The organism is Moraxella sp. CTOTU46711, assembly GCF_031975715.1.
GTDB lineage: Bacteria > Pseudomonadota > Gammaproteobacteria > Pseudomonadales > Moraxellaceae > Faucicola.
The window spans coordinates 230,687-278,874 of sequence record NZ_DALYMP010000003.1 but is presented as its reverse complement, the minus strand read 5'-3'; the positions used below and the strand labels follow the sequence as shown (position 1 = coordinate 278,874).

Sequence of the window (48,188 nt, the reverse complement as noted above, 5' to 3'; positions counted from 1 at the left end):
GCTTTTTTTGTTATGATAGCGCTTTTTTAAAGGGCTGCGTAACTTCAGTTATTAATTTTTTGCTTGAAATAACTAAATTTTTGCCAAACGAAACTAATGTTTATGAGTCCTACCAATTTTTTGAAATCATACTAACTAGGTCAGATTTTGTAAACCCTGTATATACTAAAAAACAACAGTAATTTATTGACCATTATCAATCAATTAGCTGTTGTTTTTACAAAGATTTAGCAAGTTTATTTAATTCAGTTTAATTTAATATTTAGCAGCAATGGTACCCATGCGCTGAGTAATCGGTTGGTTGCTGCCGCCAAGGAGCACATCATAATTGGTCGCATTTTCCATCACGGCTTTGACATAATTGCGCGTTTCTGAATAAGGAATGGTCTCAACATACTGATCGGCGGCTAGGCTACCGTTCTCAGGTTGCCAAGTTTTGGCCTTACCTGGCCCTGCATTGTAGCCCGCGGTGGCTAATACAGGCTGACCGCCCAATTTATTTAAAATGTCGCCCATATAATATGTACCGTAGCGAATATTGGTATCGCCCCCTGCGACGCGAGATGGCTCATACGGTTCGCCCAATTTACGTGCGATATAGCGCGCGGTGTCTGGCATGATTTGCATCAACCCCCCTGCCCCAACACCCGAACGCGCGCCGATATTAAAACGGCTTTCTTGACGCATGATGCTATACGCCCACGCAGGATCGATTCCCGCTTGGCGGCTGTATTGCACGACACTAGACTGATGGGGCATTGGGAATGCCAGTGCCGAATTTGGAATTGTTTTGGTGGATTCCAACGCATAGATAGCACGGTCATACCATCCCATGTCCGATGCGGTTTGCGCCGCTGCCAAAATCATCGTCTCATCACCACGGTCACGTGCTTTTTTTACCGCCCAATTCCATTCACGGTTGGTATAGCTGGGATTGGCGGCAAGTTTATAGAGGGTAAATGCGCGATTAAAGAAACTATCGTTTGCGAGACGTGAGTAATCACTATTGCTCACCGGTGGATTGGTCGGCAATCGGTCAAAACGCTGCCCCAGTTGGTCTTTGGCAAGTAGTCCATAATAATCATTGGTTTGCGCCAATTGACTAAAGAGCTGATTGGCTTGTTGACGCTGCTGGTTAGTGCCGCCCAATTTGTAGGCTTTGGCAAGCCAATATTGCCATATCGGTTGCTGCTGATTTTTATAGTCCATTGCGCCAATCGCTTGTGCCAAATCTGACCATCGGCTATAGCGTATCGCTGCTTGGGCATAGTTTTCGGCTTCTTCATTGTTAAATGGTACGCCCAGACTTTTTTGCATCCAATCAACCGCGTCACTACTAAACCCTTGATCGGTATTGACGCCCATCCTTGCCACACCCAAGGTACGGTAGGCATATTGACGGGTTTTGGCATCAAAAAACTGCGGATTTCTCCCCAAATCATAGTTGAGCTGCATCGCCGCTTCACTGACAGATTTTTTGGCAAGTTGCCCTAATCCGTATAGATATAAATATCGATTGCTGGCGGTTGCTGGCATACTTCCGATTTGTGAGAAAAACGCGTTAGGACTGCTACTGATGCTCATGAGCTGATTGTATCTCAGCTGCACGCCCAATCGGCTGGCAAGTTGCACGATGTCACCGTTGTTGCCCGTGCGTAGCATACGATACAGCCGCTGCTCACGGTCATCATTGCTAACCATACGATTGCCATTGAGCTCAGTCGCCAACTGTTGGCAAAGCTGCGGCAGTTTTTTATCCGTGTTGAGCCAAACATTACCTTTTTCGGTATAAGCGCGCATGCTATCGCCACCGTGATTAAAGCCTAACGCAATCGCGCAAGCTTCACTGGCATCAGGATTGGTTACATAGCTCGCCACTTGTCTAACCGCATCATAATCACCCATCCGCGCTTTGGTTTCCGCATAATCCGCAGCCAATTTTTCTGCCATCGCAGTTTGTGGATAACGGTTAGCAAAACTCACAATCGCTGATGCAGGCTGAGCGTCTAAGTCTTTATTGAGCTGCCAATATTCTGGATACATGGCTAGACTGCCACCCGCCATCATTTGCTGATAGTTGCCCATTTGCGATAAGTTGCCACGGCTAGCTTCACGTTCGGCTTGGTTAAAATAACTATCAGCTGTGCTAGGCGTCCCTACAGAATAGCTACTTGCACAAGCAGATTCTGCAAAAACAGCAATCACACCGCATGAAATCATCGAAAGCTTGAGATTTTTCATAATAATTGGTAAGACCTTTAATAGGATAAATAGGCAAAAAATGACAAAAGTAATGTAAAAATTGGTTAACCTTGCTGAAGCGATTATAACGATTGTCGACTAAAAAAAATTTACCCAAATCTCAACTAATTGTATAAAAATGTTGCAGCCTATTTTATATAACCAATAGTTTTTTATTTTTAAATTTAATTAACTATAAATTATAAATTATTTGGCTTATAATATGTCTATTATTAGCGACCAATAAATGCGATAAGCCATGACCCATACCCAGCACGCCCTAAATATTCAACAATACCAAGACAAATCCCACAACTACCTTAATAGCGCTGTTCATGCGCAAGGCGCTGAGTTCGACAAAATAAAACAGTTGGTAAAGGCGCACAAGCTTGCGCATGTATTAGATTTGGGCTGTGGCGGTGGGCACGTCAGTTATCAAGTGGCACCTGTTGCCACATCAGTGATTGCTTATGACATTACCCCTACGATGACCGAAGTTGTCGCCAGCCAAGCCAAAACACGCGGCCTAACCAATATCACCACGCAAATCGGTACGGCAGAAAAATTACCCTTTGCCAATCAGCAATTTGATGCCATTATCACGCGCTATTCTGCGCACCATTGGCAGAATGTACCACAAGCGCTGTTTGAGATGCATCGCGCCCTAGCTGACGGTGGCAAAGTGGTGATTGTCGATGTGTTGGGCAATAGCAACCCTGTGCTCAATAATTTTTTACAGACCATTGAAACCATCCGCGATCCCAGTCATGTCAAAGATTATAGTCTTGCCGAGTGGTTGTATTTTGCACAAATCACCGGCTTTAGCGTGGCGACTATCGAAACGCAAAAACTGGCGTTAAATTTTGACAGTTGGGTCGCCCGTATGCATACCCCTGATACCAGCATACAAGTGATTCGAGCCTTACAAAAAAATTGTGCCGCGCCTGTTAGACAATATTTTGAGATAGATGAGGCTGGCAATTTTAGCACCGATGTTATTTATTTAGTGCTTTCAAAATAATCACTACCGCATCTTGCCAAAAAAATCTGTTATAATTAAGGGTTTATTTTAGGCGAAACATTTAGGTGTAGTCATGACAGTTGCTACTTTTGACCCAAAAGCACAGATTTCCAAAACTCAAAATTTGGTAACGCCAACGCTAGCGGTGAGTGTTGAACCCAACATGCCACTAGCGGATACTCGTGTCAAACGCGTGTTTATCGAGACCCAAGGCTGTCAGATGAATGTGTATGACTCTGAAAAAATGGCAGATGTGCTAGGCGACTCCCATGGCATGGTGCTGACGGACAATCCTGAAGAAGCCGATGTACTGCTCATGAATACCTGCTCGATTCGTGAAAAAGCGCAAGAAAAAGTATTTTCTGAACTCGGACGCTGGAAAAAACTTAAAGAGAAAAACCCGAATTTGGTCATCGGTGTAGGTGGCTGCGTGGCGTCACAAGAAGGCGATAAAATTCAAAGCCGTGCCCCGCATGTCGATATGGTGTTTGGACCGCAAACCCTGCATCGCCTGCCAGAACTGTACGACCAATCCACCAAACAGCTGGATGTCAAACCCAAAAACCGTATCGGCGTCGTCGATGTGTCTTTCCCTAGCATTGAAAAATTTGACTTTTTACCCGAGCCCAAAGTGGAAGGGTTTAAGGCGTTCGTATCCATCATGGAAGGCTGCTCAAAATACTGCTCATTTTGCGTGGTGCCCTACACCCGCGGCGAAGAAATCTCGCGTCCCCTAGATGACGTACTTGCCGAGATTGACAGCCTTGCTAGCCAAGGGGTACGTGAAGTAACGCTATTGGGGCAGAACGTCAATGGCTACCGCGGCGAAAAACACGATGGTACGATTTGCCGTTTTAGTGAGTTATTGCATTATGTAGCGCACGTTGACGGCATTGAGCGTATTCGCTATACCACCAGCCACCCACTGGAATTTAGCGATGATATCATTGAAGCGTATGCCAAAATACCAAAACTGGTATCCCACCTGCACCTACCTGTGCAAAGTGGCTCCAATGCTATCCTAGCTGCCATGAAGCGTAACCACACCATTGATATCTACATTGAGCAAATCCGCAAACTACGCGCGGTGCGCCCTGATATGTATTTATCAAGCGATTTTATTATCGGTTTTCCTAATGAAACCGACCAAGATTTCCAAGATACGCTCAATCTTGCCAAAGATTTGGATTTTGACCATTCGTATAGCTTTATTTACTCCAAGCGCCCTGGTACGCCTGCGTCAGACTTGCCCGACAATATCGATATAGCAACCAAAAAAGCCCGTTTGGCGGCGTTTCAAAAGGTGATTGTCGATTCAACCTGGGCGAAAACCCAAGGCATGGTGGGTCAAACCGTGCGTGTGCTGGTGGAGCAACATGGCGACCGCAATCCCGAATTTTTGATGGGAACGGCAGATAATACGCGAACGGTGCTATTCAAAGGCGATGACGCGTTAATTGGTAAACTGGTGATGGTGAAAGTCACGCGTGCCATGAGTCCGCATCTGGTGGAAGGTGAGTTGGGTTAATTGGATAATATGTTTTATTATCCATTCTTAATTACTAACTTAATTTGCGTAACAATTTTCAGAAATTAATATGAGAAAGCAATCTAAACCTTCTAATATCTTAAATACTTTAAAAGGGAGTTTGGAAGAATTTAAAAGTTCTTTTGATTGGGATAATTTCATTAAGGGATTGGATTATTTTAATAATCAGCTACCGTCTGATTTAGAAAAATTAATAACCGACTTAAGTAATAGAGGCTGGTTTATATATATTCTTGAAGGTGACTTTATAGATTTACCATCTAAGGTTAATGGATTGATAGGAAAATCTTCAGATGAACAAGATAAATTTTTAGAAAATTATATTAGACTTAAAGCGGATGATTTCAAAAGACAGTTAATAGAAACATACCCTAATAGAGTTAATCAAATAAAAGATGCTTTTGACACTCATGATACTGGGAAATATTACTCTTCGATTCCAACTTTTATTTTACTAGCTGAAGGCATTGGAAGAGATTTATTACCTAATAAAATAGGAATTTTTGAAAAATATTCTCAGAAGGCAAAAAATAATAAATCAGGACTCCCTAAAACTGATGACTTATTTGATAATTTCTCATTTACTGACCAATTAGAAGAAGTTATTTTTGCCCCATTTAGGATAAAAACGGAAATAACAGAAAACACAGATAAATATATAACTGCCGAAGATAAAAAAATTTTCAACCGTCATTTGATTCTTCATGGATTGTCAGATGATTATGGCACTGAGGTAAATAGCCTTAAAGCTATTGCTTTAACTTATTTTGTCCATGAAGCCTTAAGTCATTATTTAGAGCGAGAAAAAGAAAATAAGCCATGAAAATTTTTATAGGCTTAAACTTCAGTTTCTTTGGTCACCCGTAATACTTCTTCCAACGTGGTTTTCCCTGACAATACTTTTTTTAGTCCATCGGCACGAATTGACGGTGTTTTGCTGCGCGCATACGCTTCTAACTCAAACTCCGCCGTTTGGCTATGAATCAGTTGTCGCAGTTTGTCATCCACAGGCACCACTTCATAAATCGCGGTACGTCCCCGAAATCCTGATTGATTGCACTTCTCGCAGCCCACAGGTTTTGGCAGTTTAATCTCTCCGACTTCGCCTATTTCGGTAAAAATCTGCGTTTGATAGGCATCGGCAAGCGTCCATGTATGGCAATGCGGACACAAGGTACGCACGAGTCGCTGTGCCACCACGCCAATGAGGCTCGATGACAACAAAAACGGCTCAACCCCCATATCTTGCAGCCGCGTCACCGCACCAATCGCCGTATTGGTATGCAGGGTTGAGAGTACCAAGTGACCTGTGAGTGACGCTTGCACCGCAATTTCTGCGGTCTCTAAATCGCGAATCTCCCCCACCATCACCACGTCAGGGTCTTGGCGTAGCATGGCTCGCAAACTACGCGCAAAGGTCATATCCACTTTATTATTGACTTGGGTTTGCCCGATACCATCTAGCTGAAATTCAATCGGGTCTTCAGCGGTCAAAATATTACGGGTGTTATCGTTCAAATCCGTCAACGCCGCGTACAGCGTCGTGGTTTTGCCCGAACCTGTCGGACCTGTGACAAGAATAATGCCATGCGGGCGATGGATTAAGCGTTTAAGCTCGCTATAATCATTGTCTGACAACCCCAAATAGGTCATATTTAACCGACCCGCTTGCTTATCCAAGAGCCGCATCACCACACGCTCACCAAAATTTGATGGCAAGGTCGACACCCGCACATCCACCTCTCGCCCAGCCAGACGTAATGAGATGCGTCCATCTTGCGGCACCCGTTTTTCAGCGATATCCATTTTTGCCATCACCTTGATACGCGACACCAGTAATGGTGACAGTTCCCGTTTTGGACTGACGATTTCTTTGAGTATCCCATCTACCCGAAAGCGCACCGATAGCCGTTTTTCAAAGGTTTCGATGTGAATATCTGAGGCGTTTAGGCGGATAGCTTCGGACAGTAGCGCATTGATTAGTCGAATAATCGGCGCGTCATCTTCTTGGTCCATCAAGTCTTCTGTCTCAGGGACACTGTCAGCAAGACTCATCAAGTCGGGATGATCTTCAAGCCCAGCGGCAATATGCTGAGATTCCCCAGTGTTGCCTGCATAGACCGCGGCTAACTGCTTTTCAAAATCGTCACTTTGCGCCATGGCAAAATTCAGTGGCAGTGGCACCCCTGCTTCACTGACAAAACGGTTGGCTTCGTTGATGGCTTCCATAGGGGTATCAGCCGTCATCAACAACGTCGGTGGGGCAGTCAAATCTTGCGCGTATTGCAACAGCAGTTTATGACGTTTAGCAAAACTATAGGGCAAGGCAATCGGATTTAGCATAGGGATTATCGAATGAAATAAGCCAAGAAAAGATGCGTTCCATTGTAGCTTATCAACAAGACAAATCCTACCAAGGCGCACAAAAAGACCCTGAGACAAGCTATATTTTGTTATACTAAAGCATTTTTTACTGATTGATAACCATGACAATCAAACTCTAAAAAGGGATGACAATGACCCAAACCACTTCAACTCAAAATTCTTCAAGCCAAAATACGCTGATAACCGCAAACGACCCGCTACACATCGGTTCGCGCACGTTTACCTCTCGTTTGCTCGTCGGTACTGGCAAATATATAGATTTGGCACAAACAGGCGAAGCCATCGCTGCCAGTGGCGCCCAAATCGTCACTGTCGCCATTCGCCGCGTGAACATCGGGCAGAAAAAAGATGAACCCAATCTACTCGATGTGATTTCTCCCGAGAAATACACCATTCTGCCCAACACCGCTGGCTGTTTTGATGCTGATACTGCCGTTCGTACCTGTCAGTTAGCGCGTGAATTGTTGGATGGGCACAACCTTGTCAAACTTGAAGTATTGGGCGATGAAAAAAACTTGTATCCCAACGTCATCGAAACTGTCAAAGCCGCTAAGACACTGATTGATGATGGCTTTGATGTGATGGTGTACACCTCAGATGACCCGATTGTTGCCAAAGAACTAGAGAGCATGGGCTGTGTGGCGATTATGCCATTGGGCAGTTTGATTGGCTCAGGTCTAGGATTGCTCAATCGTCATACCTTAAGTCTCATCATTGAGCAGACCCAAGTGCCGGTCTTAGTGGATGCAGGCGTGGGTACCGCTAGTGATGCTGCCATTGCCTTGGAATTAGGCTGTGATGGTGTGCTGATGAACACCGCGATTGCCCATGCGCAAAACCCTGTATTGATGGCGTCTGCCATGAAACATGCGGTGATGGCTGGACGTGAAGCCTTCTTGGCGGGTCGTATGCCAGCGCGTTATATGGCACAAGCTAGCTCGCCACAGACTGGCTATTTTTTCCGCTAATTTATTATTTCATACTTAAGGACATCGCATGCGTCTGCTCACCGCCATTGACCAGTTATTTATTTTACTTGAAAATCGCAATCAGCCGATGCACATTGGTGGGCTGTTCTTGTTTGAGATTCCCGATGGCGCAAGCGATACCTTTGTCAGTGATTTGGTGCAGCAGATGGTCACGCAAAAGACGCCGCCAAGTTTTCCGTTTAACCAAGTGTTATATCATTTAGCATGGTGGAAAACCGATGAAAACTTTGAAGTCGACCATCATTTTCGCCATATCGCCCTGCCAAAACCGGCACGCATCCGTGAGCTATTGACTTATGTGTCCCAAGAGCACAGCAAATTACTCAATCGTGCCAAACCGATGTGGGAATGTCACATCATCGAGGGGATTGAAGGCAATCGTTTTGCGTTGTATTTTAAAATTCATCATTCTATGGTCGATGGGATAGCGGCGATTCGTTTGGTCAAAAAATCGCTATCAGAATCGCCAACCGAGCGTATTAGCTTGCCAATTTGGTCGCTAATGACCCGCCATCGTCACCAACTCGATGCTTTGATACCAGAAGATAAATCCCTTCTGCGTGTCGTCAAAGAGCAAGCGCTGGCTATACCACCTGCTATCAAAGCCTTAGGTAAAAATGTGGTAGAGCGATTTCACAAAGACTATATTACCACCACCCAAGCGCCAGATAGCCCCCTCAACCAACCGGTATCAAGCTCACGGCGTATCTCTGCGCAATCTTATGAGCTTATTCGTTTTCAAACCATCGCGAAACATTACGCCGTGACCGTCAATGATGTGATTTTGGCGATTTGTTCGGGCGCGTTACGCCGTTATTTGCTCGATATCAATGGCTTACCCAAAAAACCATTGATTGCTTTTGTACCCTTATCACTGCGCGATGACAACGATAGCGCAAGCCAACACGTTGGCAATCAAATTACCTTTATTTTAGCCAATCTTGCCACCCACCTTGCCGACCCTGTTGCACGGTTAAAGACGATTAATGGCAGCACCAAAAATAGTAAAAAACGCTTTTCACGGATGAAACAAGCCTCATCGATTATTTATAGTGGGGTTGCTTATAGCCGTTCAGGATTGCAGGTACTTACGGGTCTGTTTCCCGATTATCGCGGTTTTAACTTGATTATCTCAAATGTACCAGGTTCTCATCAGCCTTTGTATTGGCAAGGGGCAAAACTGCAGGCGCTGTATCCTGCCTCGATTGTGCTCAATGACCAAGCGATGAATATCACCTTGTGTACTTACGTGGATAAAATCGAGTTTTGTATCGTCACCTGTAGCCAAATATTGCCCCATAGCCAACGATTACTCGCCTATATGGAAGAGGAGCTCAAGCAGTTTGAATCGCTCATGAGCAATTAGGCTAATGCAAACTTTTATAATAAAGAACGGCAATGACTGCCGTTTTTTAATGAAATAAACTTTATCTTATCTTTAGTGATTTAAGATTTTTGACAAGAAATCTTTCGCGCGTTCGCTACGCGCACCGGCAAAGAATTCTTCACGGCTACAGTTTTCAACGATATGACCTTGATCCATAAAGATAATACGGTTGGCGACTTGGCGCGCAAAGCCCATTTCGTGGGTCACACACATCATGGTCATGCCTTCATTAGCAAGCTCAATCATCACCTCAAGCACCTCTTGAATCATCTCAGGGTCAAGTGCGGAAGTTGGCTCATCAAATAGCATTGCAATCGGGTCCATACTGAGCGCGCGCGCAATTGCTACCCGTTGCTGCTGACCGCCTGACAATTCGGCAGGGTATTTTTTGGCATGCGCTGACAAGCCCACGCGGTCCAGATAACCCAAGCCCTTTTTCTGCGCTTCAGACTGACTACGACCCAATACTTTGATTTGTGCCAAGGTCAAGTTTTCTAAGATGGATAAATGCGGAAACAGTTCAAAATGCTGAAATACCATCCCTACCCGGCTTCGTAGTTTTGGCAAGTCGGTTTCTTTGGCGCCGACCGACATGCCATCAATCAAGATTTCACCTTGTTGAAAGGCTTCAAGCCCATTGACGGTTTTGATTAAAGTTGATTTGCCGCTACCTGATGGACCACAGATAACGGTCACATCGCCTTTGTGCACATGCGCGGTACAGTCGGTCAATACTTGAAAGTCGCCATACCATTTACTGATTTTGTTGACATTAATCATGATATCGGGACTGGCGTGTCCACTGTTTGATACCAAGCCACCAAATTCGTTAAGCCAGGTGGTTTCATCAATTTTAGTAACTACTGACATGTTATTTTCCTTTATTCAATATTGATTAAGCCATGCGAAAGCGTTTGCGTAGGTGGTTGACAGCGGTCGATGCGGTTAGACTGACCACAAAATAAAACGCCCCTGCCAGCAAGATATAGGGGGTTAGTAGCCCCATCAAGTCACCGCGCACGTATGAGGCTCGGAAGAAATCCACCAAGCCAATCGCAAATACCAAGGTCGTATCTTGGAACAAAATAATCGACTGTTGTAGCAGTAGCGGAAACATCTTGCGAAACGCTTGTGGCAAAATAATAAAGCGCATGGTCTGACCATAAGTCATGCCCAAGGCTTTAGCGGCATTGACCTGTCCTTTGCCAATTGACTGGATACCCGCACGTACAATCTCGGAAAAATATGCGGCTTCAAACACCATAAATGCCACCACGCACGAAGTAAACGCGGTATCCAACGTCAAATACGTGCCCGTCACCAAGTTATACACCATTGGTACAGCAAAATAAAACCAAAGCAATACCAACAGCAGCGGCACTGAACGGAAAAAGTTGACATATAGCTTGGCAGGCACGGCTAAAATTTTTATCCCTGATAACCGCATCAAGGCTAGAATCGTACCCAGCGCCAAACCGCCAATGATAGCTAAAAACAACACTTTGAAGGTGATCCATAAGCCACCCATCAACCCTGGCATTGCGGCTTGTAATTCCATCATATTCATGCGCCACCCCCATCGATTTGACCTTTGATGCGTAATTTTTTCTCAAGCCAAGTCATAAAATAAATCAACACCAAATTAAACAATAAATAAATAATCGTGGTAAAGGTATACACTTCGATATTGTTCTGGGTATATTCACTGATAGTTTTGGTTTGGCTAATCAGCTCAGTGACCCCGACCAATGAAGCGACCGAGGCATTCTTAAAACAGTTGGTAAGCTCAGAGCTCATCGGTGGTAAAATCACCCGAAACGCCTGTGGCAAGACAATATGACGATACGTCTGGGGCAAGGTAAACCCAAGCGCATAGGCAGCATTGGTCTGCCCTTTTGGCAATGATTCAATGCCCGTACGCACTTGCTCAACGATACGTGCCGCAGTAAATAACCCAAGACCTATACTTGCCGAAATCACCGCCGAGGTATTTGGGTCTAACTCTTGAAACCACCATTTTTGTAAGGCAGGTGTCAGCCAAGTAGGTGCCACATAAAACCAGAAGAATAACTGTATTAATAGCGGAATGTTACGAAAAAAACTCACATAAGCAGTACCAATCGCTCTGGCAGTTTTATTTGGTAAAGTACGCATAATACCTAAAATCGTACCGATAATTAAGGCAATCAGCCAGCCACTCCCACCAATGACCAACAGCCATTTAAAGCCTGTCAATAGCCACTGCCAGTAGACTTCGTTGCCTACGCCTGTTGGTTGCAGCAACACGCCCCAATTCCAACTATAATTCATTGCCACCCCCAAAATCCTGTCTAGCAAATTGATTTACCCAAAAACTAAAACTGACGTAACCACAATTGATAGGTGATGACGTCAGTTTTATGTTGGATAGTAACCTTCCTAACCTAGTTTGTTGTTATCCAATCAACTAAGGTTTTGTTGCACTTGCAATTGCATTGCTTGCAGATGCCACAGCGGTTGCCACATTACTAGCGCCCGTTGCTACTGCATTGACTGTAGCAGATGCGGCTGCATTAGCGACGTCTTTTGGTTGCGCGCCGTCATGTGGGTTGGCTAACAAGCTTTTTAAGTTATCAGACATTTGGAAGTTCATGTTGATGTTTTTTGGTGGAATCGGTGACATGAACCATTTTTTGTAGATGTCGTTGATTTCACCTGATGAATAAGTTGCAACCAACGCATCATCGACTACTTTTTTGAATTCACTATCGTCTTTACGCATCATACAGCCGTAAATTTCATACGATTGTGGGGTACCAACGATTACCCATTTGTTTGGATCTTTGGCTTTGGCTTTTTCACCCGCGAGCAGTACGTCATCCATCATAAAGGCTGCCGCACGACCGCTTTCTAACATCAAGAAAGATTCGCCGTGGTCTTTGGCAGAAACGATGTTAATGCCCATTTTTTTGTCATCGTTGAGTTTTTTGATAAAACGCTCAGAGGTAGTACCTGCGGTAGTCACTAAGGTTTTGCCTTTTAAATCCGCAAAATCTTTGATGCCTGAATCTTTAGCGGTTAATAAGCGAGTACCAATCTCAAAGAAACCGTTTGAGAAAGCTACTTGTTTTTGGCGCTCTTCATTGTTGGTGGTTGAACCACACTCTAAGTCAACCGTACCATTTTGTACCAATGGGATACGGGTTTGTGAGGTTACTAGGTTGTAACGCACTTTGAGGTCTGGCATATTCAATTGTTTTTTGACTGCGTCAACAATTTTTAATTGTAGGTCATGAGCATAACCCACAGGTTGGTTTGGCGTACCTGCGATATAAGAAAATGGAATTGAGGAATCACGGTAACCTAGTACGATTTCCCCTGATTTTTTAATTTTATCGAGCGTTTTTTCACCAGTAGCCGCTGCCGCTGGTTGGCTACCTTCAGTCCCTGCCGCTTTGTTGTCGCTGGCTTTGTTACAACCTGCAAGACCTAATGCCATAATAGCAACGGTTGCTAAGGCAATTGGCTTTTTAGAGATTAAAATCATCCTATGATCCTTGTCGTATGATACGTTCTTAGTTAATCTTTTCACTATGTGGCTATCAATGCCAAATCGAGTAAAAAGACTCCCCCCATCTCTTTGTGTTTATCCTTCCCTGTCCTTCATCATCCCTCATTGCGCCTATTAAAATCTGGCAAAACCTTGCACAATGACTGATAAAAAATAGTTTAGGATACTCAAAAGATTTAAAATGTGTGTTTATAGTAATTTACTTTTCTGTGTTGTGACAATAGATTTACAAAAAATATTTTTTTCTTCAGCGACAATTTTTTTACCATTTTTTTGCTATTTTGTATTTTATCCCCATTTATAGCTCAATAAATTGATTAACACTCACTTAAGATAGGTTATTTATGACAACAGCGACTCAAGCACTTCACGATTTTGATATGCGCCAACGTTTTTATTTTGAGCAAAGCCCCGTACGCGGTGACGTGGTACGAATCAACGACAGCCTGCAGACGATATTGCAGCAAAAAGACTACCCTCTTGCCCTGCAAAAACTACTTGGGGAAATGTTGGTTGCGGCAAGCTTGCTGATTGGCACCTTAAAAATCGAAGGTCGTCTATCCATTCAATTGCAAAATTCAGGCGCAGCCACTGACCCTGAACAGGACAGCTTAACTTGGGCAATGGCAGAGTGCGACCACCAAGGTCATATTCGCGGTCTTGCAGAGTGGACAGGCTCGTGGCAATCCGCACAAACGGCAAATGATGCCTTTGCCAAACTTGGTAAAGTCGGTGAAGGGGTGTTATTTATTAATATCCAACCTGATGCCACGTATGGCACACAAGCAGAAGGGTATCAAGGCATCGTTGAGCGTGTGGCGGATAACTTAGCGGATTGTTTAGCACACTATCACCAGCAATCCGTACAGATTCCTACCTTAATCAACTTGGCTTGTGATGGTGAGCAAGCGGGTGGTATTGTGCTGCAGTTGCTACCACGTACCACAGAAGAAGAGTATGAGACGGTGGACAATGATTTGTTCCCCCGCTTAAAAATCTTAACCAAAACGTTAAAAGCTGAAGAATTAACCACCTTGCCAGCCGATGAGATTTTATATCGCTTGTATCATGAAGAAGACGTGGTGACGGCTGAGCCTATGCCGTTGACCTTTGCTTGTACCTGCTCACAGCAGAAAAGTGAATCGGCAATTTTTCAGTTGGGCAAACCAGCTGCATTAGAAATCGCTAATGAGCATGGGGGTGAGTTGGCGTTGGATTGTGGTTTCTGCGGACATGTTTACCGTTTTGATCACAAAGATATTGAAATGATTTTTGCTTAAAAATTAATAATAGCTCAATCATAACCACGCTAATAACTCTACTAAAAAAGCCCGAATTTGGGCTTTTTTTAGTATTTCAATAATGTTAGCTGCATTATATACGCGTTAAATTTGAAATTTTTGCTTTCAATTGTGAGTAGCGCTTAAATGATGTTTTTGCAAGCTTATCAGTTAACATCAAAATTTGGCTGAGTTTTGTGGCTAATTTTTCTAGCTAAGTTTACAGCTAGATTGCCCGTCACTCTTCAACCCATTTACCTTTTCGATAAACCAAGGCAAATTTAGTGGCTTTGCCGTCTTTTTCTGAGCCGATATATTGCTCTGCATTTTTACGACTCCAACGCAAAATCGTTGGATTGCCCTCATTGTCGGTATCTGGCGCGGTAAATAAATACTGGAATTTATCTTCCAACTGATCTTGTATCGCGCGTAACTCTGACAGTTTTGGTGGGCGCGTCTCTCGCACTTTAGGAAATTTTGACGCCGCCAAAAATAGCCCTGCTGCTCCTTCACGCAAAATATAATGGTCATCAAATTTTTGTGACTTGAGTTCTGGCATAGGGATTGCGGTCATGCGTGGCGGTGCTGCATCGCCATTTTTGAGCACTTTACGGGTATTATCGCACTGCTGACAGGCAAAATAGGCACCGAAACGCCCAGTTTTGAGCACCATTTGCCCATCGCATTTATCACAAGGTATGGTAGGCACATCATCATTGCCTGCGGTTTCAAAAACGCCTTTTTCTAATAGATAGCCATCACAATCAGGATTGTTACCACAGACATGAAGTTTTAACCCGCCATCGACAATATACCCATCCATCGCGGTATGGCATTTCGGGCAGCGTTTTTTCTCAAGTAGCGCTTGGATTTCGTCGCTGTTGTCCGCGTCGTCCTCACCGAGATTTTGGCTCTCTTTACTGGTTTGGCTATGAAAGGCTTCCACAGGCATCAAGTTTTTGGTGCCTTTACAACGCTCTTTGGGCGGTAAATTATAGCCGGTACAACCCAAAAACACTCCTGTTGAACCGGTACGGATCTGCATTGGGCGCTGACATAAGTCACAATGAATATCTGGGACATCGGTTGGGTCATTGGGCTTCATGCCGTCTTCGTCTTTGGCACGCTCTAACTTGCCTTTAAAATCGCCATAAAAATCATCCAGCACTTTTTTCCAGTTTTGCTGACCTTCAGCGACTTCATCTAGGTTTTCTTCAAGCCCTGCGGTAAAAGTATAATCCATCAAATGCGGAAAGCTGTTGACCAATCTGTCAGTGACGATATCACCCATTTTTTCGGCGAATAAACGTTTGTTTTCTACCTTGACATAACCACGTTCTTGAATGGTTGAGATGATAGCAGCATACGTGGAAGGACGACCAATCCCACGTTTTTCCAATTCTTTGACTAGGCTTGCTTCAGTATAGCGGGCCGGTGGCTTGGTAAAATGTTGGGTAGGCTCGATACTATCGACCACCAATTTTTCCCCGATTTTTACATCAGGTAATAGATTGTCTTCATTTTTGGCAGGGGGCTGTACTTTGGTATACCCATCAAAGGTCATCACGCGACCTTTGGCTCTAAGCTCAATCTCACCGGCATTGACAATCAACGTCATGGATTGGTACTGCGCAGGTGGCATCTGACACGCCACAAACTGGCGCCAAATCAGCTCATATAAGCGCTGTGCATCGCGCTCCATGTCTTTTAGCGAGGCAGATTGCACCAAAACGTCTGAGGGGCGAATCGCTTCGTGCGCTTCTTGGGCGTTTTGCTTGTTGCCATACACATTGGGCGATTTTGGGACATATTTTGCGCCGTATTGCTTGTCAATAAAACCGCGCACACTGGTGAGTGCATCCGCTGACAAAAAAGTACTGTCGGTTCTCATATAAGTAATATGACCTGCTTCATACAGGCGCTGAGCCAGCATCATGGTTTTTTTGACGGGAAAACCAAGGCGGGTACTTGCGGCTTGCTGCAGTGTCGAGGTGATAAAGGGTGCAGCGGGTTTTGACTGGGTGGGTTTTTCTTCTCGATCCGCCACGATAAAATCTGACTGTTCAAGCAATGCGACAACGGCATGGGTTTGTGCTTCGTTTTCTAGCGACAGGGGTTTGCCCGCTTTTTTTACCGCTTCTACGCGAATGGTCTCTTGTTTGGCTTGCTGGCTGTGGGTATTGCTATGGATTTCCCAATATTCCACTGGGGTAAAAGCACGAATTTCACGTTCACGCTCCACCACTAGACGCGTGGCGACAGATTGTACTCGCCCTGCCGACAGTCCGCGCGCTACTTTTTGCCATAGCAATGGCGATACCATGAAACCTACGACACGGTCTAAAAATCGTCTGGCTTGCTGCGCGTTGACACGGTCATAGTTTAGCTTGGTGGGGCTTTTAAAGGCATTTTGAATCGCGTTTTTGGTGATTTCGTTAAATACCACACGGCTGTATTTGTCATCATTGCCGCCGATGACCTCTTTGAGATGCCAGGCAATCGCTTCCCCTTCTCTATCCAAGTCGGTTGCAAGATAAATTTCTTTGGCGTCTTTGGCAAGGGATTTTAATTCTTTAATGACTTTAACTTTGCTGGGTAGAATTTCATAATGTGCCACCCAGTCGTGCTCGGGGTCAATGCCCATGCGCCGTACCAAGGCTTGCTGCGCTTTTTGCTCTTTAGTAAGCTTGGTATCCGACTTCTCATCGGTTTTTGCTGCGCCAGAACCCGACACAGGTAAATCACGCACGTGCCCCACACTAGAGCGGACGATAAAATCATTTCCCAGATACTTATTGATGGTTTTGGCTTTGGCAGGGGATTCTACAATCACCAAGGCTTTGCCTTGCCCCGACGTTTTAGGCGCTGTTTTTGATGCTTTTGATGTGGCTGTTGATTTAGGCGCGGCGGCTTTGGTTGCGGCTTTCGTGTCTGTTTTTGTATCAGCCGTATCCGTGGTTTTGGTTGATTTTCTCGCTGTCGGTGTTTTACTCATGTTGGGTTCACAAAATCATTAAAAAGGGTAAGTTAAAATACGAAAAGTTAGTTATTCTGCACCAATTTGGCATAATCATGCAATTTACTTTTTAACATGATTAGGTCTTTTTCGGTGGTTTCAAGTTCTGATTTCATGCCCAGTTGGCTATTTTCTTGCCAATAAATACACACAAAATTGGCTTTACAGCTTAAACCTTTAACGGTTGTTGCGATGGAGGCCGGTAAATCCACCTCCCGATTATCGAGCGCAAAATTAGCGGGATAATGCCCGGTAAAGGGTCGCCATTTGCCCTCAATCACTTGATAATCACAGGGGCGCATCTTCGCGTCCTCAATCACCACGCCGTATTGCGCCATCATGCCTTTACCGCGTTCGCCTGTATCGCCGATAATCCAATCGGGGCATGCGACCAGTTTTGGCTGCACGCCCACACGTCTGGCTGCCATGCGCAGATTATCACGCATGGTCTCGCGAGCAGATGGTTTTAACCCCATGATACTACCGACAATAAACACCCCGATGGCGATGGCTATCCATATTCCCATTGATTATATTACTCGTACCAGCTGCTATTTTTGGATTTTTTAGAGGACGTTTTTGCTTCAGTTTTGGTGTCAGCTTTGTTTTCGGCTTTGGCATCAACTTTTTCAGTCGGCTGCGGCTCAGAAGCTAGCATATCCATAATTGGCTGCCACTGGGCTTGAATGTCTCGATACGGTTTTTGGCTTTTATCAAAAATCGTCAAGCCGCGCTCTGCCAAGGCTTGATAAATACTACGCTCAGATAGCCAAGCCAGTGGCGGCTGCCCAATATCAGCAAAATACGCCATCAGTTTTTCGGTCGGCTCATTGTCCTGCATCAATTGACTACGCACGCGATTAGCAACTAGATAAATATCGACTTTGCCTTTGCGGATACGTTTGATGTCTTCTAGGCTTTTTAAAAAGCGTTTGGTACTGTCAATATCAAAAAAAGCAGGTAAAACAGGAATTAAAATCGCCTTGCATTCGGCAATCAGCTGCTCGGCTTTAGTGCCTGATAACGCACCTGGGGCATCAATAATCAGCCAGTCATTTTTACCCAGGGTTTTTGGGATATCACCTATATCATTGCTATCGCGCCAGTCAATACCGATAATGGCAGGTACGTCCGCTGGGCGCATTTTTAGCCACTGCAGGCTTGATTTTTGGGGGTCTGCATCTGCCAATGCTACTGTTTTGCCTTGGTTTGCCAATGCCGCCGCTAGACTTACCGCAATCGAGGTTTTACCACATCCCCCTTTTTGATTGGCGATTAAAATTTTTTGCATGACCCTCACCCTGTTGATAAAAAATTAATGCAATATCACCACATTAACCCAAAATTTTGACCCTGTTAATTTGACGCTATTCATTTGGTTGTATTAAGTAGCCTAACAAAATTTTAACCATTGATAAATGCTTTTATATAAATAATCTGCTAAATTAAAAAATATCAATTCATTAACGGTTTAATCGGTTTAGCCAGTTTTTGACTGGCTAATGGCGACTGTAAACCTCAAAGGTGCCACCATGACGATGCTTTCATTCATAGAAACCTATCACCCAGCAACCACCTCAAAAAAAATGCTTGGACTGTTTGCTGTTACTGCCTCGATGACAGGTTGTGCTACCTTGGGTGGCGGATTAACACCCACTCAATGCCAACAAAGCAATTGGCAAACCATTGGTTATCAAGATGGTTTACTGGGTCGCAGTCAAGATTATATTCAAAAGCATATCAAGCAATGCGCTAAAGCCAATACTGTACCTGATCAGCAACAGTGGCGACAAGGTCGTGAAGAAGGGTTAAAACGTTATTGCACGCCGCTACGCGCTTATCAGTTGGGACGTGAGGGCTACGATTACAATGATGTATGCCCACAATCGATGACGCTTGATTTGTTAAAAGCCCATGACGAAGGTTATCTCAACTACCAACGTGAGCAAAGGCTAAATCAACTGTGGTACAACACCGATCCATTTTGGGATTCACCATTTTATGGAAGGCTCGGCGGTTTTGGCGGCTACGGCGGCTGGTCACGTCCGTATTATCCCCGCATCGCACCTAACAACCGCCACCCAAAATACAGCGATACCCATCAGCCTACATCAAGCCAACCTGTTGCGCCTCGCCCCGTTACATCTAGCAATGATGCAACCATAGGTTCAAAAAAATAATAGCGACTAAAATAAAAACAACGCGACGAACTTATCGTGAAATTTTGTTTTGAAATATAGTTGCGCAATCTCGTTTAGCGATACAACTCGCTGCGTGATGACAATCATTTATAGGTTAAAACTAAAAAAGAAGCTTGGATTTATTTAACCGAGCTTCCTTATTAAACCAGTAGCTTATCGAATCAACAGCTTATCACCTCAATAGCTTAACCCATTACATCAGCCAAAATAGCCGTGTGCTTGACCCGCTTGGTTATCAAACCAAAGGATTGATTGTTGGTATTTTTTTGCTCTCAGCGTTTGGGCTGACGTTGGATTTTTGAGACGCTTTGTTTTTCTGAGATTTGGTGGGGTCAAAGCTTTGTACAGCAGGTGCGGTTGGTACCCCTTTTTGCTGAAGCTGCTCATCAATCTGCCCCGCTTGGATGTTTTCCCCTTCAAATACACGGATATGCTCATCACGCTTTAACTGCAAATTTTCAAAGTCAAACAACTCACGGTCAGCGAGCTGTGACGGTGCGACATTTTGCATCGCGCCAAATATCGAATCCAAGCGATTCGGGTATTGCTGATCCCATGTGCGCAGCATGTCATTAATCATCGCCCGTTGTAGGTTTTCTTGGCTGCCGCACAGGTTACAAGGAATAATCGGAAACTGCTTGTAATTGGCATATTTGATAATGTCTTTTTCTTCCACATACGCAAGCGGACGAATCAAAATATTTTGCCCATCATCCGATAGCAGTTTTGGTGGCATCGCTTTGAGACTACCGCCGTGAAATAAATTTAAGAAAAACGTCGCCATGATATCATCACGGTGATGACCCAGTGCTACTTTGGTTGCACCGATTTGTTTGGCAAATCCATATAACGAACCACGTCGCAGACGTGAACACGCCGAACAGTAAGTTTTACCTTCTGGTACGATTTGCTTGACCACGCTATAGGTGTCTTTTTCTAAAATATAATACGGAATGCCGTGCTCGGTCAGATAGTTGGGCAAAATATCTTCAGGATAGTCAGGTTGCTTTTGGTCAAGATTGACGGCAATCACATCAAACTGAATCGGTGCTATTTTCTTTAAGAACAATAAAATATCCAGTAAGGTAAAACTGTCTTTGCCGCCTGAAATACACACCATGACCACATCACCGTCTTCAATCATGTTGTAGTCACGAATCGCCCAAGAGACCAGCTTACGTAATTTTTTTTGTAGCTTGCGAAAACGCGCGGATTTGATGTCATCGCCTTTGCTGTCAGCCTTGGCATCGCCCAAGGTGTGCTGCGCTTCATTGTTTGACGCTTCGTTTAAAGCTTCATTGTCTAAAGCATCATTGTTTGACGCCTCATCATCCCAATCATTATCATCAAGCTCATCTATGTCACTATCTGAGTTTATGTCACTCTCTAATAGTTGGGCTAATCGTTGGGGATTTAATTCAACAGCAGGCATGGTTGCTGCTGGGCTTACAGAATTGTTTGATTGCATAAAATACCTAACTGATGATAAACCAATAAATAAAAATATGAGGACGCTTCAGCTATCAACGACGCGTCATTTATTGGAAAAATTGCAAATAAAAAAAGCATCTAACGTAAGGCAGACCAACTCCTCACAATAAATGCTTGATTGAGCGTATCTATAGCCGCCTATCAGATAGAAAACGCCTATCACATAGTCGGCTATTATACGGTAAAATTACGCGCTTGTAGTCATTCGAATGACAGCTTGCTGTTTTAGAAGATATTTTTTATCCGCGTCATCCAACTGGTATTTTCTTTTTTCATTTGCGCCTCGATTTGTTTTTGCTGCTGCTCAAGTTTGATATCCATCAGATTTTTTTCTTTAAATAAACCATATTGGGCATCGCCTTTATAAAACTCAGTTTCACGGTAACTGTCATATGCATGTTGGAATAGCACATTGAGCACAGCGGCAAGCGGCAAAGCAATCAGCATACCTGCAATGCCTGCCAGTGCCGCCCCGGCAAGTACCGCAAACATCACCCACAGGGGAGATAAACCAATTTTATCACCCAACAATAACGGCTGCAGAATATAACCTTCCACCGCCTGCCCTACCATAAAGGCACCGACAATTAGCACTAAATGTACCCAGTCCACGCCAAATTGAAACAGCCCTGCAATAATCGCCGCAATAAAGCCAAGGGTAAAGCCAAGATACGGCACAAAACTTGCGATACCCGCCATCATACCGATGATAAGACCGACTTTAAGTCCAATGAGTTGCAGTTGCACCGCGTACACCATACCGAGCAGCACCATTACCAGTAGCTGACCTTTGATAAATGACATCAACGCTTCATCACTTTCTTTGGCGATACGATAAACAGATGGAATATAACGGTTGGGAATCATATGACGCATTTTTACCAAGCGCTCATCCCAATTATATAAAAAATAAAACATCAAAATCGGCACCAGCACCACGATACCCGCCACATTGATTACATTCATGCCTGATAACATTAAATTGGTAAAAAATGAGCGCGCATCGGTGATATTGTAGTTTTCTTTGAGAAAATCGACCAAGCCTTTGGACATATCGCGTACTTGCATGGCAGGCAAGCGTATGGGGGTGTGAGAACGCACCCAGCCTCGCAGCGTATTGTTATAATAGTCAATCGCTGTCGGTACATACTTCCATGCCGATTGTAACTGCTCCCACACCAGTGGAATGAGCCACCAGAGTATCAATCCAATCATCAGCGCAGTGGACAAATATACCAGCAAAATCGCCACCCAGCGGCGAATATGTGCCTTGTCCTGTAATTTTTGTACCAGCGGATTAATCGCATACGACAAAATAAATGCTACCAAAAATGGCAAAATTACCGATTGCAATTGATAAATGATATAGCCTATTGCAACCAAAAATAGCGATATAAATACCCGTTTGAAAAACACATCTTTCGTAAATCGATAAGGGAATGGGTTGTACATAGGTTCCTCAAAAAAGCCAAATACGCCAAAAATATAAGGGTAATGTCAAATAAAAGACGGTCACTGCCATCGTTGTATTTTCGACTAATTTTAGGTAATTTGACAAAAATAGATAGCGCAAACTGCACAACTCATACAAATATTCAAAGCTATGTTATAAAGCCCTATCACATTTGTGGGGCTCGAAGGCGTCATGAACGATAAACAGCCTAATATTAGCCAGGTAGGAAAGCGATGGATTATTTTTCTTTTTGATGGGAATTTGGGTATAATGCGCGTATTACTTTTCCCAATGATTCTGGCGATAGGAAGACCATGACTACACAACCCACTTCGTTAAGTTATAAAGATGCTGGCGTCGATATCGATGCTGGCGAAGCGTTAGTTCAGCGCATTAAATCAGTTGCCAAAGCAACTAGCCGCTCTGAAGTAGTCGGTGGTTTGGGTGGATTTGGCGCCTTGTGCCGTATTCCACAAGGCTATAAATCCCCTTTATTGGTCTCAGGGACTGATGGTGTCGGTACCAAACTCAAACTGGCTTTACAACTGCAGCAACACGACACCATTGGTCAAGACTTGGTCGCGATGTGTGTCAATGACCTGCTAGTCTGTGGCGCTGAGCCATTATTTTTCTTAGATTATTACGCTACAGGAAAACTGGACGTCGATACCGCAGCAACAGTTATCAGTGGTATCGGTGACGGCTGTAAATTGGCAAATTGTGCGCTCATCGGTGGCGAGACGGCTGAAATGCCGGGTATGTATCAAGATGACGACTATGATTTGGCAGGGTTTTGTGTGGGCGTCGTCGAAGAGTCGGAAGTTATCACGGGTAAAAACGTTGCCAACAGTGATGTATTAATCGGTATCGCCTCTAGCGGCGTGCATTCAAATGGTTATTCATTGGTGCGTAAAGTCATTGAAGTCAGTGGTGCCGATGTTGCCACTGAACAATTAGACGGCAAAGCATTAAAAGACGTGTTGATGGCACCGACAAAAATCTATGTCAAAGCCATTGGACAACTGCAAAAAACCTTGGGCAATGCAAACTTGCATGCGATGGCACATATCACCGGTGGCGGCTTGACGGAGAACCTACCACGCGTATTGCCCGACCATTTGGCGGCGCAAATTGATGTGAATTCTTGGACATTCCCGCCTGTATTTGCTTGGTTACAAGAAAAAGGCAATATTGCGCAAATGGAAATGTACCGCACTTTTAACTGCGGCGTGGGTTTTGTCGTCGTGGTACCGGCAGATAAAGCAGACCAAGCCATTGACTTACTCAATGGGCAAGGCGAAACCGCATGGAAATTGGGTGAAATCGTTGAAAGAACAGGTGATGCGGTAACTTATCGCTAATTTTATCCGCGACTCAATCGGTTACTTTACTATATTAGGCTATTTTGCTATTGGGCTAATTTATCCTTGAGTTAATTTACCATTGAGCTAGTTAAAAAGGTGCGTTTTTACGCACCTTACTTTTTCCAACCTATTGCTTTGCTATCATTATGAAATTGAACATGACAAACCCTACCCCGTTAAAAATTGCCGTCCTCGTCTCTGGTAGTGGCAGTAACCTGCAAGTATTAATTGATAAACAGTTACAGCAACTATTGAACATTCAAATCGTGGGCGTGATTAGCAATAAAGCCGATGCCTATGCACTTGAGCGCATTCATTTTGCCAATGAGCAGCAGCAAGCCAATATTGCAACCGCAGTGATTGAGCGTGACGATAATGGCAAAAAATATACCCGTGTCGGTTTTGAACAAAAAGCCCTTGCTGTGTTAAATGAATGGCAACCTGATTTGGTGGTGTTGGCAGGATTTATGCGGATTTTAACGCCGCTGTTTATTGATGGTGTCACCAGCAAGGATGGATTAAACGTGCCGATGATAAATCTGCACCCGTCACTACTACCCAATTACAAAGGCTTAGATACCCATACCCGCGTGCTACAATCTGGCGAGCGCTATCATGGTTGCAGTGTGCATTTGGTAACGAGCGAACTTGATGCAGGGGAAGTCATCGCCCAGGCGGTGACCTGCGTCAACGCGGCTGAGAATGCTAGCCAATTACAGCAGCGCGTTCATGCGATGGAGCACCAATTGCTGCCTATGGTGGTGGGGTTATTTGCTGAGCGGATTGTTTCACTTAAAAACAACCAACTCACCAACCGCCTTGGACTCAATTTGCCTATCAAATTATGGTTATAGTCAAATTATGGCTCTAATCAAAAAAGCGCCTACAATCAAATTTAGGCGTTTTTTTATGTTTATCACAGTTTATCTTCAAAGTCCCAATACACTCAATATCACGATTAGCAAAAATACATAGCGCCCTACCCACACGTTATCTAAAAATGCGTTAAAGCAAAGCTTGCGGTCATAGGTGAGACACTGTTTATTTTGTCGGTAAAACATAGCAACGATAGGTAGCAGCGCCAATACTGAAAGCGCGCCAAAATAATGCCAAAACACGCCCGCCAAACTGAGCAAAAATATCCCTTGAAGTAGGCTGATTATCAACACATCGTGTTTACCAAATAAAATCGCAGTGGATTTGACCCCAATTTTTAAATCATCCTCACGATCTGCCATCGCATATTGGGTATCATACGCCACCGTCCAGCACATATAGCCGAAAAACAGCAGCCAGCACCAAATATCAACCTCGGTCTGCCCCGTTAATACTTGCGATACCGCAACATACGCCATCGGAATCGCCCAACCAAAAGCCGCTGCCAAAAACACTTGCGGCAAATGGGTAAAGCGTTTCATAAACGGATAGATAAATGCCAGCGCCACCGCACCAAATGACCAAATAAAAACCTGCACAGGCAAAAATACTAATAGCGCTGCACTCACCCAAGATAAAATTAAAAACGTCCAAACCGCTTCCTTACCCGTCAAACGACCATCCGCCAGCGGTCTACCTTTGGTTCGCGACACATGGACATCGACTTTTCTGTCAGCAAAGTCATTGATGGCACAGCCTGCCGCTCGCATTAACACCGCACCCACCGCAAAGATTGCCACCACATGCCAAGGTGGGAGTTGCTCAAACCCTTTTGCCGCCAAAAACACCGCCCATAAAGTCGACCAAAACACCAGCTCAATGCCCACAGGCTTATCAAAGCGGGTCAAGTGAATATAGGCTTGAAGCTTATCTTTAAAAGACAGAGTGTGTGTAGTCATAGCATGTTTAATTAAAATAATCAAAAAGGAATAGAAGGTTGAAGCTAGTGTAGCGCTAAATGTTAGCCAAATCGTCGATAAATTTGTTACCCTTACAGCTGTAAGCCAATCATCAGCAGTTGATAATCCAGCCCAATCGGTGATTGGTCTTGCAAATAGCGTCTAAATACCGCCGTATCGATGCTGTCTTTGCCAGAGACGGCGCCGCCCATTTGCTTGAGATTTTTTAACAGACTTCTTAAGTTGTCATAAGAAACAGCAAACGATTGCTCGGCTTGATACATTAGCGTGCCTTGACGCTGTTGCTGCAAGGTCTCTATCGCCGCTAGCCAAGCGTGACTGGGTAAAAAATCAAAAACAGGTAACTTGGGAAAGCGCTGACGGACTTCATGAAAAGAGCCAGCCACCGGAATCGCCAAATGCAGCTGACCTTTGGTTTTGACAATGCGTCCAAGCTCTGCGATAACACTTGGCGATGTCCAATGAAGGGCAAAGCTACTCATCACCAAATCGGCTGATTGATTCGCCAATGCCATATCTGCCATATTGGCGCAGAGCGCTTGGCTGTGCAGCATGATTGGGGACGTCGGTAGCGACGAGACTGGGGTAGATGAAGGCGGCATCGACAAAAGATGCGCGACTCGCTGTTGCCAAATTGCAAGCATACTGGCAGCAGTATCTACGCCATATAACTGAGCGGAAGCTAGCGCTGCGTTTTGTAAAAACTTTGACATCACCGCTTGAGTCAATTTTCCTGTGCCACAGCCCACATCAACCACGCACATATCGGTTACGCCGGTATGGTAACGCACAATGAGCTGCGCCAAATGCTCTGCCACCTGCGATTGAATCGGCGTGGCGGCATCGTATGAGGTGGCAAATTGTTCAAAAACAGGGGTGACAGTACAGGACATCATCGACTAAAACAACAAATCAGTCAACTTTAACACTATTAATTAGCGCTGCATAGTCATAATCGTCTTGTGTGAGCAAATCAACCCCGCAAGGCAAATTGCCTATCCAATCCAAAAAGTGATTAATCATGGCTTTGCCAACAAAAGATTTGCCATGCTGCGGCACAATCATCTCGACATCTAACTGTCGAACCGCATCTGCCCAAAAACGGGTGACTTTATTACTGACCATGTAGCGCTGATGAAACCCTCGCATGGTCGGAATATGGGAATCAAAATCTTCCACTGGCACATTCGCATCACCCAACAACGAAGCCCCCATATCGCCTGAAAATAAAATTTTGCTAATGGGGTCATAAAACTGAAAATTACCTTCTGAATGCAGAAAGTGCGCAGGCAAAGCAAATAACTGGGTTTTTCCCAAAGGCAACACCGCGCCTTCATCTGGCAGCGCAATCAAGCGCTTAAGATACCCTTCTTGCAGACGGTCAGTGGTAAACGCGGAGTTAAGATGCGGTAAAAAACGCTCCCACAATCTTGAGATGACGATATTGGCTTGGGTATGCAATAGCCAACGCGGCAATGACGCAATGATATCGGGGTCTTGGTGTGAGCCAATCACATAGCGGATATGCCTTATATCAGTATGTTTGAGCAGTGCTAGGGTGAGCGGCGTATAGGTCAAATCCCCACCTGGGTCAATAACCGCGCCGACAGTTTCCTCATCTGAGTGCAAAATTAAAAATTGATTGGACTGAATACCGTCACCTTTTACCAAATCACTAAACATAATGCACTGATGCTTGCCATTATCAAAAATTATTTTACCGCTCATAACCTATCTACCCATTTAACCGACAAATAAAACTTAAATTACTGATAAAAAACGCTATCACACACGCTATAAAATTGTGCAGCAAAGTAACTTTGAATGACTCTGAGTGACTTTGCAAACCATTGTTCACCGTTAGCTATCACCTTTAATACATTGGCTTTAAATCCCTAAAAATAGTAAGGATTATAGCATTTTATTGATGGGATTGAGGGTATTTTTGCTTAAATCCCTGTTAACTAAATTATGCTCAACTTTGTTTTTAGTGGTATCATACCAAGCAATTTTTTAGGCAAAATTTGTGTGCTTTAAGCGCATGATTGCTACAAACGGTAAAGGCAATTTGTTATGATTTTGGCACTTGAAAGTGTGTTTGACCAATGCTCAGTGGCATTCGTGGATTTAGCGGGTAATGTCATCGCTGAACAGACCCTGACGGGAAATCGTCTGCAAACCCAGCAAATTTTGCCGATGATACACGCGCTGATGACAGCATCATCGATTGATTGGTCACAACTGACTGCGATTGCTTTTAATCGAGGGCCCGGGGCTTTTAGTGGCATACGCATTAATACGGCGGTAGCGCAAGCCATCGCCTTTGCCCATGATGTGCCATGTTTGCCTGTATCAAGCCTGCAAGCTATCGCCCAAACGGCATTTGAACTACACCAACGCCCCCACGTATTGGCGCTGACAGATGCGCGCATGAACCAAGTGTACGCCGGTGAATACGCCATGAGCGATGGTATCATGCAGCTTGTGGCAGGTACTACTGAGCAGTTGCTTGATTATGACAGTGTGATAGACAAAGACTTAGCCTTAGTAGGTAATGGCGCAACCTTGGTCAATGCGCAGCTAGGTCAAGCCATCTTTGCCGATATTCGCCCCTCAGCGGTTATCATTGCCAAACTTGGGCTAACCTTGTACCAGCAGCACCAATCCGTCCCTGCTGAGCTGGCGTTGCCGGTTTATTTAAGAAATAATGCGTGGAAAACCCTAGCCGAACAACAAAAGACTTAATTTATCGGCTGATTACTCATATTGTGTTAAGTTTGACTCGCTACCCTTTACCTTATTATAAGCGCAAAAATTGTTAGCTTTGACTGTTAATAATTAACATTGTTGGATACGTTATGGATCTTATTTTGATTTTTAAAGCCATCATCATGGGCATGGTTGAGGGCATTACCGAATTTTTACCGATTTCAAGTACCGGGCATTTAATTCTTGCCGACTCCTTGTTAAATTTTTGGACCAAAGACAAAGCCGACTTGTTTATCGTCGTCATTCAGCTGGGTGCGATTTCGGCGGTAATTTATTTGTACTGGGGACGGCTATGGCGTGCCTTGATGGGACTTATTACGGGTAAAGACCCTGAGCGTAAAAACCCGCGTCAATTGGGCATCTCGCTGATTATTTCCACCATTCCGATTATGGTGATAGGTTTGATGTTTGATAAAGCGTTAAAAGCGGCATTATTTAACCCAACCGTGGTGGCAATCTCATTGATTGTCGGTGGTTTGATTATCTTTTGGGCAGAGCGCCAACAACACAAACATACGGTCAAATATGCCGAAGCGGAAGATATTGATATTAAAACGGCGATTATCATTGGTTTGATTCAATGTCTTGCCTTGATTCCTGGTACTTCTCGCTCAGGGTCTACCATTATTGGTTCCCTATTTTTGGGGGTATCACGTAAGGCGTCTGCGGAGTATTCTTTCTTTTTAGGGATTCCTGTATTAGTAGGTGCTGGGCTATTAGACCTGACCAAAAACCATCATATTTTGACCACCGCTGAAGACTGGACTATCATGGCAGTGGGTGTGGTGGTCTCATTTATTTTTGCCATGATTTTCATCAAATGGTTGGTTAACTGGGTCAGTACCCGTGATTTTACGATTTTTGCGTGGTGGCGCATCGTGGTAGGCGTACTGGTACTCATCGCTGGTATGCTGGGCTATATTTAACTCGCCATGCTATCTCATCAATCAATCCAACTGTATTATGTTGACACTTTGCCAAGCGAGCAGCGTTTGGCAAACGTTGAGACCATACTCACCCCTTTATCCGTCAATTTACAATTGCAAAAGATTACTAGCAAAGTAACTCAAAAATGGCTGAAATCAGTCGATGATAACAGTGTGCTGATTGATGAGGTAGGCGACGTTTTTGTCATCGCAGCTGGCATGAAAGTCAGCCCAAATTGGCAAAGCCTACAACAGCGGGTGGTCAAAGCGGGCAAAAAAACTGAGCTGCTACTCAAAGCCATGCAGCTACAAGCCAGCATGACTGTCATTGATGCAACCGCAGGATTTGGGCATGATAGCTTAATCTTGGCAAGTACCGGTGCCAGTGTGACGTTGCTTGAACAGCAGCCACTGATGTTTTTGCTACTGCAACTTGAACAGCAAAAAATGGCGCAGCATCGCAACTGGCAAAAATTGATGAGTCGATTAACGATTTATCATGGCGATGCGATAGAGTTGCTGGCTAAATTGCCAAAAGTCGACCGTGTCTATCTAGATCCAATGTTTCCCGCCGATAGCTACAAATCAGCGGTTAATAAACATATGCAGATGTTGCATACTGTGACGACCCCACCGTCCATTGCGCAATCACAACAATTATTGTCGGCGGCGTTGGCACAAATAACCCCCAATGGTATGGTGGTAGTCAAACGACCCAAATCAGCGCCTTTTCTTGCAGACCAATCGCCCAACCTAAGCCTATCAAATGATATCGTGCGTTTTGATAATTATTTGAACAGCGTTTAGTTTTAACAACGTTTAGAGGAAATGTTAAAAAAGCTGATGGATATCAGCTTTTTTTGTGGGTGTAGTTGTTATTGACCAACCTTTTGGTTACCAACGGCAGGTCCTGCATCATCGCTGGCTTTTGGTGCGTTGGGCGAAGCAGGTGCATTATCAATCACGGTATCATTTTCCGTAATCTTATCCATGTCTGAATTATCCGCGCCGCCGTCATCTGTAGCGTCTGCCTCATTACTACTCGCTGGCATCGCATCAACAGGGGTCGCTGCGGTGCCACTGGCGCTAGTAGCGTCAGGACCGGCATCTACGGTGGCATTGGCTTCGGTCACAGCGGCACTATTTTTTTCATCGGCAGGCGCAGCTGACATTGGTACGGCTTGTGATTCTGCCGCTGACGCTGCCGCGGCATTGTCTGTGCTGTCAGTCTTTTTATCACAAGCTGTCAACGTAAGCGCCGATACTAAACTCAGCATGGTGATTTTTGCTAGTGTGTTTTGCATGGGTATTCCTCTACTATCAATAAATCGCTCAACCCGATAACGTACTTGATAGCCTATATAGTAAAAATTGTTCAATCAACAAGGTCGCTAATTCAAAGATGATAATGATGTCACCTTAAATTTTGCCATGGCATTGCTTGTATTTTAAACCCGATCCACAAGGACAAGGGGCATTTCGGCTAATTGCTAAGTTGGCATAAGGGTTTTCACCATTTTCAGCCATTTCTGGACTCGCGGTTGCTGCGGCTGAGCCGCTTAGACCAAATGAATACGTGGCTCGCGTGCGTTGCTGGCTGTTACGCGCAATCATGTCTTCATCGTCACTCAGCTCACCGGTCACGCCATTCATTTCTTGGTGCTCAAAATGCAGACGCATCATCTCAGCTTGTTCACGTTGCTGGCGCTCAAGCTCAGCGATTTCTTCTGGCGTTGGGATATGAACACGCGCTAAATCTTGCACGGTTTCAGACTTGATAGCACCGAGCATACTTTGGAACAATGAGAAGGATTCAGATTTATATTCTTGCTCAGGATTTTTTTGCGCATAGCCTCGCAGATGGATACCTTTACGCAGTTGATCCATTTGGTTTAAATGTTCTTTCCAATGCTTATCTAGGCTAGATAGCATAAAGTGACGCTCAAGTTGGGCAGCATTTTCTTCACCCATTTGCTCACGGCGAGCGCGGTAGTTGAGTAACGCAGCCTCAATGATTTTTTGGCGTAAGCCTTCTTCATCCAAACGACGATCGGCATCTAGCCAGTCATTGATTGGCATATAAATACGAAACTCATTTTCAAGCTCGTCTTCAAGCCCATCAATGTCCCATTGGTCATCAATCGAGCCGGGTGGCACGAATTGGTCAATCAAGGCATTGTACACATCGTAATGCATCGCTTCGATACCTGCTTGTAGATTACTTTCGGCAAGCAGTTCATCGCGCTGCTTATAGATAACCTTACGTTGTTCGTTGGCAACGTCATCGTATTTGAGTAGACTCTTACGAGCATCAAAGTCGCGGTTTTCCACTTTTCTTTGGGCGTTTTCAATCGAGCGTGACACCATTTTGTGCTCAATGGCTTCGTCTTCTTTTAGCCCCATCGCGCGCATCATATTCACCACGCGATCGCCAGCGAAAATCCGCATCAAGTCATCTTCAAGCGACAAGAAAAAACGTGATTCCCCAGGGTCACCTTGACGACCCGCACGACCGCGCAATTGGTTATCAATACGGCGTGATTCGTGACGCTCAGAACCAATGATATGTAAACCACCCGCCTCTAGCACTTGTTGGTTTCGCACTTGCCATTCGGCATGGGCTTGCTCTTTCATTTCAGGGGTGACGTTTTCGATTTTGGCGAGCTCGGCTTGCCAGTTACCCCCCAAGATAATATCGGTACCGCGACCTGCCATGTTGGTGGCAATAGTGACCGCATTGGGGCTACCCGCTTGCGCGATAATATCGGCTTCACGCTCATGCTGTTTGGCATTGAGGACGTTATGTTGAATGCCTTCTTGCGTCAGTAACTCTGAAAGCACTTCACTGGCTTCAATGGTTGCCGTTCCCACCAAAATCGGTGCTCGTTTTTCTTGAATGCGTTTGATTTCGCGGATGATGCCTTGATATTTGCCCATTTTACTTAGGAAAATTTGGTCATCAAGGTCAATACGCTGAATCGGTTTGTGGGTTGGGATAATCACCACATCTAGATCGTAAGTCTGTTTAAACTCCGCGGCTTCGGTATCCGCTGTACCTGTCATGCCTGAGAGTTTGTCATACAGACGGAAATAATTTTGGAATGTCGTGGTGGCGAGCGTTTGGTTTTCGGCTTGTATTTCGACCTGTTCTTTGGCTTCAACCGCTTGGTGCAACCCTTCTGACCAGCGGCGACCGGGCATGGTACGCCCTGTGTTTTCATCGACAATAATGACTTCGCCTTCATGCACGATATAGTGAATGTTTTTAACAAATAAATGGTGCGCACGAATCGCAGCTTGGACGTGGGCTAATAATGGCAAGCGCGTTGGGCTATATAGGCTCTCGTTTTCGCCAAGCTCGCCTTTTTCCACCAAGAATTTTTCGATTTTCTCGTAGCCTTTTTCGCTGATTTCGATTTGGCGATTTTTTTCATCAATCCAAAAATCTTGCTCACGGTTTTCGCGGTTGCCTTCTTCGGTTTCTGAACGCTTGAGGCGCGGGATGATGGTGTCAATCAGCCGGTACATAGCCGATGAGTCTTCGGCTTGACCCGAGATAATCAGCGGCGTACGCGCTTCATCAATCAAAATCGAGTCAATCTCATCGATGATACAATAGTTGAGTCCGCGCTGTTTTTTCTCATCTAGGCGAAATACCATATTGTCGCGCAGGTAGTCAAACCCATATTCATTGTTGGTACCGTAGGTAATATCCGCGGCATAGGCCTCAAATTTTTCCATCGGGTCTTGCTGTGAGTAAATCACGCCGACAGTCAAGCCCAAAAAGTCAAACAATGGGCGGTTTAGTTCGGCATCACGGCTTGCCAAGTAGTCATTGACGGTGACGACATGCACGCCTTTACCACTAATCGCATTGAGATATATCGCAAGCGTTGCCATCAAGGTTTTACCTTCACCCGTGCGCATCTCGGCGATTTTACCTTCGTGCAGGGTAATACCGCCGATGAGCTGTACATCGTAGTGACGCATGCCAAGGACACGGCTTGAGGCTTCACGACAGACCGCAAAGGCTTCAGGTAAAATGGTATCTAGGCTAGTACCCTGCTCAAATTGGGTTTTAAATTCCGCAGTTTTTTGTTTTAATGCTTCGTCAGAGAGGGGCTGGATTTTGGGTTCTAAGGCGTTGATTTTGTCGACCAACTTACGCATTCGCTTAAGCTCACGGTCGTTTTTGGTGCCAATAACCTTGCCTATCATTTTGCCTAACATACGAGGATTTTCCTAAAGTGCTCAAATCAATAAGTGCGATGACTTTTAATACGATGACGGTTAATAAAGGTGTTCAAAATAAATTTTGCTATTATATATGGGTTTGCTTTTTTTAGATACAAGGTTATGACAGCCTGTGAGTTTGAACCGCTCGCCTCATCCGCCTGCTAATTTCCAGTCGATTAATTTTTAATCATTAATTCACGGGCAATACCCTCAAGCTTTAAAACAAGCCCTGTTAAATAATAAGTTAAATAGCAAGTTAAATAACAAGCCTTGTAAAATGATGCGATAAAGCGACTGGATGTTTGCACCTTTTTTGCAGCTTGATTTTTATTACCTTTATCTTTATGAATCCATCCCCATAATTGAGCTTTATTTTGGAAATTTTCATTGTTGAAATTTTCTTGGAAGATTTTAACGCCATCTTTGCCATTATGCTATCGAGTTTGCCATGACTGCCCCATTGACGCCACAACAACTGATTCATCAATTACCCAAAGCCGAACTCCACGTGCATATCGAAGGCACTTTTGAGCCGGAGTTGATGTTTGCCATCGCTAAACGCAACCAAATCGATATACCCTACCAAACCATTGAAGACGTCAAAAATGCCTACAATTTTCATAATTTACAATCATTTTTGGATATTTACTATGCCGGCGCAAACGTTTTGGTTAAACAGCAGGATTTTTATGATTTAGCGTGGGCGTATTTTGAAAAATGCCAAGCTGATAATGTGGTGCATACGGAGATTTTCTTTGACCCACAGACCCATACTGAGCGGGGGGTGGATTTTGCCACCTGTTTTCAAGGGCTTTATCAAGCCAGTCTAGATGCCAAAGCAAAAATGGGTATCACCTCGCATTGGATTTTGTGTTTTTTGCGTCATTTGAGCGAAGACAGCGCGTTTGCCACCCTTGAGCAGGCCTTGCCATTTAAAGATAATATCATTGGCGTGGGGCTTGACTCTAGCGAAGTGGGCAATCCGCCCGCCAAGTTTGAACGAGTATTTGCCAAAGCGCGTGCGCTTGGGTTTTTGACGGTTGCGCATGCGGGCGAAGAAGGCGATCCCGCGTATGTCTGGGAAGCGTTGGATTTGTTAAAGGTCAATCGTATCGATCACGGTGTGCGTTCGGCTGAAGATGATAAACTCATGCAACGCTTGATAGCGGAGCAAATGCCGTTGACGGTGTGTCCATTAAGTAATCTTAAACTAAAAGTGGTGCAAGACATGGGCGAGCACAATATCAAAACCATGCTGCATCAAGGCGTGTGCGTGACGGTGAACTCAGACGACCCAGCGTATTTTGGCGGCTATATGAATGACAACTTTGTCGCTATTGAGCAAGCGTTAGCGCTATCAAATGACGATATCAAACAATTGGCGATTAACAGCTTTAACGCGTCTTTTATAGGGGATGCTGAAAAACAGCATTGGATCTCAAAAATCGCATCGCTTTAAGCTTTTAAATAAGCTGCAAGAAACAAGCTCAGAAAAATAAGCTGGAACTAACGTGCATTTGTGCATCCCAGCCTTAATCAACCTCACCCACCCAACATGGTGCGACAAACGCACCTGTTGCTTAATTTCATAACGTTTAACTATTATGTCCCAGACCATGCCTCACAATCTTGACCATCACACCCCCATGATGCAGCAATATCTCACGCTAAAAGCGGATTATCCCCATGCCTTGGTGCTGTACCGGATGGGTGATTTCTATGAGCTGTTTTTCGATGATGCCAAGCTTGCTGCCGATATTTTGGGCATCACCTTGACCCGACGTGGCAAAGATAAACAGGGCAATACCATCCCGATGGCAGGCGTGCCGTTTCATTCGGCAGACGGCTATATTGCTCGGCTGATTAATGCCGGGCAAACCGTGGTGGTCTGTGAACAAATCGAAGAAGACAATCCAGAACACAATCTTGAAGACAGCCTTGAAGAAAACATTGCAGCCAAAAGCATAGCAAAAAAAACCAGCAAAACAAAAGCCAATGCCGCTAAGATTATGGAACGTAAAGTCGTCCGTACCTTGACCGCAGGAACGCTGACCGATGATAACCTCATCACCCAAGGACAAACGCCAACGGTCGTCGCGATTAGCTTTGCCAAACAGCAAATGTCGGTGGGATTGGCGCAGCTAGATTTGGCACAAGGGCAAATCCGCGTCACTGAGCTTAACTGCGACAGTCATGCCCAGCTACAAAGCGAGCTTGCTAATACCCTCGCCCGCTTTGATCCCAGTGAAGTGCTGATAGATGAGCAGCTGTCTGAGGCGTGGCAACATTTTTTGCAGGATTGTCTGAGCGCAAATAGCCCAACAGCCACCCTACCGCCGATTTTGTCACAGCCGCACAGTTATTTTCTGCCCAATAACGCCCTTGAACATCTGACCCAGCATCTAAGTGTCACCACACTGGCAGGGTTTGGCATTGAGCAAAAACCCCTTGCCATCTCATCGGCATCGGTTGTGCTGCATTACGGCAAACAGACGCAGCAAGCTGATTTACGCCATATTCGTAGCCTGCAGCTCGAGCATAACGGCGATTTTTTGCAGCTTGATACCATCAGTCAGCAAAATTTGGAAATTTTTAAACCCGTCTTGGCCTCGGGTATTTCGCTGTTATCAGTGATTGATCACTGCCAAACGCCGATGGGTAAACGCGCTTTGGTGCATCATTTGCACCGACCGCTACGCAATGTCACCCTGATTAACCGCAGGCTTGATGCGGTTGAACAACTGATGACATTACCGATAGCAGCGTTTGAATTGCTTAAACAAACATTAAGCGAAGTCAGCGATATCGAGCGCATTGGGGGACGCATTGGCTTGGGTTCAGCAAAACCCACCGATTTGCTCAAATTGCGTCTGAGCTTGGCGCAAGCGTTAGCGTTGTCAAAGCAGTTACAGCAACATTTTGATTTTACCACCATAACGACGCTAACTGCCGAGACGCCTTTGCTTGCCATGCTCAGCAAACAGCTACCTGACTTAGCCTTAACTGATAGCTTTGCCAATATCTATGCCTTACTAGAGCAAGCGATTGTCGATGAGCCGCCCGCCCACATCCGTGATGGCGGCATGATAAAAAAGGGCTATGACCCACAGCTTGATGAATTGCAAAATCTGCATGGCAATATCGAGCAAACTTTGGAAGCATTGGCGGTGCAAGAGCGGCAAAAAAACAACCTGCCCATGCTTAAAGTGGGCTTTAATAAAGTGAGCGGATTTTATTTTGAACTCAGTGCCCTGCAAGCCAAGAACGCACCTGAATATTTTACTCGCCGTCAAACGCTCAAAAATGCTGAACGCTTTATCACGCCAGCACTCAAAACCATTGAAGAATCCTATTTATCAGCTCAAGGGCAAGCGTTGACCCTTGAGAAGCGTATCTATGAAAATCTGCTGGGTCAGCTGAAGTCGCAGCTTGGCGATGTGCAGCGCCTTGCCAAAGCGATTGGGTATTTGGACGTACTTGCCAACTGGGTCAGCCTAACGCGTTTGCAGAATCGTTCTCATCATAATAAAAACTGGTGCCGCCCGTTGTTTAATACCACGGATGATACCGCAAGCCTCAATATCCAAGGCGGACGCCATATCGTGGTTGAAGCAGGTCAACAGCGCCAAGCTCACCATCAGACGCCATCGCTTGACCCATTTGTCGCCAATGACTGTGTCATGGGAACAGCCACCCAACTTGAACGCTTGATGCTTATCACAGGGCCCAATATGGGCGGTAAATCGACCTACATGCGACAAACCGCTCTTATCGTACTACTTGCTTGTTGTGGTGCATATGTCCCTGCGCAGTCGGTGACACTCGGTCGTATTGAGCGGATTTTTACCCGCATTGGCTCGGCAGATGACTTGGCAAGTGGTAAATCAACCTTTATGGTCGAGATGATCGAAACCGCCAATATCATGAACCAAGCCAATGCCAACTCATTGGTACTCATGGATGAAGTCGGTCGTGGCACCAGCACCCAAGATGGTCTAGCGATTGCGCATGCGTGCGTAAATTATTTAGCAGAAAAAATCGGCTGTTTGACCCTATTTGCTACCCATTATTTTGAGCTCACTGAATTGGCTGAGCGCCACCCCAAAATGTTTAATCAACACCTTGTCACCCAAGAAATCAACGGGCAGTTGCTGCTATTGCATAAAATCGCACCGGGGGCGACGCATCGCAGTTTTGGATTGCATGTCGCCAAAATGGCAGGTTTGCCGCAAACCTTATTAGCCCAAGCGCAATATTATTTGGATAACCAAAGCGAACAAAAAAGTTTGCCAAACCATCCTTTACCCTATCCACCAAAAGAAGAGCAGCAAATAGGTCTGGATTTGCAAAGTGCAGCGGCTGACTATCAAACGTTGAAGACTGATGAATATAAGCTTAGCCAACAACTAAACGCCCTAAACCCTGACGAGCTGACGCCGAAACAGGCGTTAGAATTTATTTATTCATTAAAGGAATTGTTAAAAAAAGCGTAACGCGCTAAAATAATACGATTATATTTTTTATGCTTTTAACATTTGTGCAACTAAAAAAAGGTAGCCACCGCCATGACTTTCGTCGTTACTGATAACTGTGTTCGTTGTAAATATACTGACTGCGTTGAAGTCTGTCCTGTGGACTGTTTCTATGAAGGTCCGAATTTTTTGGTCATCCATCCTGATGAATGTATTGACTGTGCGCTGTGTGAGCCAGAATGCCCTGCCAATGCGATTTTCTCAGAAGATGAAGTACCAAAAGGTCAAGAAATATACATCGAACTGAATGCAGAACTCGCCGAAAAATGGCCAAACATCTCAGCCATGCATGACCCACTACCCGATGCCAAAGAATGGGATGGCGTACCCAATAAATTACAGTATATTGAAAGATAGCCTTTCTAACATACGCCATTTAGGTGAATTTTAGCAAGACGCTATAAACAAGATGCTATAAAACAACATATAGAACGAGGACGGCAATCAGTGCATATTGATTGCCGTTTTTATATTGTCATCTCTTATTATGCCAACGTTGTTGTCTATCTGCTTAACTTAACCTCTTTAGCTTAGCCTTTTTTTGCAAATTGATTATGAAATAAAAAAAACGCGCTATGGATTAGCGCGTTTTTAGTGTCACAGTAACATCAGCCTTTTACGGCACTGCCCCAAACTGGCACCACGGTTTGCATCAATGGTTTTAACAGTTTGATATTTGCCGCAAAGATAGAACCTGTTTGCATCGCATTGTGTGCGCCTGTATGGTCAACCACAGTACCACGTGCTTCAGTGACAATCAATTCACCGGCGCAGATATCCCAAGGTTTGATAGACATTTCAAAATAACCATCAAACCGTCCCGCTGCTACATATGCCAAATCTAGCGCGGCTGAACCCACACGGCGCACTTGACCGCCTTGTTCGCAGATTTTTTGTAAGCTTTCAAAATGCTCTTTGGCATACGATACTTTACCTTCCGCGCGGTTACGCTCAAGCGGATGACCTGTGGTAAAAAAGCCGCCATCAATGGTTTTATGCTCACTGACGCTGATACGGCGTTGGTTGAGGCGCGCGCCTTTACCACGACTGGCTGAGAACATCTCATCACGCACTGGGTCATAGATGATACCATGTTCGGTGACGCCATTTTTTTGCACCCCGATTGAGACACAAAAATGCGGCAAACCATGAATAAAGTTGTGGGTACCGTCTAATGGATCAATGACCCAGCACCAGTCTTTATCATTGCCCTTGCCTTCTTGTAGCCCAAATTCTTCGCCCAAAAATGAGTGGGTTGGGTAGCTTTCTTTGAGCATCGCGATCAATAATTCTTCGCTATAACGGTCGATTTGGGTCACCAAACCATCTAAGCCTTTGCTTTCAATCGTGAACTCTAGCTTGTGGCGATTGTTGTGTGCATTTAAAATCTCTTGACCTACTTTTTGTGCAGCGCGGGCTGCCATGACGACCATCGGTTCCATAATTGACCTTTTGTTGAAGGATAAAAATCTAAAATTTATGACAAAATCGTTTGCATCTGTTTGACCACACCCGCGACATCTAGCCCACAATCGGCTAATTGCTGCTCAGGGCTGCCATGCGCGATATATTTATCGGGGATACCGATATTAAGTAGCGTTGGCAAGGCTTGACTTGTTTTTGCTGCTTGGGCAACGAGGTATTCATTGACCGCACTACCGGCACCGCCCATGACTTGGTGTTCTTCAAGGGTAACAATGGAGCAGTTTTGCGCCAATAGAGTATCTATTAATTCGCTGTCTAACGGTTTAACAAACCGCATATTATAAACAAAAAACGTCGTTGTTGGGTAAGTTTCGGCTAAGTTTTGACACGCCGTGACCGCTGTCTTTACCATGGTACCAAAAGCAAGCACCGCAACTTTTTTCGCCACGTTGCTCGTATCTGCTCCAGTGGCATCAATAGTCTGCTCAAGCGCTGCCTTACCGATTGGATACATCGCTTGGTTTTTATCAATCTCTGCCCCAATGCCATTGCCACGTGGATAACGCACCGCAGAGGGTCCAATATGCTCATAACAGGTATTGAGTAAGTTATAGCACTCATTCTCATCTTTTGGACAAGCAATCACCATATTAGGCACAGTTCGCATAAAAGCGATATCAAACACCCCCGCATGGGTGGCACCGTCTTCACCTACCAAGCCCGCACGGTCAATGGCGAACATGACATCCAAATTTTGCAAAGCCACATCGTGAATCAGTTGATCATAGCCACGTTGTAAAAATGTGGAGTAAATAGCGACAATCGGTTTGACGCCTTGGGTCGCCATACCGCCCGCTAGGGTCACTGCATGTTGCTCGGCAATCGCCACATCAAAGAATTGGCTTGAAAAGCGCTTAGCAAATTCGGTCATGCCTGAGCCTTCAGCCATCGCAGGGGTAATCGCCATCAGTTGTTTGTCAGTGGCGGCTTTATCGCAGATAAACTCACCAAACACTTGCGAGTATTTTTTGGCGGGAGTAGGCACTGGCTTTTGGCTGTCAACTGGCACAGATTTTTCTTGCGCCGGGTTGATTTTTTTAAGTTTGGTAATGGCATGATAAGTAATCGGGTCGCATTCTGCAGGTAAAAAGCCTTTACCTTTCACCGTATGCACATGGACGAGTACCGCACCTTTTAACTGCTTGACCCGTTCAAATACCTGAGCCAATTTGGCGACATCATGCCCGTCAAACGGTCCAAAATACTGAAAGCCGATGGCTTTAAATAAGTTTTCGGGGAACACTTCATCAATGAGTTTATTGGCGATTTTCTCAGGTAATGTCTCTAACTGAGAGGGTTTGGGAATACCTTTTTCTGCCAATTTTTCGACAATTTTATTGGGCAGGCGCGAGGTCCAATCATCTAAAGCTTCATTTGCCATGTGCAAATAATGACGAATACGGCGGTCTTCACTGGAGATGACACGCTTGGTAAAAATCGCATCACCGTTTTTATCGATATCCACTGCCAAACCACGTTGCCATAGGGTGGCTAAATGTTTAGAAAATCCGCCCGTTGCCTGCGAAATTGACATGTCGTTGTCGTTGAGCACCACAATCAAATCGGCATTTTGCTGCACCGCGTCATTCATCGCTTCAAACGCCATACCGCCTGTCATAGCACCATCACCGACGATGCTAACCACTTTGTCATGTTTGCCTAAATAGCGCATAGCAAGCGACATGCCTAGCCCTGCAGAAATCGCCGTCGATGAATGCCCAACGCCAAAAGTATCATACTCAGACTCATGACGCTCAGGAAAGGCAGTTAGCCCATGTTGGCTACGAATGGTGGTAAGCTTGTCACGGCGACCCGTTAAAATTTTGTGGGGATAGGCTTGGTGCCCTACGTCCCAGACAATTTGGTCTTTGGGTGAGTTAAAGACATAATGTAGTGCAATGGTCAGCTCAACGACGCCAAGGTTAGAACCAAAATGCCCGCCGCTGACGCCTGTTGTATACAGCAAAAACTCGCGCAGTTCATCGGCTAATTGCTGCAACTGCGCGGTACTCATTTTTTTTAGGTCATCAGGACTGTCCACACCATCGAGCAGCGGCGTATGCGGCTTTAGCATAGGGATGGTATCAAAGGTTTTTAATGGGTATTTTTGGTTAGCTATTTTAGTTTTTGACATATCTTGGCTGACACTTTTCATTGCTTACAGGCACTCGATGAGCCCTGTTGACACAGGTGAAAAAAATAAATAGTTAAAACGCACAATGACTATCGACACCTTATTGCTGGCACAAAATTGGCACAAAATACGGGCACAAAATTGACAGACTGCCAAAGCGTTAGGCGCTTGAAAATCTAGATGGCTAAGCTGGCATTAACAGCTTTGAATTGCCAATGTGGCGCATGAATGTGGCATAATAGCATTTTTTTGTTGATTAAACATCAAACCTCGCTATTTTAGATTGTATCTTATAGCTTCTATAAAGTTTAGCTTAGCGCCTTGAATTTTTTATAAAATTTGACAAAAAAGTCGCGTCATATAGCATGCCAGCTTAGCTTGCGGGTTATTGATAAGATGCGTAATGACGCTATCCTTCTTGATATTTTAATCAATGCCTTCATGTAAAGGGCACTTTTATTTTTGGGTTTACCGACTTGGTTCAGTTGTTTGGGTCAGTGGGTCATTTTTTTGGAGTAGTGGGTGTCGTATCAATTTATCACGCAAGCAACCTTACCAACAGCGCATGGGCTATTTGATATTCATGTGTTTGAAGATACGGACGACACGGCACGCGATGCGCTTGGCAATCGCAAAAATGAACACGTCATGCTGACGGTTGGCTTGCCCACGGCCGATAAATCCAAAATCCCATTGGTACGCATTCATAGCGAATGTTTGACAGGGGATGCCTTTAGTTCGCTTAAATGCGACTGCGGTCCTCAGCTCAACGCTACCATGCAGATGATTCAAGCTTATGCTAAAAATGGCGGCTGCGGGGCGATTTTATATTTGCGCCAAGAAGGACGCGGGATTGGACTGACCAACAAAATCCGAGCTTACGCGTTGCAAGACCAAGGTCATGATACGCTTGATGCCAATTTGCTGCTCGGTTTACCTGCCGATGCTCGCACCTATGAGATGTGCAAGCCGATGCTTGAGCATGTCGGTGTGGATAAGGTAAAGCTGATAACCAACAACCCCAACAAAATTGACTATCTCAATGATATTGGTATTGAAGTGGTTGAGCGGGTGCCGCTGTTGGTGGGTGTCAACCCCCACAATGAAGCCTACCTCAACACCAAAAAAGAGCGTATGGGGCATATGATTGAGAATGGATTATAAAATTCATTCTCATGACATAACACAAAACCCATGGTTTATTTTTACCATAAATTAATCCCAAGCGCGCCCAGCATCATTTTTGCCCCCACAATCAGCAGCAGACCACCAAACATGCGCTTTAAGGTGTTGGCAGGCAATTGGTGCGCCAATTTTGCCCCCACTTTGGCAAATACATAACTCATCACTGAAATACACAAAAACGCGGTGATATGCACAAAGCCAATCGCCTCAGCGGGTAAACCCTGTACATCTTTGCCAAAAAACATAAACCCGAGCGCCCCTGCAATGGCAATCGGCAAGCCACAGGCTGCTGACGTACCCACCGCTTGTTGCATGGTCAAACCAAAGCGGCTCAAAAACGGCACGGTAAAACTGCCACCGCCAATACCAAAAATCGCCGATGCTGCGCCAATCAAGCCCCCGACCCCTGTTTGCACGGGAGCAGATGGCAAGTGAGTGGTCGCGACAACTTCCGATTTTTTAGCCAGAAGCATTTTTAGCCCCATAAACAGCGCCATGCCAGCAATCAAAAACGCCAAGACCTTGCCATGCAATAAATCTGCGATATAAGCACCAACAAAACTACCCACCACCAAGCCAATTGACATATTGCGCCATACATCCCAGCGCACGCCACCGCGCTTATTGTGCGATTGCATGGAGCTTATCGATGTCACCACAATCGTGGCAAGCGATGTCCCTACCGCCAAATGGGTAATGACATCGCTTGGATAGCCATAAGCTTTAAAAATCGCCATCAGCACGGGTACGATAATCAATCCGCCACCGACACCAAACAGACCCGCACAAGTGCCAGCAAATGCCCCCGCCAGCAAAAACCACAGATACATCATTTTTTGCATTTCCTTTGATTAAAAATAGCGTTAGTATAGCAAACTTATCTTTTTGACGTTTGTAACATTGTGCCTAAGCTTATGAACCCGACCCTATGTACCCATCCTCATGAGAATTGATTCGCTTTGCCATACCCATTTATCGTCAACCCACTCAACCAACAGCCAGCTGATTGAGTGGATGGTGCTAAGCTATCAAGCGCAGTCGGCCACCGACCATAACCGACCGCATTTTAGCCGCCCCCATTTGTTGACTGCCGATACCCAATCGGGCGGACGTGGTCAACATGGCAGAACATGGCAATCACCGCTAGGCAATGTTTATTTATCGCTGTATGTGCCGACACAAGCCTATGCATCGCCGCAAAATCTTTGCTTATCTTATCGATTAGATGGTCGCTTGTCACTGTGCGTGGGTTATCAGCTCAGTCAAATCCCTATCATAGAACACATCAACCAAACAAGACTGGCAAAGCATTTGCCAACCATTGGTGTCAAATGGGTGAACGATGTGGGTTTTTATCAACCACAAGACAACCTACCTGACCAATTTCAAAAACTCTCGGGTATTTTGATAGAGCCTGTCAATGTCACAGGTCACATGATAGGGGTCGTTGTCGGTGTGGGGGTCAATATTGCCCATGCCCCTGTATTGACCGAGCAAACACAAGAAGGCTTAAACTACCAAGCAGTAAGCCTGCAAGATTTGACAGCGCAGCCCTTACAGCCCAGTGAGTTTTATCAGCCTGTTAGCGATGCCATAGCTAATGCGATTGGGCAATTTAATCAGCTGCAAGCGGCTGAAGCGAGCGGGCAATTTATCCATGATTTTGCGCAAAGAGACGTATTAAAAAACAAGCATTTGCAAATTCATAACGCCTTATCTGAGCAATCAATCACAGGCATTGCAGCAGGTATCGATGCGCAAGGCTGTCTACTCATTGAGCAAGCAGATGGCAGCACACAAACGATTTGGACAGGCACGATTCAAGTTTTGGATTCAGCCGTTTCATCGTTGCAGGCAAATAAACACAAATAAAGCATCCCATTCAAAGGCTATTATTTATGACAAAACTTTGGCTAGACTTGGGTAATACCCGCTTAAAATATTGGCTCACGGACGATAGCGGTCAAGTGCTCGATCATGCGGCTGAGCAGCATTTGCAAGCCCCTGCCGAATTGCTCAAAGGGCTGACCTTTCGGCTTGAACGACTCAATCCTGACTTTATCGGGGTGTCATCCGTACTTGGACAAGCCGTCAATAATCACGTCGCAGAAAGCCTAGAGCGATTGCAAAAACCGTTTGAATTTGCCCAAGTCCATGCCAAGCACGCGCTGATGTCGAGCGATTATAACCCCGCCCAACTTGGCATTGACCGCTGGCTACAAATGCTCGGTATCATCGAGCCTAGCAAAAAACAATGCGTGATTGGCTGCGGCACTGCCGTTACCATTGATTTGGTCGATCAGGGTCATCACTTGGGGGGCTATATTTTTCCCAGTATTTATTTGCAGCGCGAGTCGCTATTCTCAGGAACGCGCCAGATTAGTATTATTGATGGCACTTTTGATAGTATAGATTCAGGCACCAATACCCAAGATGCGGTGCATCATGGTATTATGTTATCCATTGTCGGGGCCATCAATGAAACAATTCATCGCTACCCACAATTTGAAATCACAATGACAGGCGGTGATGCCCATACTTTTGAGCCGCACCTATCAGCCAGCGTGGAAATTCGGCAAGACTTGGTATTGGCGGGACTACAGCGTTTTTTTGCCGCCAAAAATAACACTAAGAACTAGAAATAAAAACCAAAACTAAAAATTAACCGTTAAGAAAAAAAGGAAATTACCGATGAAAAAAATCATTCAAACCACAAGCATCGCCTTACTCACTACGAGCGTATTAACCGCCTGTATGACTGCGCCTACGTTGCCCGCCAAGCCAACGCCTTCAACAGTCAACCAGCCCGCCAATGCCACTCGCACGGTCACGCTTGCGCTGGGTCAAAACATCTTTGTTAAAGAACACCAGCTAAATCTGACTTTTGATAAAGTGCTCAATGATAGCCGCTGTGTCACAGGCGTACAGTGTATTTGGGCAGGCAATGCTACAGTAGCGGTCACGGCTATGACCACTGACTCTCGCCCACAAACCCTTAACCTATCGATTGGGGATTTGCGCGGTGACTTGCGTCAAACGCAGCGTTTTGCCAATAGGGATATTACCTTGACTGCGCTATCGCCCACGCCTGTATCTAGTCAATCTGCTGCCGCGTCAACGGGCAATCTGCCTACTATCACCTTGACGATTAAGCAAATTCCTTGATTGTTATATCCCTAAAAAAGTAATAAAAAAGGGGTTAATTTCCCCTTTTTTTATAGCCAATCAGTGATTTAAACCGTTGCCACCATCGGGGCTTCACGTTCAACTTTGAGTTTCAAAATGCGCGATGTTGAAGTTTCTAGAATGGTAAACTTATAGGCACCGATATCAATGGTTTGGTTGACTTTTGGGGCATCGGTCAGCTGCGAAATCAAATACCCGCCAATGGTGAACTGATCGGCATCGAGTAGAAAATCTGGATCGTCAAGCTCCAAACGTAGTTGGTGCAAACTTGCTGTGCCATTCACAATCCAATAATCGTCATAGGGGATAATTTCTAAGGTTTCATCTTCATCAGGGAACTCACCTGCAATCGCCTCTAACACATCAAGCGGTGTCACAAGACCTGCGACTTGACCGTATTCATCAATCACCATCGCCAAATTACCTTTGGCTTTTTTGAGCATATTGAGCAGTTTTAGATTGTCAATGCTTTCTGACACAAACACAGGCTGCTGCTTGTTAAGTAAGGGTTTAATGGCGGTTTCAATATCTGCAACATTGTTATCGAGCAAATCCAAAAAGTCTTTGGCGCGTACTACCCCAAGCACTTTATCAATGGTATCTCGGCACACAGGGAACAAGCTATGCGGCGTATCAAGCAATTGCGCGCGCATTTCTTCGCGGCTACCATTGATATTGACCCAAGAGATATCATTGCGCGGCGTCATGATGGTATGTACATCGCGCTCATTGAGTGCCAGTACGCCACTAATCATATAACGCTCTTCTTGCGCAAAGGGCATACTATCAAAATCAAAATGTTCTGAATTATTCTCTGGGGTAACCGTTTCTTCGGTTTTACCACCCATTAAGCGTAAAATCGCATCCGCGGTACGGTCACGAATCGGAATTTGATTTTCATATTTGGTTTTATTGCGTTTGGCTACTTGGTTAAACGCTTCAATTAAAATTGAGAACGCGATTGCCGCGTACAAGTAACCTTTTGGCATATGAAAGCCTAGTCCTTCGACAATTAAACTAAAGCCAATCATCAGTAAGAAACTTAAGCATAAAATCACCACGGTTGGGTGACGACCGACAAACTCCGTGAGCGCTCTAGAAGCAGCCACCATCAATGCCATGGCAATGACCACTGCCGCCATCATGATTTCAAGGTGTTTTGCCATGCCTACAGCGGTAATTACCGCGTCAAACGAGAACACCGCATCTAAAATCACAATCTGTGCGACAACCGCGATAAACCCGGCTTGCACTTTGCTTTGGTTGGTATGCTCAGGTTTTCCTTCTAGCCGCTCATGCAACTCTGTCGTTGCTTTAAACAGCAAGAACACCCCGCCCACCAATAAAATAATGTCGCGAACCGATAAATCAAAACTTCCCAAGGTGAGCACGGGATCGGTTAAGGTAATGAGCCATGACATAATCGACAATAAGAACAGCCGCATGACCAATGCTAAGCCAAGACCTAGATTACGGGCTTTAGCGCGCTGGTGCGGCGGGAGTTTATTGGCTAAGATGGCAATAAAGACAAGATTATCAATACCTAAAACAATCTCAAGAATGACAAGCGTCGCAAGGCTTAGCCACGCTGACGGGTCAGATAGTAATTCTAACATAGTGGGTCAGTTATTCTCTTGTTATGAGGGGCAAAAAATCAACAAACAGCAAAAACGAAAAATCAGCCGTTACCTTAGCAAATCATAGCAAAAAATCAATGATAATTTGTGTCTGCTTTTGTAGATGGCACGCCAATTGTGCCAATACACCACTTGACCTTTAACCTTACCTAGCTACTGCAGCAACTGACATTGCCAAAAAATATACTGATCAGTCATTTCATTTGATTCACAAATTCTTGATTTAGGTTAAATTAATCCATAGGACAGCGAAACTTCATTATGACTTTACAAGGATCAGTATATGTCACATTATCGCTTTATGCGCCGCGCCGC

General features: G+C 44.9%; 41 protein-coding genes (1 of these 41 cut by a window edge). 21 read left to right on the top strand and 20 right to left on the bottom strand.

The window, feature by feature from the left end; genetic code table 11:
- On the top strand, window positions 1–182 hold a 182-nt coding region (locus RTJ53_RS07020), incomplete at its 5' end, for a hypothetical protein (protein ID WP_312276406.1).
- Between the two features lie 73 nt (window positions 183–255).
- Here RTJ53_RS07020 and RTJ53_RS07015 read toward each other — a convergent pair.
- Window positions 256–2,241: a lytic transglycosylase domain-containing protein gene (locus RTJ53_RS07015; protein ID WP_312276405.1), complete on the bottom strand. Its 1,986-nt coding sequence runs from the start codon at window positions 2,239–2,241 to the stop codon at window positions 256–258.
- A gap of 259 nt (window positions 2,242–2,500) precedes the next feature.
- Here RTJ53_RS07015 and RTJ53_RS07010 point away from each other — a divergent pair, with 259 nt between their 5' ends.
- From RTJ53_RS07010 to RTJ53_RS07000, 3 genes are all read left to right on the top strand, one after another.
- The gene (locus tag RTJ53_RS07010) at window positions 2,501–3,262 is read left to right on the top strand and encodes a class I SAM-dependent methyltransferase (protein ID WP_312276404.1); all 762 of its coding nucleotides are present in this window, start codon (window positions 2,501–2,503) and stop codon (window positions 3,260–3,262) included.
- A 73-nt stretch (window positions 3,263–3,335) separates the two neighbouring features.
- The gene (gene miaB / locus RTJ53_RS07005; protein ID WP_409418143.1) at window positions 3,336–4,790 is read left to right on the top strand and encodes a tRNA (N6-isopentenyl adenosine(37)-C2)-methylthiotransferase MiaB; all 1,455 of its coding nucleotides are present in this window, start codon (window positions 3,336–3,338) and stop codon (window positions 4,788–4,790) included.
- Window positions 4,791–4,860: 70 nt separating this feature from the next.
- A complete protein-coding gene (locus tag RTJ53_RS07000) occupies window positions 4,861–5,634 on the top strand; it encodes a hypothetical protein (RefSeq protein WP_312276403.1) in 774 nt (257 codons plus the stop codon).
- Between the two features lie 14 nt (window positions 5,635–5,648).
- On the opposite strand, the gene gspE is transcribed toward RTJ53_RS07000, so the two are convergent.
- The gene (gene gspE / locus RTJ53_RS06995; RefSeq protein WP_409418142.1) at window positions 5,649–7,154 is read right to left on the bottom strand and encodes a type II secretion system ATPase GspE; all 1,506 of its coding nucleotides are present in this window, start codon (window positions 7,152–7,154) and stop codon (window positions 5,649–5,651) included.
- 173 nt (window positions 7,155–7,327) lie between these two features.
- Between gspE and RTJ53_RS06990 the strand changes: the two genes are divergently transcribed.
- Both RTJ53_RS06990 and RTJ53_RS06985 read left to right on the top strand, forming a co-directional pair.
- The gene (locus tag RTJ53_RS06990; protein ID WP_312276402.1) at window positions 7,328–8,164 is read left to right on the top strand and encodes a thiazole synthase; all 837 of its coding nucleotides are present in this window, start codon (window positions 7,328–7,330) and stop codon (window positions 8,162–8,164) included.
- A gap of 28 nt (window positions 8,165–8,192) precedes the next feature.
- Window positions 8,193–9,551 (top strand): WS/DGAT/MGAT family O-acyltransferase, encoded by a 1,359-nt coding sequence (locus RTJ53_RS06985; protein WP_312276401.1) that lies wholly within the window; start codon window positions 8,193–8,195, stop codon window positions 9,549–9,551.
- A gap of 72 nt (window positions 9,552–9,623) precedes the next feature.
- On the opposite strand, the gene RTJ53_RS06980 is transcribed toward RTJ53_RS06985, so the two are convergent.
- The 4 genes from RTJ53_RS06980 to RTJ53_RS06965 all read right to left on the bottom strand — a co-directional run bounded on the left by RTJ53_RS06980 (window position 9,624) and on the right by RTJ53_RS06965 (window position 13,098).
- Entirely contained in the window at window positions 9,624–10,352 is a 729-nt protein-coding gene (locus tag RTJ53_RS06980) for an amino acid ABC transporter ATP-binding protein (RefSeq protein WP_143822824.1), read from the bottom strand.
- 115 nt (window positions 10,353–10,467) lie between these two features.
- Window positions 10,468–11,139 carry an ABC transporter permease subunit gene (locus tag RTJ53_RS06975; RefSeq protein ID WP_050324714.1) on the bottom strand — a complete coding sequence of 224 codons (672 nt, stop codon included), beginning with the start codon at window positions 11,137–11,139 and terminating at the stop codon, window positions 10,468–10,470.
- Window positions 11,136–11,882 (bottom strand): amino acid ABC transporter permease, encoded by a 747-nt coding sequence (locus RTJ53_RS06970; RefSeq protein WP_040404072.1) that lies wholly within the window; start codon window positions 11,880–11,882, stop codon window positions 11,136–11,138. The genes RTJ53_RS06975 and RTJ53_RS06970 overlap by 4 nt, the downstream gene beginning before the upstream one ends.
- Before the next feature lie 136 nt (window positions 11,883–12,018).
- Window positions 12,019–13,098, bottom strand: coding sequence for a glutamate/aspartate ABC transporter substrate-binding protein (locus RTJ53_RS06965; protein ID WP_138018584.1), 1,080 nt, complete (start codon window positions 13,096–13,098; stop codon window positions 12,019–12,021).
- Between the two features lie 368 nt (window positions 13,099–13,466).
- Between RTJ53_RS06965 and hslO the strand changes: the two genes are divergently transcribed.
- Complete coding sequence (gene hslO, locus RTJ53_RS06960) at window positions 13,467–14,402, top strand: Hsp33 family molecular chaperone HslO (RefSeq protein WP_312276400.1); 936 nt, start codon at window positions 13,467–13,469, stop codon at window positions 14,400–14,402.
- A gap of 238 nt (window positions 14,403–14,640) precedes the next feature.
- On the opposite strand, the gene topA is transcribed toward hslO, so the two are convergent.
- The 3 genes from topA to RTJ53_RS06945 are packed head-to-tail and all read right to left on the bottom strand — an operon-like array spanning window position 14,641 to window position 18,709.
- The gene (gene topA / locus RTJ53_RS06955; protein ID WP_312276399.1) at window positions 14,641–17,397 is read right to left on the bottom strand and encodes a type I DNA topoisomerase; all 2,757 of its coding nucleotides are present in this window, start codon (window positions 17,395–17,397) and stop codon (window positions 14,641–14,643) included.
- A 47-nt stretch (window positions 17,398–17,444) separates the two neighbouring features.
- Entirely contained in the window at window positions 17,445–17,945 is a 501-nt protein-coding gene (locus RTJ53_RS06950; protein WP_095355881.1) for a hypothetical protein, read from the bottom strand.
- An 8-nt stretch (window positions 17,946–17,953) separates the two neighbouring features.
- Window positions 17,954–18,709: a ParA family protein gene (locus tag RTJ53_RS06945; RefSeq protein ID WP_312276398.1), complete on the bottom strand. Its 756-nt coding sequence runs from the start codon at window positions 18,707–18,709 to the stop codon at window positions 17,954–17,956.
- A gap of 241 nt (window positions 18,710–18,950) precedes the next feature.
- Between RTJ53_RS06945 and RTJ53_RS06940 the strand changes: the two genes are divergently transcribed.
- On the top strand, window positions 18,951–19,598 hold the full coding sequence (locus RTJ53_RS06940) for a DUF2799 domain-containing protein (RefSeq protein WP_312276397.1): 648 nt from the start codon (window positions 18,951–18,953) through the stop codon (window positions 19,596–19,598).
- A gap of 256 nt (window positions 19,599–19,854) precedes the next feature.
- Here the strand turns inward: RTJ53_RS06940 and ttcA are convergent, their stop codons facing one another.
- Both ttcA and RTJ53_RS06930 read right to left on the bottom strand, forming a co-directional pair.
- Window positions 19,855–21,051, bottom strand: a complete 1,197-nt coding sequence (gene ttcA, locus RTJ53_RS06935) for a tRNA 2-thiocytidine(32) synthetase TtcA (RefSeq protein ID WP_312276416.1) — start codon at window positions 21,049–21,051, stop codon at window positions 19,855–19,857.
- 284 nt (window positions 21,052–21,335) lie between these two features.
- The gene (locus tag RTJ53_RS06930; RefSeq protein ID WP_312276396.1) at window positions 21,336–22,562 is read right to left on the bottom strand and encodes an AI-2E family transporter; all 1,227 of its coding nucleotides are present in this window, start codon (window positions 22,560–22,562) and stop codon (window positions 21,336–21,338) included.
- Window positions 22,563–22,877: 315 nt separating this feature from the next.
- Between RTJ53_RS06930 and purM the strand changes: the two genes are divergently transcribed.
- Together purM and purN are read left to right on the top strand one after the other, a co-directional pair.
- Window positions 22,878–23,924 carry a phosphoribosylformylglycinamidine cyclo-ligase gene (gene purM, locus RTJ53_RS06925; RefSeq protein ID WP_312276395.1) on the top strand — a complete coding sequence of 349 codons (1,047 nt, stop codon included), beginning with the start codon at window positions 22,878–22,880 and terminating at the stop codon, window positions 23,922–23,924.
- A gap of 161 nt (window positions 23,925–24,085) precedes the next feature.
- Complete coding sequence (purN, locus tag RTJ53_RS06920) at window positions 24,086–24,781, top strand: phosphoribosylglycinamide formyltransferase (RefSeq protein ID WP_312276394.1); 696 nt, start codon at window positions 24,086–24,088, stop codon at window positions 24,779–24,781.
- A gap of 75 nt (window positions 24,782–24,856) precedes the next feature.
- Here purN and ubiA read toward each other — a convergent pair whose 3' ends face one another.
- From ubiA to RTJ53_RS06905, 3 genes are all read right to left on the bottom strand, one after another.
- Window positions 24,857–25,762 (bottom strand): 4-hydroxybenzoate octaprenyltransferase, encoded by a 906-nt coding sequence (gene ubiA / locus RTJ53_RS06915; RefSeq protein WP_312276393.1) that lies wholly within the window; start codon window positions 25,760–25,762, stop codon window positions 24,857–24,859.
- A 92-nt stretch (window positions 25,763–25,854) separates the two neighbouring features.
- Window positions 25,855–26,679, bottom strand: a complete 825-nt coding sequence (locus tag RTJ53_RS06910; RefSeq protein WP_312276392.1) for a methyltransferase domain-containing protein — start codon at window positions 26,677–26,679, stop codon at window positions 25,855–25,857.
- Window positions 26,680–26,695: 16 nt separating this feature from the next.
- Complete coding sequence (locus RTJ53_RS06905) at window positions 26,696–27,511, bottom strand: oxygen-binding di-iron domain-containing protein (RefSeq protein WP_312276391.1); 816 nt, start codon at window positions 27,509–27,511, stop codon at window positions 26,696–26,698.
- A gap of 345 nt (window positions 27,512–27,856) precedes the next feature.
- Between RTJ53_RS06905 and tsaB the strand changes: the two genes are divergently transcribed.
- The 3 genes from tsaB (at window position 27,857) to RTJ53_RS06890 (ending at window position 30,285) form a co-directional block, all read left to right on the top strand.
- On the top strand, window positions 27,857–28,528 hold the full coding sequence (gene tsaB, locus RTJ53_RS06900; protein WP_312276390.1) for a tRNA (adenosine(37)-N6)-threonylcarbamoyltransferase complex dimerization subunit type 1 TsaB: 672 nt from the start codon (window positions 27,857–27,859) through the stop codon (window positions 28,526–28,528).
- Window positions 28,529–28,641: 113 nt separating this feature from the next.
- Entirely contained in the window at window positions 28,642–29,478 is an 837-nt protein-coding gene (locus RTJ53_RS06895) for an undecaprenyl-diphosphate phosphatase (protein ID WP_312276389.1), read from the top strand.
- Window positions 29,479–29,484: 6 nt separating this feature from the next.
- Window positions 29,485–30,285, top strand: a complete 801-nt coding sequence (locus RTJ53_RS06890) for a class I SAM-dependent methyltransferase (protein WP_312276388.1) — start codon at window positions 29,485–29,487, stop codon at window positions 30,283–30,285.
- Window positions 30,286–30,353: 68 nt separating this feature from the next.
- Here the strand turns inward: RTJ53_RS06890 and RTJ53_RS06885 are convergent, their stop codons facing one another.
- Both RTJ53_RS06885 and secA read right to left on the bottom strand, forming a co-directional pair.
- On the bottom strand, window positions 30,354–30,782 hold the full coding sequence (locus RTJ53_RS06885; protein WP_312276387.1) for a hypothetical protein: 429 nt from the start codon (window positions 30,780–30,782) through the stop codon (window positions 30,354–30,356).
- Between the two features lie 115 nt (window positions 30,783–30,897).
- Complete coding sequence (gene secA / locus RTJ53_RS06880; RefSeq protein ID WP_312276386.1) at window positions 30,898–33,708, bottom strand: preprotein translocase subunit SecA; 2,811 nt, start codon at window positions 33,706–33,708, stop codon at window positions 30,898–30,900.
- Between the two features lie 454 nt (window positions 33,709–34,162).
- Between secA and RTJ53_RS06875 the strand changes: the two genes are divergently transcribed.
- The 3 genes from RTJ53_RS06875 (at window position 34,163) to fdxA (ending at window position 38,603) form a co-directional block, all read left to right on the top strand.
- A complete protein-coding gene (locus tag RTJ53_RS06875) occupies window positions 34,163–35,173 on the top strand; it encodes an adenosine deaminase (protein ID WP_409418141.1) in 1,011 nt (336 codons plus the stop codon).
- A gap of 145 nt (window positions 35,174–35,318) precedes the next feature.
- Window positions 35,319–38,207 carry a DNA mismatch repair protein MutS gene (mutS, locus tag RTJ53_RS06870; protein ID WP_312276385.1) on the top strand — a complete coding sequence of 963 codons (2,889 nt, stop codon included), beginning with the start codon at window positions 35,319–35,321 and terminating at the stop codon, window positions 38,205–38,207.
- 72 nt (window positions 38,208–38,279) lie between these two features.
- Window positions 38,280–38,603, top strand: coding sequence for a ferredoxin FdxA (gene fdxA, locus RTJ53_RS06865; RefSeq protein ID WP_007115596.1), 324 nt, complete (start codon window positions 38,280–38,282; stop codon window positions 38,601–38,603).
- A 251-nt stretch (window positions 38,604–38,854) separates the two neighbouring features.
- On the opposite strand, the gene RTJ53_RS06860 is transcribed toward fdxA, so the two are convergent.
- Together RTJ53_RS06860 and RTJ53_RS06855 are read right to left on the bottom strand one after the other, a co-directional pair.
- On the bottom strand, window positions 38,855–39,688 hold the full coding sequence (locus tag RTJ53_RS06860) for an inositol monophosphatase family protein (protein WP_007115595.1): 834 nt from the start codon (window positions 39,686–39,688) through the stop codon (window positions 38,855–38,857).
- Window positions 39,689–39,723: 35 nt separating this feature from the next.
- The gene (locus RTJ53_RS06855; RefSeq protein ID WP_312276384.1) at window positions 39,724–41,865 is read right to left on the bottom strand and encodes a 1-deoxy-D-xylulose-5-phosphate synthase; all 2,142 of its coding nucleotides are present in this window, start codon (window positions 41,863–41,865) and stop codon (window positions 39,724–39,726) included.
- A gap of 522 nt (window positions 41,866–42,387) precedes the next feature.
- Here RTJ53_RS06855 and ribA point away from each other — a divergent pair.
- Complete coding sequence (gene ribA, locus RTJ53_RS06850; RefSeq protein ID WP_312276383.1) at window positions 42,388–43,029, top strand: GTP cyclohydrolase II; 642 nt, start codon at window positions 42,388–42,390, stop codon at window positions 43,027–43,029.
- A gap of 41 nt (window positions 43,030–43,070) precedes the next feature.
- On the opposite strand, the gene RTJ53_RS06845 is transcribed toward ribA, so the two are convergent.
- Window positions 43,071–43,883 carry a sulfite exporter TauE/SafE family protein gene (locus RTJ53_RS06845; RefSeq protein WP_312276382.1) on the bottom strand — a complete coding sequence of 271 codons (813 nt, stop codon included), beginning with the start codon at window positions 43,881–43,883 and terminating at the stop codon, window positions 43,071–43,073.
- 109 nt (window positions 43,884–43,992) lie between these two features.
- Between RTJ53_RS06845 and RTJ53_RS06840 the strand changes: the two genes are divergently transcribed.
- From RTJ53_RS06840 to RTJ53_RS06830, 3 genes are read left to right on the top strand one after another with little or no spacing between them, the layout of a single operon-like run.
- A complete protein-coding gene (locus tag RTJ53_RS06840) occupies window positions 43,993–44,922 on the top strand; it encodes a biotin--[acetyl-CoA-carboxylase] ligase (protein WP_312276381.1) in 930 nt (309 codons plus the stop codon).
- 26 nt (window positions 44,923–44,948) lie between these two features.
- A complete protein-coding gene (locus RTJ53_RS06835) occupies window positions 44,949–45,689 on the top strand; it encodes a pantothenate kinase (RefSeq protein WP_312276380.1) in 741 nt (246 codons plus the stop codon).
- A gap of 52 nt (window positions 45,690–45,741) precedes the next feature.
- Window positions 45,742–46,215: a hypothetical protein gene (locus RTJ53_RS06830; protein ID WP_312276379.1), complete on the top strand. Its 474-nt coding sequence runs from the start codon at window positions 45,742–45,744 to the stop codon at window positions 46,213–46,215.
- A gap of 68 nt (window positions 46,216–46,283) precedes the next feature.
- On the opposite strand, the gene RTJ53_RS06825 is transcribed toward RTJ53_RS06830, so the two are convergent.
- The gene (locus RTJ53_RS06825) at window positions 46,284–47,852 is read right to left on the bottom strand and encodes a TerC family protein (RefSeq protein ID WP_312276378.1); all 1,569 of its coding nucleotides are present in this window, start codon (window positions 47,850–47,852) and stop codon (window positions 46,284–46,286) included.
- Window positions 47,853–48,156: 304 nt separating this feature from the next.
- On the opposite strand from RTJ53_RS06825, the gene RTJ53_RS06820 reads away from it, so the two are divergent.
- On the top strand, window positions 48,157–48,188 hold the 5' portion of the coding sequence (locus RTJ53_RS06820; RefSeq protein ID WP_312276377.1) for an esterase/lipase family protein. The gene runs 1,018 nt beyond the window's last position; 32 of the gene's 1,050 nt are visible here — the first part of the coding sequence; it begins with the start codon at window positions 48,157–48,159; the stop codon falls past the right edge of the window.

Excerpts from the sequence above, each read along its gene's own strand:
- RTJ53_RS07015 (WP_312276405.1), bottom strand. The coding sequence starts at position 2,241 with ATGAAAAATCTCAAGCTTTCGATGATTTCATGCGGTGTGATTGCTGTT.
- RTJ53_RS07010 (WP_312276404.1), top strand. The coding sequence starts at position 2,501 with ATGACCCATACCCAGCACGCCCTAAATATTCAACAATACCAAGACAAA.
- miaB (WP_409418143.1), top strand. The coding sequence starts at position 3,336 with ATGACAGTTGCTACTTTTGACCCAAAAGCACAGATTTCCAAAACTCAA.
- RTJ53_RS07000 (WP_312276403.1), top strand. The coding sequence starts at position 4,861 with ATGAGAAAGCAATCTAAACCTTCTAATATCTTAAATACTTTAAAAGGG.
- gspE (WP_409418142.1), bottom strand. The coding sequence starts at position 7,154 with ATGCTAAATCCGATTGCCTTGCCCTATAGTTTTGCTAAACGTCATAAA.
- RTJ53_RS06990 (WP_312276402.1), top strand. The coding sequence starts at position 7,328 with ATGACCCAAACCACTTCAACTCAAAATTCTTCAAGCCAAAATACGCTG.
- RTJ53_RS06985 (WP_312276401.1), top strand. The coding sequence starts at position 8,193 with ATGCGTCTGCTCACCGCCATTGACCAGTTATTTATTTTACTTGAAAAT.
- RTJ53_RS06980 (WP_143822824.1), bottom strand. The coding sequence starts at position 10,352 with ATGATTAATGTCAACAAAATCAGTAAATGGTATGGCGACTTTCAAGTA.
- RTJ53_RS06975 (WP_050324714.1), bottom strand. The coding sequence starts at position 11,139 with ATGAATATGATGGAATTACAAGCCGCAATGCCAGGGTTGATGGGTGGC.
- RTJ53_RS06970 (WP_040404072.1), bottom strand. The coding sequence starts at position 11,882 with ATGAATTATAGTTGGAATTGGGGCGTGTTGCTGCAACCAACAGGCGTA.
- RTJ53_RS06965 (WP_138018584.1), bottom strand. The coding sequence starts at position 13,098 with ATGATTTTAATCTCTAAAAAGCCAATTGCCTTAGCAACCGTTGCTATT.
- hslO (WP_312276400.1), top strand. The coding sequence starts at position 13,467 with ATGACAACAGCGACTCAAGCACTTCACGATTTTGATATGCGCCAACGT.
- topA (WP_312276399.1), bottom strand. The coding sequence starts at position 17,397 with ATGAGTAAAACACCGACAGCGAGAAAATCAACCAAAACCACGGATACG.
- RTJ53_RS06950 (WP_095355881.1), bottom strand. The coding sequence starts at position 17,945 with ATGGGAATATGGATAGCCATCGCCATCGGGGTGTTTATTGTCGGTAGT.
- RTJ53_RS06945 (WP_312276398.1), bottom strand. The coding sequence starts at position 18,709 with ATGCAAAAAATTTTAATCGCCAATCAAAAAGGGGGATGTGGTAAAACC.
- RTJ53_RS06940 (WP_312276397.1), top strand. The coding sequence starts at position 18,951 with ATGACGATGCTTTCATTCATAGAAACCTATCACCCAGCAACCACCTCA.
- ttcA (WP_312276416.1), bottom strand. The coding sequence starts at position 21,051 with ATGCCTGCTGTTGAATTAAATCCCCAACGATTAGCCCAACTATTAGAG.
- RTJ53_RS06930 (WP_312276396.1), bottom strand. The coding sequence starts at position 22,562 with ATGTACAACCCATTCCCTTATCGATTTACGAAAGATGTGTTTTTCAAA.
- purM (WP_312276395.1), top strand. The coding sequence starts at position 22,878 with ATGACTACACAACCCACTTCGTTAAGTTATAAAGATGCTGGCGTCGAT.
- purN (WP_312276394.1), top strand. The coding sequence starts at position 24,086 with ATGACAAACCCTACCCCGTTAAAAATTGCCGTCCTCGTCTCTGGTAGT.
- ubiA (WP_312276393.1), bottom strand. The coding sequence starts at position 25,762 with ATGACTACACACACTCTGTCTTTTAAAGATAAGCTTCAAGCCTATATT.
- RTJ53_RS06910 (WP_312276392.1), bottom strand. The coding sequence starts at position 26,679 with ATGATGTCCTGTACTGTCACCCCTGTTTTTGAACAATTTGCCACCTCA.
- RTJ53_RS06905 (WP_312276391.1), bottom strand. The coding sequence starts at position 27,511 with ATGAGCGGTAAAATAATTTTTGATAATGGCAAGCATCAGTGCATTATG.
- tsaB (WP_312276390.1), top strand. The coding sequence starts at position 27,857 with ATGATTTTGGCACTTGAAAGTGTGTTTGACCAATGCTCAGTGGCATTC.
- RTJ53_RS06895 (WP_312276389.1), top strand. The coding sequence starts at position 28,642 with ATGGATCTTATTTTGATTTTTAAAGCCATCATCATGGGCATGGTTGAG.
- RTJ53_RS06890 (WP_312276388.1), top strand. The coding sequence starts at position 29,485 with ATGCTATCTCATCAATCAATCCAACTGTATTATGTTGACACTTTGCCA.
- RTJ53_RS06885 (WP_312276387.1), bottom strand. The coding sequence starts at position 30,782 with ATGCAAAACACACTAGCAAAAATCACCATGCTGAGTTTAGTATCGGCG.
- secA (WP_312276386.1), bottom strand. The coding sequence starts at position 33,708 with ATGTTAGGCAAAATGATAGGCAAGGTTATTGGCACCAAAAACGACCGT.
- RTJ53_RS06875 (WP_409418141.1), top strand. The coding sequence starts at position 34,163 with ATGACTGCCCCATTGACGCCACAACAACTGATTCATCAATTACCCAAA.
- mutS (WP_312276385.1), top strand. The coding sequence starts at position 35,319 with ATGTCCCAGACCATGCCTCACAATCTTGACCATCACACCCCCATGATG.
- fdxA (WP_007115596.1), top strand. The coding sequence starts at position 38,280 with ATGACTTTCGTCGTTACTGATAACTGTGTTCGTTGTAAATATACTGAC.
- RTJ53_RS06860 (WP_007115595.1), bottom strand. The coding sequence starts at position 39,688 with ATGGAACCGATGGTCGTCATGGCAGCCCGCGCTGCACAAAAAGTAGGT.
- RTJ53_RS06855 (WP_312276384.1), bottom strand. The coding sequence starts at position 41,865 with ATGTCAAAAACTAAAATAGCTAACCAAAAATACCCATTAAAAACCTTT.
- RTJ53_RS06845 (WP_312276382.1), bottom strand. The coding sequence starts at position 43,883 with ATGATGTATCTGTGGTTTTTGCTGGCGGGGGCATTTGCTGGCACTTGT.
- RTJ53_RS06840 (WP_312276381.1), top strand. The coding sequence starts at position 43,993 with ATGAGAATTGATTCGCTTTGCCATACCCATTTATCGTCAACCCACTCA.
- RTJ53_RS06835 (WP_312276380.1), top strand. The coding sequence starts at position 44,949 with ATGACAAAACTTTGGCTAGACTTGGGTAATACCCGCTTAAAATATTGG.
- RTJ53_RS06830 (WP_312276379.1), top strand. The coding sequence starts at position 45,742 with ATGAAAAAAATCATTCAAACCACAAGCATCGCCTTACTCACTACGAGC.
- RTJ53_RS06825 (WP_312276378.1), bottom strand. The coding sequence starts at position 47,852 with ATGTTAGAATTACTATCTGACCCGTCAGCGTGGCTAAGCCTTGCGACG.